48 protein-coding genes and 8 tRNA genes (1 of these 56 running past the window's edge) are annotated in these 57,671 nt (G+C 59.6%); 10 read left to right on the top strand and 46 right to left on the bottom strand.

Going from position 1 to position 57,671, the window contains the following annotated elements; translation table 11 throughout:
• The 7 genes from rbsD to CKW17_RS28120 form a co-directional block, all read right to left on the bottom strand.
• Positions 1-159, bottom strand: partial view of a D-ribose pyranase gene (gene rbsD, locus CKW17_RS28150; RefSeq protein ID WP_007913481.1) — the 5' portion only. Its footprint begins 246 nt before the window's first position; the window shows 159 of its 405 coding nt (coding positions 1-159); it begins with the start codon at positions 157-159; its stop codon lies beyond the left edge, outside the window.
• Positions 156-1,073, bottom strand: coding sequence for a ribokinase (gene rbsK, locus CKW17_RS28145; RefSeq protein ID WP_095123152.1), 918 nt, complete (start codon positions 1,071-1,073; stop codon positions 156-158). The genes rbsD and rbsK overlap by 4 nt, the downstream gene beginning before the upstream one ends.
• Before the next feature lie 24 nt (positions 1,074-1,097).
• Positions 1,098-2,117 (bottom strand): LacI family DNA-binding transcriptional regulator, encoded by a 1,020-nt coding sequence (locus CKW17_RS28140; RefSeq protein WP_095123151.1) that lies wholly within the window; start codon positions 2,115-2,117, stop codon positions 1,098-1,100.
• A 3-nt stretch (positions 2,118-2,120) separates the two neighbouring features.
• Complete coding sequence (locus tag CKW17_RS28135; protein WP_095123149.1) at positions 2,121-3,098, bottom strand: ABC transporter permease; 978 nt, start codon at positions 3,096-3,098, stop codon at positions 2,121-2,123.
• Positions 3,095-4,648 (bottom strand): sugar ABC transporter ATP-binding protein, encoded by a 1,554-nt coding sequence (locus tag CKW17_RS28130; RefSeq protein WP_095123147.1) that lies wholly within the window; start codon positions 4,646-4,648, stop codon positions 3,095-3,097. The genes CKW17_RS28135 and CKW17_RS28130 overlap by 4 nt, the downstream gene beginning before the upstream one ends.
• Positions 4,649-4,704: 56 nt before the next feature.
• Positions 4,705-5,661 (bottom strand): sugar ABC transporter substrate-binding protein, encoded by a 957-nt coding sequence (locus CKW17_RS28125; protein WP_095123145.1) that lies wholly within the window; start codon positions 5,659-5,661, stop codon positions 4,705-4,707.
• Between the two features lie 201 nt (positions 5,662-5,862).
• A complete protein-coding gene (locus CKW17_RS28120) occupies positions 5,863-6,309 on the bottom strand; it encodes a hypothetical protein (protein WP_095123143.1) in 447 nt (148 codons plus the stop codon).
• A 349-nt stretch (positions 6,310-6,658) separates the two neighbouring features.
• On the opposite strand from CKW17_RS28120, the gene CKW17_RS28115 reads away from it, so the two are divergent.
• From CKW17_RS28115 to CKW17_RS28105, 3 genes are all read left to right on the top strand, one after another.
• Entirely contained in the window at positions 6,659-7,747 is a 1,089-nt protein-coding gene (locus CKW17_RS28115) for an asparaginase (protein WP_034152752.1), read from the top strand.
• 196 nt (positions 7,748-7,943) lie between these two features.
• Complete coding sequence (locus tag CKW17_RS28110; RefSeq protein WP_166219800.1) at positions 7,944-8,213, top strand: DUF1654 domain-containing protein; 270 nt, start codon at positions 7,944-7,946, stop codon at positions 8,211-8,213.
• 4 nt (positions 8,214-8,217) lie between these two features.
• Positions 8,218-8,907, top strand: a complete 690-nt coding sequence (locus CKW17_RS28105) for an endonuclease (RefSeq protein ID WP_077571941.1) — start codon at positions 8,218-8,220, stop codon at positions 8,905-8,907.
• Between the two features lie 52 nt (positions 8,908-8,959).
• Here the strand turns inward: CKW17_RS28105 and CKW17_RS28100 are convergent, their stop codons facing one another.
• Positions 8,960-9,862 carry a siderophore-interacting protein gene (locus CKW17_RS28100; RefSeq protein WP_095123141.1) on the bottom strand — a complete coding sequence of 301 codons (903 nt, stop codon included), beginning with the start codon at positions 9,860-9,862 and terminating at the stop codon, positions 8,960-8,962.
• 87 nt (positions 9,863-9,949) lie between these two features.
• Positions 9,950-10,318: a penicillin-binding protein activator LpoB gene (locus CKW17_RS28095; RefSeq protein ID WP_095123139.1), complete on the bottom strand. Its 369-nt coding sequence runs from the start codon at positions 10,316-10,318 to the stop codon at positions 9,950-9,952.
• Positions 10,319-10,568: 250 nt separating this feature from the next.
• Here CKW17_RS28095 and csrA point away from each other — a divergent pair, with 250 nt between their 5' ends.
• Complete coding sequence (gene csrA / locus CKW17_RS28090) at positions 10,569-10,763, top strand: carbon storage regulator CsrA (protein WP_003179932.1); 195 nt, start codon at positions 10,569-10,571, stop codon at positions 10,761-10,763.
• A 211-nt stretch (positions 10,764-10,974) separates the two neighbouring features.
• Here the strand turns inward: csrA and CKW17_RS28085 are convergent, their stop codons facing one another.
• Together CKW17_RS28085 and CKW17_RS28080 are read right to left on the bottom strand one after the other, a co-directional pair.
• The gene (locus CKW17_RS28085) at positions 10,975-11,430 is read right to left on the bottom strand and encodes a DUF2214 family protein (RefSeq protein WP_095123137.1); all 456 of its coding nucleotides are present in this window, start codon (positions 11,428-11,430) and stop codon (positions 10,975-10,977) included.
• 613 nt (positions 11,431-12,043) lie between these two features.
• Positions 12,044-12,120, bottom strand: a tRNA-Val gene (locus tag CKW17_RS28080).
• A 184-nt stretch (positions 12,121-12,304) separates the two neighbouring features.
• Here CKW17_RS28080 and CKW17_RS28075 point away from each other — a divergent pair.
• Positions 12,305-13,588, top strand: coding sequence for an FAD-binding oxidoreductase (locus tag CKW17_RS28075; protein ID WP_095123135.1), 1,284 nt, complete (start codon positions 12,305-12,307; stop codon positions 13,586-13,588).
• A 48-nt stretch (positions 13,589-13,636) separates the two neighbouring features.
• Here CKW17_RS28075 and CKW17_RS28070 read toward each other — a convergent pair whose 3' ends face one another.
• The 23 genes from CKW17_RS28070 to leuC form a co-directional block, all read right to left on the bottom strand.
• Positions 13,637-14,608 (bottom strand): XdhC family protein, encoded by a 972-nt coding sequence (locus CKW17_RS28070; RefSeq protein WP_095123133.1) that lies wholly within the window; start codon positions 14,606-14,608, stop codon positions 13,637-13,639.
• 1 nt (position 14,609) lies between these two features.
• A complete protein-coding gene (locus tag CKW17_RS28065; RefSeq protein ID WP_095123132.1) occupies positions 14,610-15,845 on the bottom strand; it encodes a cytochrome c in 1,236 nt (411 codons plus the stop codon).
• A gap of 2 nt (positions 15,846-15,847) precedes the next feature.
• A complete protein-coding gene (locus CKW17_RS28060; protein WP_077571933.1) occupies positions 15,848-16,387 on the bottom strand; it encodes a (2Fe-2S)-binding protein in 540 nt (179 codons plus the stop codon).
• The gene (locus tag CKW17_RS28055) at positions 16,380-19,211 is read right to left on the bottom strand and encodes a xanthine dehydrogenase family protein molybdopterin-binding subunit (RefSeq protein WP_095123131.1); all 2,832 of its coding nucleotides are present in this window, start codon (positions 19,209-19,211) and stop codon (positions 16,380-16,382) included. Before CKW17_RS28055 ends, CKW17_RS28060 begins: the two co-directional genes overlap by 8 nt.
• A 498-nt stretch (positions 19,212-19,709) precedes the next feature.
• Positions 19,710-19,786: transfer RNA gene (locus CKW17_RS28050), tRNA-Asp, on the bottom strand.
• 93 nt (positions 19,787-19,879) lie between these two features.
• Positions 19,880-19,956: transfer RNA gene (locus tag CKW17_RS28045), tRNA-Asp, on the bottom strand.
• A 55-nt stretch (positions 19,957-20,011) separates the two neighbouring features.
• A tRNA-Val gene (locus CKW17_RS28040) sits at positions 20,012-20,087 on the bottom strand.
• 215 nt (positions 20,088-20,302) lie between these two features.
• On the bottom strand, positions 20,303-21,079 hold the full coding sequence (locus CKW17_RS28035; RefSeq protein ID WP_077571931.1) for an SDR family oxidoreductase: 777 nt from the start codon (positions 21,077-21,079) through the stop codon (positions 20,303-20,305).
• Positions 21,076-22,287 carry an O-succinylhomoserine sulfhydrylase gene (locus CKW17_RS28030; protein WP_095123129.1) on the bottom strand — a complete coding sequence of 404 codons (1,212 nt, stop codon included), beginning with the start codon at positions 22,285-22,287 and terminating at the stop codon, positions 21,076-21,078. Before CKW17_RS28030 ends, CKW17_RS28035 begins: the two co-directional genes overlap by 4 nt.
• A gap of 73 nt (positions 22,288-22,360) precedes the next feature.
• Positions 22,361-23,866, bottom strand: a complete 1,506-nt coding sequence (gene purF, locus CKW17_RS28025; protein ID WP_016984539.1) for an amidophosphoribosyltransferase — start codon at positions 23,864-23,866, stop codon at positions 22,361-22,363.
• A gap of 41 nt (positions 23,867-23,907) precedes the next feature.
• Positions 23,908-24,468 carry a CvpA family protein gene (locus tag CKW17_RS28020; protein WP_007913461.1) on the bottom strand — a complete coding sequence of 187 codons (561 nt, stop codon included), beginning with the start codon at positions 24,466-24,468 and terminating at the stop codon, positions 23,908-23,910.
• A 98-nt stretch (positions 24,469-24,566) separates the two neighbouring features.
• Positions 24,567-25,223 carry an SPOR domain-containing protein gene (locus tag CKW17_RS28015; RefSeq protein WP_095123128.1) on the bottom strand — a complete coding sequence of 219 codons (657 nt, stop codon included), beginning with the start codon at positions 25,221-25,223 and terminating at the stop codon, positions 24,567-24,569.
• Positions 25,207-26,514 carry a bifunctional tetrahydrofolate synthase/dihydrofolate synthase gene (folC, locus tag CKW17_RS28010; RefSeq protein WP_095123127.1) on the bottom strand — a complete coding sequence of 436 codons (1,308 nt, stop codon included), beginning with the start codon at positions 26,512-26,514 and terminating at the stop codon, positions 25,207-25,209. The genes CKW17_RS28015 and folC overlap by 17 nt, the downstream gene beginning before the upstream one ends.
• Complete coding sequence (gene accD / locus CKW17_RS28005) at positions 26,511-27,431, bottom strand: acetyl-CoA carboxylase, carboxyltransferase subunit beta (RefSeq protein ID WP_016984535.1); 921 nt, start codon at positions 27,429-27,431, stop codon at positions 26,511-26,513. The genes folC and accD overlap by 4 nt, the downstream gene beginning before the upstream one ends.
• A gap of 204 nt (positions 27,432-27,635) precedes the next feature.
• Positions 27,636-28,262: a phosphoribosylanthranilate isomerase gene (locus CKW17_RS28000; RefSeq protein ID WP_095123125.1), complete on the bottom strand. Its 627-nt coding sequence runs from the start codon at positions 28,260-28,262 to the stop codon at positions 27,636-27,638.
• Positions 28,263-28,327: 65 nt separating this feature from the next.
• Complete coding sequence (gene truA, locus CKW17_RS27995; RefSeq protein WP_176470134.1) at positions 28,328-29,152, bottom strand: tRNA pseudouridine(38-40) synthase TruA; 825 nt, start codon at positions 29,150-29,152, stop codon at positions 28,328-28,330.
• Between the two features lie 266 nt (positions 29,153-29,418).
• Complete coding sequence (locus CKW17_RS27990) at positions 29,419-32,073, bottom strand: FimV/HubP family polar landmark protein (protein WP_095123122.1); 2,655 nt, start codon at positions 32,071-32,073, stop codon at positions 29,419-29,421.
• Positions 32,074-32,281: 208 nt separating this feature from the next.
• Complete coding sequence (locus tag CKW17_RS27985; RefSeq protein ID WP_095123120.1) at positions 32,282-33,292, bottom strand: aspartate-semialdehyde dehydrogenase; 1,011 nt, start codon at positions 33,290-33,292, stop codon at positions 32,282-32,284.
• Positions 33,293-33,565: 273 nt separating this feature from the next.
• Complete coding sequence (gene asd / locus CKW17_RS27980) at positions 33,566-34,678, bottom strand: aspartate-semialdehyde dehydrogenase (protein WP_008083209.1); 1,113 nt, start codon at positions 34,676-34,678, stop codon at positions 33,566-33,568.
• Between the two features lie 66 nt (positions 34,679-34,744).
• Positions 34,745-35,827, bottom strand: a complete 1,083-nt coding sequence (gene leuB, locus CKW17_RS27975) for a 3-isopropylmalate dehydrogenase (RefSeq protein WP_095123119.1) — start codon at positions 35,825-35,827, stop codon at positions 34,745-34,747.
• 54 nt (positions 35,828-35,881) lie between these two features.
• Positions 35,882-36,649, bottom strand: coding sequence for a class I SAM-dependent methyltransferase (locus CKW17_RS27970; protein WP_095123118.1), 768 nt, complete (start codon positions 36,647-36,649; stop codon positions 35,882-35,884).
• 135 nt (positions 36,650-36,784) lie between these two features.
• Positions 36,785-37,429 carry a 3-isopropylmalate dehydratase small subunit gene (gene leuD / locus CKW17_RS27965; RefSeq protein WP_007913445.1) on the bottom strand — a complete coding sequence of 215 codons (645 nt, stop codon included), beginning with the start codon at positions 37,427-37,429 and terminating at the stop codon, positions 36,785-36,787.
• A gap of 11 nt (positions 37,430-37,440) precedes the next feature.
• Entirely contained in the window at positions 37,441-38,859 is a 1,419-nt protein-coding gene (leuC, locus tag CKW17_RS27960) for a 3-isopropylmalate dehydratase large subunit (protein WP_038363632.1), read from the bottom strand.
• Positions 38,860-38,999: 140 nt separating this feature from the next.
• Here leuC and CKW17_RS27955 point away from each other — a divergent pair, with 140 nt between their 5' ends.
• The 3 genes from CKW17_RS27955 (at position 39,000) to CKW17_RS27945 (ending at position 45,015) form a co-directional block, all read left to right on the top strand.
• Positions 39,000-39,884 (top strand): LysR family transcriptional regulator, encoded by an 885-nt coding sequence (locus tag CKW17_RS27955; protein ID WP_095123117.1) that lies wholly within the window; start codon positions 39,000-39,002, stop codon positions 39,882-39,884.
• A 74-nt stretch (positions 39,885-39,958) separates the two neighbouring features.
• Positions 39,959-43,237 carry a PAS domain S-box protein gene (locus tag CKW17_RS27950; protein ID WP_095123115.1) on the top strand — a complete coding sequence of 1,093 codons (3,279 nt, stop codon included), beginning with the start codon at positions 39,959-39,961 and terminating at the stop codon, positions 43,235-43,237.
• Between the two features lie 86 nt (positions 43,238-43,323).
• A complete protein-coding gene (locus tag CKW17_RS27945; protein WP_095123113.1) occupies positions 43,324-45,015 on the top strand; it encodes a molecular chaperone HscC in 1,692 nt (563 codons plus the stop codon).
• On the opposite strand, the gene CKW17_RS27940 is transcribed toward CKW17_RS27945, so the two are convergent.
• The 12 genes from CKW17_RS27940 to gltX form a co-directional block, all read right to left on the bottom strand.
• Positions 45,012-47,714 (bottom strand): DUF805 domain-containing protein, encoded by a 2,703-nt coding sequence (locus CKW17_RS27940; RefSeq protein WP_095123111.1) that lies wholly within the window; start codon positions 47,712-47,714, stop codon positions 45,012-45,014. The two genes, CKW17_RS27945 and CKW17_RS27940, sit on opposite strands and share 4 nt — an antisense overlap.
• Positions 47,711-48,406, bottom strand: a complete 696-nt coding sequence (locus CKW17_RS27935) for a DUF1266 domain-containing protein (RefSeq protein WP_095123109.1) — start codon at positions 48,404-48,406, stop codon at positions 47,711-47,713. Before CKW17_RS27935 ends, CKW17_RS27940 begins: the two co-directional genes overlap by 4 nt.
• Before the next feature lie 188 nt (positions 48,407-48,594).
• Complete coding sequence (locus CKW17_RS27930) at positions 48,595-49,041, bottom strand: Hsp20 family protein (protein ID WP_034152778.1); 447 nt, start codon at positions 49,039-49,041, stop codon at positions 48,595-48,597.
• A 121-nt stretch (positions 49,042-49,162) separates the two neighbouring features.
• Entirely contained in the window at positions 49,163-50,122 is a 960-nt protein-coding gene (locus CKW17_RS27925; protein ID WP_095123107.1) for a tRNA-dihydrouridine synthase, read from the bottom strand.
• Positions 50,123-50,290: 168 nt separating this feature from the next.
• The gene (locus CKW17_RS27920) at positions 50,291-50,740 is read right to left on the bottom strand and encodes a thioesterase family protein (protein ID WP_095123105.1); all 450 of its coding nucleotides are present in this window, start codon (positions 50,738-50,740) and stop codon (positions 50,291-50,293) included.
• Between the two features lie 46 nt (positions 50,741-50,786).
• Positions 50,787-51,620, bottom strand: a complete 834-nt coding sequence (locus tag CKW17_RS27915) for an alpha/beta fold hydrolase (protein WP_095123103.1) — start codon at positions 51,618-51,620, stop codon at positions 50,787-50,789.
• Between the two features lie 30 nt (positions 51,621-51,650).
• A complete protein-coding gene (locus tag CKW17_RS27910) occupies positions 51,651-52,190 on the bottom strand; it encodes a TetR/AcrR family transcriptional regulator (protein WP_095123101.1) in 540 nt (179 codons plus the stop codon).
• Between the two features lie 182 nt (positions 52,191-52,372).
• Positions 52,373-52,448 (bottom strand) — tRNA-Glu (locus CKW17_RS27905).
• Between the two features lie 80 nt (positions 52,449-52,528).
• Positions 52,529-52,604 (bottom strand) — tRNA-Ala (locus CKW17_RS27900).
• A gap of 53 nt (positions 52,605-52,657) precedes the next feature.
• Positions 52,658-52,733, bottom strand: a tRNA-Glu gene (locus CKW17_RS27895).
• Positions 52,734-52,812: 79 nt separating this feature from the next.
• A tRNA-Ala gene (locus tag CKW17_RS27890) sits at positions 52,813-52,888 on the bottom strand.
• 258 nt (positions 52,889-53,146) lie between these two features.
• A complete protein-coding gene (gene gltX, locus CKW17_RS27885; RefSeq protein ID WP_007913414.1) occupies positions 53,147-54,628 on the bottom strand; it encodes a glutamate--tRNA ligase in 1,482 nt (493 codons plus the stop codon).
• A 228-nt stretch (positions 54,629-54,856) separates the two neighbouring features.
• Between gltX and CKW17_RS27880 the strand changes: the two genes are divergently transcribed.
• A complete protein-coding gene (locus tag CKW17_RS27880) occupies positions 54,857-55,906 on the top strand; it encodes an HlyD family secretion protein (protein WP_095123099.1) in 1,050 nt (349 codons plus the stop codon).
• Positions 55,907-55,955: 49 nt separating this feature from the next.
• On the top strand, positions 55,956-57,446 hold the full coding sequence (locus CKW17_RS27875) for an MDR family MFS transporter (protein ID WP_176470133.1): 1,491 nt from the start codon (positions 55,956-55,958) through the stop codon (positions 57,444-57,446).
• The last annotated feature ends 225 nt before the right edge of the window (positions 57,447-57,671 follow it).

Raw genomic sequence — 57,671 nt, 5'->3', positions numbered from 1 at the left:
GCTGACGAAATCCGGCACGCCATGGGTCAGCGCCAGATCAATCAGCTCGACGCCCGGCGGCACTGGCAGCCCGGCATCACCAATGACCACCATGTCGCCATGGCCCAGGGACGCGATCAGCCGCGACAGTGCGACGTTGAGCAGAGGAGTCTTTTTCATGCGGGTTCAAAAGCCTGTACGTCGGATTGGGTTGGAATGGACGGTTGCGCGCCGGCACGAGTTACTGACAGCGCGGCGGCGATCTGCCCGTAGCGAATCGCTTCAGCCTCGGACTTGCCATTGGCCAGCGCAGCGGCAAAACCACCGACGAAGGTGTCCCCCGCCGCTGTGGTGTCGACAGCCTTCACTTTCGGCGCCGGGAAATGCTCGAAGCCTTTGCCATTGGCGAACAGCGAACCTTGAGCACCGAGAGTAATGATGACTTTGCCTGCCCCCATGGCGATCAGCTTGCTGGCAGCACCTTCTGCGGTTTCCAGAGAATCCACCGGCAATCCGCTCAATGCGCCCGCTTCGCTCTCGTTGGGAATCAGGTAGTCGATTGCGGCAAACCAGTCTGCCGGCAACGGACGACTGGCCGGCGCCGGATTGAGAATGACGATTTTACCGAGGGCGCGGGCACGCTTGAGCGCATGCCCCACCGTAGCATCCGGAATTTCGAGCTGGCAGATAATCACGTCGGCGGCTTGCAACACTGCATCAAACCGGTCGATCACCGCGGGCGTCATTGCGCCGTTGGCGCCGGCGACGATGACAATGGCGTTCTGACTGTTGTCATCGACCACGATCAGCGCCACGCCGCTGGAGTCATTGACTGTGCTCACTGCCTGACAATCGATCTGCTCGGCCAACAAGGCGTCACGCAATTGCACGCCATAGTCGTCATTGCCAACGCAGCCGACCATCGCCACCTGTGCGCCCAAACGCGCGGCGGCCACCGCCTGATTGGCGCCCTTGCCACCGGAAACCGTGGCAAAGGAATGACCGATCAGCGTTTCACCGCCTACCGGCAGCCGCGGCGCCCGGGTCACCAGATCCATGTTCAGGCTGCCTATTACCACTACATTTGCTGGCATACATCATTACTCGTCAATTCGGTTTCAGCGGTATTCGGTGAACACGCCGGACAACGGTGCGGTCGATTCGCGCAAGACAATACTCGGGGTCACGATCCGCTGATCGGTACCCAGAGTCGGCGTAGCAATCCTTCGCAACAGCACTTCGGCGGCCATCTCTCCCAGTTGCAGGATCGATTGCCCTACCGTGGTGAGTGCCGGATACACGTAACGACTCATCTGGATATCGTCGAAGCCGATCACCGACAGCTCGCTCGGCACGCGAACATTGCGCTCCGCTGCAGCGCGCAGCACGCCGATGCCGATCATGTCGTTACCGGCAAAAATCGCGCTCGGCGGATTGCTTTCAAGCAGCGTCGCCGCCGCGTTGTAGCCGCCGGTACTGGTGAAATCACTTTCCAGCATGCGCTCCTGGCGGACCTCAACGCCCGCCTCTTTCAGCGCACGGCAATATCCCGCCAGACGCATCTGCGCCACGCTGGTACTGGCCGGACCGCCAATAGTGGCAATGTCGCGGTGACCCAATTCCAGCAAGTGCCGGGTGGCGAGGTAGGCGCCATATTCGTGATCGATGCGCACCAGATCGGCATCGACACCGTCCAGACCTCGGTCGACGATGACCATCGGCGTTTTCACGCCAGCCAGCCCTTGCGCCAGACCGCTGTCACCACCTGCGGAAGCAACGATCAGACCGTCGATGCGTTTCTCCAGCAATACGCGCAAATAGCTGCGTTGCTTGTCGGGGTTGTCGTCCGAGTTACAGAGGATCACGCAGTAGCCGTTACGCTCGCAGTAATCCTCGATGCCCCGCGCCAGTTCCGCGAAGTACGGGTTGAGACTGTTCGGCACCAGCAGGCCGATGGTTGCAGTGGTCTTGGCCTTCAGCGAGCGCGCCACCGCGCTCGGCACATAGTCGAGGCTCTTGATCGCCGCCTCGACTTTCAACCGCACCTCCTGACTGACCGGCCGGGTGTTGTTCACCACATGCGACACCGTCGTGTAGGAAATTCCCGCGAGGGCTGCCACATCCTTGATCGTTGCCATCTCTTAGCCCCGGCGACTGGCGCGCTGACTGCGATAAGTGTCGAGCACCACCGCGATCACGATGACCGCGCCCGTGATGATACGTTTGGTCGGCTCGGTTGCACCGATCTGCGCGAGCCCCGCCGCCAGTACCGAGATAATCAATACGCCAAAGAATGTACTGATCACCGAACCGCGTCCGCCCATCAGGCTGGTACCGCCAATCACCACCGCGGCGATCACTTGCAGCTCCAGACCGGAACCGGCATTCGGATCAGCGGCTTCCAGACGGGAAATCTGAAACAGCGCGGCGATACCGGCCAGCAGGCCCATCAGGCTGAACACCAGAATCTTGTAGGGTTTCGGATTGATCCCCGCCAGACGCACCGCCTCTTCGTTGGTACCGATGCCGATCAGGTAGCGACCGAATACGGTGCGGGTCAAAACCGCTTGAGCAATGATGATCACCAGCAAGGCAATGATGAACGATGGCGAGATGCCGAACGCGATCGGGTTCGACAACCAGGCGAACGAATCACCAATGTACGCGGTGCGCGATCCGGTCATCTGATACGCCAGACCCCGAGCCATTTCCAGCACGCCCAGGGAGACGATGAAAGATGGAATACGCCACGCAACAGTAATCGAACCAGTGACGGTACCGGCCAGCGCCGCCACTGCCATGCCGAGCAGCGCTGACGGCAACACGCCCCAGCCCCAACCGAGAATGGCGACGCTGACCGTAGAGGCCGCCAATGCCAGTACCGAACCAACGGACAGGTCGATGCCACCGATGATCAGTACAAAGGTCATGCCGACCGCCAAGACCATCAGATCAGGAATCTGGTTGGCCAAGGTACTGAAGGTGTTATACGACAGAAAGTGGCTGCTCAAGACCGAGAACAGCGCAATCATCGCCAGCAAGGCACCGGCCAGGCCAAGATAGGTGCCAAGGCCATAGAAGTTGCCACCACGTTTGCCGGCAGGAGATGCAGTTTTCATGGGAGATCCCTAGGCGCCGCTTCATTGAGCAGCGCATCACGTTTTTGGTAGCCGGCGAACGCGGCGGCAAGCAAGTCATCCTGGGTCCAGCTGTCGCGCTCGAAGGTGTCGATCAGCCGTCCTGCCGACAACACTCCGATCCGGTCGCAGATCAACATCAGTTCGCGCAGGTCACTGGACACCACAACCAGCGCTTTGCCTTGGCGCGTCAGTTCGCCGAGCAAGGCATAAATGTCAAATTTGGCGCCAACGTCGATGCCACGGGTCGGCTCATCGAACAGCAACACCGAACAATCACGCTCCAGCCAGCGGCCGATCACGACCTTCTGCTGGTTACCACCGGACAACTCTGAAACCAGCTGCGTCGGGCTTGAACTGCGGATGCGCATAGCGTCGATCTGACGTTGCGCCAATGCGATCTCGTCGCCGTTGTTGACGACACCGCCACTGGAGATTTCCGGCATATTGCCCAAAGCGATATTGGCGCTGATCGACTGACTGAGCAGCAGGCCTTCACCCTTGCGGTCCTCGGTGATCAACGCGATGCCATTGCGCACCGCATCGACTGGCGAGCGCACACTGACTACTTTGGCTGGCGAGCCAAGTGCAATGCTGCCGCTGTCAGCGGTGTCTGCACCGAATATCAAACGCAGTAATTCCGTGCGCCCTGCACCGATCAGTCCGGAAATCCCGAAGATCTCGCCGGCACGCACTTCGAACGAGACATCGCGCACTTTGTCAGAGCGAGTCAAACCGGTGATCGTCAGCGCCGGAGCACCAATCTTGCGCGGCCCCATGTCGATATGTTCGCCCAGTTCACGACCGACCATCAGCGTAACCAGTTGCTCGCTGTTGTAATTGGCCATCGGCTCGACGCAGACCAGATTGCCGTCACGCAGCACGGCAATCCGCTGTGCCACACGGGCGAGCTCTTCGAGACGGTGGGAAATGTAGATGATCGAAACGCCGCGCGCCTGCAATCGGGTGATCTGCTCAAAGAGCATTTCGACTTCACGCGCAGTGAGCATCGCGGTCGGTTCATCGAGGATCAGCACATGGCAGTCGCCGATCAGGTTACGGGCGATTTCGACCATCTGCTGATGCCCGATACCCAACTCGCCGACCAGCGTGTCCGGGTCAATTGCGTCGAGACCGACTTGCGCCATGGCTTCGATCGCCGCTTTGCGCAGTTGCTTACGGCTGATCCAGCCGCCGTTGCTTGGCAGATTGTCGAGAAACAGGTTTTCCGCGACCGACAATGTCGGCAACAGATTGAGTTCTTGCATGACCATGCGCACGCCCAGTTCTTCAGCCTGGGTGCGACTGCCCGGTCGATAGTCCTTGCCGTGGAATTGCATCTGGCCGGTGGTCGGGGTGACCAGTCCGCCAATGATCTTCGACAGGGTACTTTTGCCGGCACCATTCTCGCCGGTCAGCGCCAGTACTTCACCGCGCATCAGCGTCAGATCGATGCCGGTGAGCACCGGTTGCGCATAGGTCTTACCGATACCGCTGACCGAGAGGACAGCGTTCGGGGCGGAAACTGACATAAAAACTCTCCATGCGCTCGCCCGGACGGACGAGCGCCGTTGTGTCGCCAGAAGACTTACTGGGTGACCAGCTCGACCGGTGTTTCGATCACGCCGTTGGCGCCGCTGTCGACTTTCTCGCCCTTGATGATTTTCAGCGCGGTTTCGATGCCGAAAACAGCTTGCTTGGCAGCGAACTGGTCAGCAGTAGCCAGCACGCGGCCGTCCTTCAGCATTGGCTTGATGGCATTGATGTTGTCGTAACCGACGACCTGAACCTGACCGGCCTTGCCAGCGGCACGCACTGCGGAAACCGCACCTACAGCCATGCTGTCGTTGCCGGCCAGCAGCGCTTTGACATTTGGGTACTCGCTGAGGATCGACGCGGCAACCTTGTTGCCCTTGTCGATTTCCCAGTCACCGGATTGCAGGGAAACGATCTTGATCTGTGCAGCGTCCATCGCATCCTTGAAGCCAGCGGTGCGCTGCTGGGCATTGGTCGTGGTGGACACACCTTCAATGATGCCGACTTCGTCACCGGCCTTGAGCTGCTTGGCCAGATATTCACCGACCAGACGCGCACCCTTGCGGTTGTCCGGGCCTACGAAGGGCACGCTGATGTTTTTGCTTTTGACGATGGCCGGATCGAGCTGGTTGTCGATGTTGATCACGGTGATGCCGGCATCGACGGCTTTCTTGATCACCGGCACCATGGCCTTGGAATCGGAAGGCGCGATCACCAGTGCATTGACCTTTGCCAGGATCATTTGCTCGACGATGCGGGTCTGGCCGGCCGTATCGGTTTCATCCTTGATGCCGTTGGAGATCAGGTCGAAATCGGCGGAGTGTTCTTTCTGGTAGGCCTTGGCGCCATCTTCCATGGTCAGGAAGAATTCGTTGGCCAGAGACTTCATGACCAGCGCGACTTTAGGTTTTTCGGCGGATTCGGCGAACGCCGAAGAGACAGGTAGTGCGGCGGCTGTGGCAGCCAGCATAGCGACAGCAAGAAGACGTCCAGCGAATGGCAGCTTCATGGGTTCACTCCGATCTTATGATTATTGTGAGCAACGTTTGCGCTGGCGTAAGCTACATCGCTCTCTTCCGGACCCTACAATGCCGGGAGAGCCGCGCAAACGTTTGCGTAGACCGAACTATGCGAATCCCGCCGACATTTGTCAACAATCAGAAATCGTCATTTGTTGTAGGGCGAATCGTCCGACTCGCCCCTTCGCTGCTTATGCAGTGGTACTGACCAAATTCCCGCTGGTGGAACTCTTGGACATTTCCTTGACCAATGCACCCGCCACTTCTGCCATCGCGGCGCTGGTTTGCGCGATCTGCCCCTGAATGGACATGACCGCCTGTGATTTCGCCTCGGGCGTCGGATAGGTTTCAGCTTGTGCCGCAGCCAGTTGCTGTTGCTGCTCCTGAAGTTGCTTCTGCAATTCCTGCATGCGCTTGAGCAGCATCTTGACGGTAACGCTCAGGTTACTGCCGCTTTCAGCCTTGCTGTCTTCTTGCGCAGCACCACCGGTTCTGACCTGATTGCTCTCATCTTTCTCAGTGCCCAGCGCCTCGGTTGAAGCATCCGCTTCCGCCTCGCTCAAGGCATTGATCGTCGCCGCCGTTTTGCCGCCGATGGTGACTGCCCCGGGATTTGAAAAACCGACCGTCAGTGACATGTGAACTCCCTACGTTTTAGTTTCCTTGAACACCCATCGGCCCGCGCGAGGGTTTCTTTAGCAGAAAAACCGAAACCGGCAACTCGAAACACCCGACAAAAGCAGTAGTCCTTTTCGGAGAGCCGAACACGAAAGCGCCGACTGTTCGGAAACCCGGATGAACGATTCAATCCAAGATTTGCCGACTCATAAAATCTTGATTTAAATCATCAAGTTAAACATTTCTCTGACGCAAAGTACGGCTGGTACAGATCCTGCTCCCTTCACCGCACTCCGGGCATCCAGATCGGCTTGGGGTGCATCTAGATGAACCTGCATCAGCACCGTCTCACTACTAGAGAGAAAAATAATGAAATCTGCTTTCAACACTTTGGTTCCGGGCGCTTTAGCCCTTCTCCTGCTCCTGCCCACCGCCCTTCAGGCGAAAGAAGTCGAAACCCAGACCAAGCTCGCTAACGTCGTGGTACTTGCTACGGGCGGCACCATTGCCGGTGCTGGCGCGAGCGCCGCCAACAGCGCCACCTATCAGGCGGCCAAGGTCGGCGTCGAACAATTGATCGCCGGCATTCCCGAACTGAGCAAACTGGCGAACGTGCGTGGCGAACAAGTCATGCAGATTGCCTCGGAAAGCATCACCAACGAAAACCTGCTGCAACTGGGTCGTCGCGTGGCCGAACTGGCTGATAGCAAAGACGTCGACGGCATCGTCATCACCCACGGCACCGACACCCTGGAGGAAACCGCTTACTTCCTCAATCTGGTGGAAAAAACCGACAAGCCGATCATCGTCGTCGGCTCGATGCGTCCGGGCACCGCCATGTCTGCAGACGGCATGCTCAACCTGTACAACGCCGTGGCCGTGGCCAGCAGCAAAGAAGCGCACGGCAAAGGCGTACTGGTGACCATGAACGATGAAATCCAGTCCGGTCGCGACGTCAGCAAAATGATCAACATCAAAACCGAGGCGTTCAAAAGTGCCTGGGGCCCACTGGGCATGGTGGTTGAAGGCAAATCCTACTGGTTCCGCTTGCCAGCCAAGCGTCACACCATGGATTCGGAATTCGACATCAAAAATATCAAGAGCCTTCCTGACGTAGAAATCGCTTATTCCTACGGCAACGTCAGCGATACTGCCTACAAGGCTCTCGCCCAATCCGGTGCCAAGGCCATCATCCATGCCGGTACTGGCAACGGCTCGGTATCCTCCCGCGTGGTGCCAGCTCTGCAAGCACTGCGCAAGGATGGCGTGCAAATCATTCGTTCGTCCCACGTCAACGCTGGCGGCTTCGTTCTGCGTAACGCCGAGCAGCCTGACGACAAATACGACTGGGTTGTCGCTCACGACCTGAACCCGCAAAAAGCCCGCATCCTGGCAATGGTCGCTTTGACCAAAACCAACGACAGCAAAGAGCTGCAACGGATGTTCTGGGAATATTGATGGACCTTCGCCCAATCAATTCTTGATTGGGCACCCTGCGCCATTCGCCTGTCGGGCGGGTGGTGCATCGCTCACAACGCTCTCGCACTTTTCCCACAAAAAATTCGACACGACCTACACCAAAATCGGAAAACCGCTGTCAGAGGATTTTCTTGAATTTTAAGCAGTTGCGAAAATGCTTACAGTTAAATACTGTATGCACGTACAGCTTAATAAGGATAACCTCGTGGCCACCTCCCCAGATGCTCCTGACGCTTACGAACGCATGGGCATGCGCGTTCAGAAAATCATCAATTCCCCCACCGCACAGAAAGCCAAAGCGGCACTGATCTTCCGTCTGCCGGACGAGCCGATGGACGAGTGGGAGCGCCTGCTCGAGGAAATCGACGAGAACGACAACGTCACCCTCGCCTATCGCGACGACGGTGGCGTGCAGATTTTTTGGGTTGTACCGAAGGAAGATTGATTCAATGAGTGTCCGCTGTTTTGCTTTGCTGCTTTTGTTCATCGCCGTGGGTGCCCAGGCTGGCGCGCCCCGCACATTTACCGAAGCCAAGAAGGTCGCCTGGAAGCTGTATGCACCACAGTCCACAGAGTTTTATTGCGGGTGCAAGTACACCGGCAACAAGGTTGACCTGAAGGCTTGCGGTTACGTACCGCGCAAGAATGCCAAGCGTGCATCACGCATTGAATGGGAACACATCGTGCCTGCCTGGCAGTTCGGTCATCAGCGTCAGTGCTGGCAGGAAGGTGGACGCAAGAACTGCACGCGTTACGACCCAAGCTATCAGAAAGCTGAAGCCGATCTGCATAACCTGGTGCCAAGTATTGGCGAGGTCAACGGAGACCGCAGCAACTTCAGCTACGGCTGGCTGCCGGTGCAATCCGGGCAGTATGGCTCGTGCCTGACCCAGGTCGACTTCAAGGCGAAGAAGGTCATGCCTCGCCCGTCGATTCGCGGCATGATCGCCCGCACTTACTTCTACATGAGCAAGCAATACGGCTTGCGCCTGTCGAAGCAGGATCGACAATTGTACGAGGCCTGGGACAAGACTTACCCGGTGCAGGACTGGGAGCGTCAGCGTAATCAAAGCGTGGCGTGCGTGATGGGACGCGGCAATGAATTTGTCGGCCCGGTGAACATGAAAGCCTGCGGCTGATCAACCACTGGAAAAAAGGCCTCGAACGTCATGTCCGAGGCCTTTTTTGTGGCTAGCTGCCCGCCTTGTTGTAACGCCAATAGCCCATCAGGTTGAGCGACTCCCGCGCGATTCCGCATTCTTTGACCAGGTACCTGCGCAGGCTCATCACTGCGGCGCTTTCTCCAGCGATCCAGCCATAGAAACCTTCACTGGCTGTCTCGGCTATTTCCCAAAGAATCTCTTTGTCGATATCGACCTCGGCCAACTCGACAGCCTGGCCGATGGATGAGGCATGAATGGGGGGAACCGCTTTCTGTACCGCCGCCACCATCAACGTACCGGCGCTGGCTTGATCCCGGATCAACCACTGCACCGTCAGCCCGGCCCAATCGGGAACTGCCAGCATATCCTCGACACTGTCGACTTCGAAAAACGCCTGCGTCAGGGGTGGCTCGGCCATAGCGGCCAACTCATCGAGAATGCCCATGGCCGCAGGTAGCGCCGTGCCGTCGGCGACCAACAGAACCTGCTTGAGAGACTGCGGCGGCTTCCATTCGAATCCGCCGGCGTCCTGTGCTGAAAAGCGGCGATCCGGAGCGAGAATCTGCATCGAATCACCGGGCTGCGCCCGAAGCGCCCACCGCGAAGCCGGTCCGGTTTCACCGTGCAGAACAAAATCAATATCCACTTCGCCTTGTTCGGCCCGCAAATGGCGAATGGTGTAGGTGCGCATCGCCGGACGTCGATCGGCAATCATTGCCTTGAAGCGGGCGTACCAACCCTCGCCCTGAGCAAGCCTGGCAGGCGAACCATCAGCCGCAGGAAAAAACAGTTTCACCCTTTGATCCGGCGCCCAGGTGGCCATTTCTTTAACAGCAGGACTGGCCAGCGTGATCCGCATCATGTGCGGGCTGAGTAAGGTTTTGCGATGCAGGATGACGTCGAACAGCTTGTAAGGATTGGCGGAGGCCATGCGGAGCTCCTTCGGAAAATCGTGACTGACTCGTATAAGACGAGCCACATCCGAGGTCCTTTAGGTTGCTCCGCTGAAACGCAGCGCTTAGGGCGTGAGCGGGTGCTCGATCACGACCGATTCAATATTCTGCTTCTTGGCTTTCACCAGAGCAGCATCCACTTGTACTTTTCGGGCTTCAGCTTCGGCTTGCGAGTTGAAAGGACCAATCAGAATTCGTGCTTTGCCACTGCTGTCCTTGATCACCGTAGGTACGAAAGCGTGCTCGATCAACCAGCCGCTAAGGTCGCTGACAGCCTGCGGGGTTTCGCCGCGCACTTCGAGATCCCATTGTGGTGCCGCAGCCGCAGCCGGCGCCGTCACTACAGCCGATTGTGGTTTTGCTGCGTCTGCATTCTTGCCTTCACCACACCCAGTCAATACCAGTGCCGCGACCAACCAAACCAATTTGCGCACAACGCTTTCCTCGAAATTCTCAAAGCCGCGATCTTATCATTCATAAATACTTCGCGAGGCCCGCAAAATGGGCACAAAACAACGAGATTGATGGTTGCAGCCTCTGTATAGTTACGCCCTGGGAATTAATGCCGCTTCTGCGCGTCAGAAAGAGGCACCCAAACCGTGAGACTTAGCACTAATCTATACGTACCACCGACCTCTGCACTGTCTGAATCAGGTGCCCTACAAAGCAATCAAGGAGAAGACCATGCTGATACTCACCCGCAAAGTCGGTGAAAGCATAAACATCGGTGATGACATCACTATCACCATTCTGGGCGTAAGCGGCCAACAGGTCCGCATTGGCATCAACGCTCCGAAAAACGTTGCAGTGCACCGTGAAGAGATTTACCAGCGCATTCAGGCTGGCCTGACCGCCCCGGACAAGCCACAAACTCCCTGAGCCAAATCGCAGTCAGTAGCCAGTCCGTTTACCTTGTGGAATGACTGGCTAGAGATTCACGCGCCGTATTGCCATCCGCTCCCCACTCCGCTGGGCACGGCGCCTGACACACTCCCCCCCTTTCACGCATCCCCTCTTGCTGCCGGATACTACCTGCCATCCCCCTGGCTGGCTGTCGGACGTTTCCGATAGAGCGCAGAGAATTCGCCCTCTAACTGAATGTCACGCCACGCGCCATGCCCGTGGCCGCCACCATCATCAGTACCAGCAACAACGCCTCGACATGACTGATTCGCGCGTACAGCTTGGCGCGCCCGGTATCGATTGCTGCACCGCGTGCGGACGCGATCCGCCACTTGATCAACGTGATCATCGGGGCGAGCTCTACAATCAGGATCAGCACAAACAGCGTCATCTTCAGATGAAACAGCGGCTGATGAAGATAATAGTCAGTGCCTTTTTCAAAGCCGGCAAAAGCCCGCATCGCGCCTGTCACCAGCAGAATCAACGCAGAGATACCCCATAGGTTATCAGCCAGCAAAACGCGCTTGGTCTCACCTGCACCAGCAGCGAGGCGACTGAATGCCGTTCCTCGCGTCAGAACCGCCCAAAAGCCCAGGGCAAAAGCCAGTAGATGAATAGCTGCTAGAAACCAGTGAACCAGCATCGATACACCCCATCAGAAAGAGTTGAAAATCGGCCAGTCAGTAGTAGTCGAAAAAGTAGCGATTTGCCTGCGAGGAATCGCCAGGCAATTACAAAGGATCGAGAGGAAAATGAAGCGGCAAAACCAAATCGCAGGCAAAAAAAATCCCAAGCAGCTGATGGAAGCTTGGGATTTAAAAATGCATAAACCGTGGTGGTGAACGCGGGGCGAATGTTACTTAATTCCACGAACAGTAACAACGTTTTTTTGATAACCGGCTGGTTAGTAACACTCGTAACCTGTTCAATATCCACACTTTTTCAAAGGCCGCTGGCGACGAACGGTGAATCGTCAACCAACTGCCTGACCCGACGACGCAGAAATTCGATCATAGGTGGGAGGCACGACGAAGGCTTGCGCACGCCATTCAGCAAGGACTGCTAAACGGTGAAGCACGACTCGCAGTGGATCAACAGGCCTCGCATGGAATTTCGAATGCCCTGAGATCGACTAAACGCGAAATCCAGCTGGCGCCTTGAGGAGGGTTTGCAAAAGTATTGCAAATCGCAGACAACAAAAAAGGGCCCACCTTTCGGTGAGCCCTTCTAGACCGCCCAGCAGAGCGGATTTTGTTTGGTAGGCGCGATTGGACTCGAACCAACGACCCCCACCATGTCAAGGTGGTGCTCTAACCAACTGAGCTACGTGCCTGCTGTGAGGCGGCATTCTACGGAATTCCGGAGGGGTGTCAACACCTTTTTTTTCACCTAACCCTATGAATATGCAAAATATTTAATTTCGGGGCTCCGACGAAGATTTTCCGGTGGCTGGCGGAGGTTTTTCAACTCGGGTAGGATCGACGCACTCGTAAAATATATTAAACAGAGGCTGCAGGATGGCGAACACCCTTTACCCAGAGTCCTATTACGCTGCGTCGGCCAATGCCGTACCGCCTCGCCCTGCCTTGCAGGATGATGTGGAGACGGACGTCTGTGTGATCGGCGCCGGGTATACCGGATTGTCCTCTGCCCTGTTTCTGCTGGAAAACGGTTTTCGCGTCACCGTGCTGGAAGCGGCCAAGGTCGGTTTCGGCGCTTCCGGGCGTAATGGCGGGCAGATCGTTAACAGCTATAGCCGCGACATTGACGTGATCGAGCGCAGCGTCGGCCCCAAGCAAGCGCAGCTGCTCGGACATATGGCGTTCGAGGGTGGGCGGATCATTCGCGAGCGTGTGGCCAAGTACAACATCCAGTGCGACCTGAAGGATGGCGGCGTATTCGCAGCCATTACCGCCAAGCAGATGGGCCACCTCGAATCGCAGAAGCGCCTCTGGGAGCGCTTTGGTCATACGCAGCTGGAATTGCTCGATCAACGTCGTATTCGCGAAGTGGTTGCCTGCGATCAATACGTCGGCGGCATGCTCGACATGAGCGGCGGGCACATTCACCCGCTGAACCTCGCGCTCGGCGAAGCGGCAGCGGTCGAGTCCCTCGGCGGCACCATCTATGAGCAATCGCCTGCCGTGCGCATCGAGCGCGGCGCCAACCCGGTGGTGCATACGCCGCAAGGCAAGGTCAGGGCCAAATTCATCATCGTCGCCGGCAATGCCTACCTCGGCAATCTGGTGCCGGAACTGGCCGCCAAATCGATGCCATGCGGCACGCAAGTGATCACCACCGAACCGCTGGGAGACGAGCTGGCGAAAGCTTTGCTGCCCCAGGACTACTGCGTTGAAGACTGCAATTACCTGCTCGACTACTACCGTCTCACGGGTGACAAGCGCCTGATCTTCGGCGGCGGCGTGGTGTATGGCGCGCGTGATCCGGCGAACATCGAAGCGATCATCCGTCCAAAAATGCTCAAAGCCTTCCCGCAGCTCAAAGATGTGAAAATTGATTACGCCTGGACTGGCAACTTCCTGCTGACCCTGTCGCGCTTGCCGCAGGTCGGGCGCTTGGGCGACAACATCTATTATTCGCAAGGTTGCAGCGGTCATGGCGTGACCTATACACACTTGGCAGGCAAGGTGTTGGCAGAAGCGTTGCGCGGGCAGGCCGAGCGTTTTGATGCGTTTGCCGATTTGCCGCACTACCCGTTCCCCGGCGGACAGTTGCTGCGTACGCCATTTGCTGCGTTAGGTGCCTGGTATTACGGCTTGCGCGACAAATTCGGGATGTAAAAAAGGGCCGCTGAACAGCGGCCCTTTTGATTTCAACACTGAACGGTCTTACAGTTGATCCCGAGCAATCCCGCTACGGATGCGCAGGATATCAGCCAGCACCGCCAAGGCAATTTCCGCTGGCGTCTTGCTGCCGAGGTTAAGCCCGATCGGCGCATGAATCCGCGCCAACTCGTTCTCCCCCAGCCCGCCAATCCGACGTAACCGCTCAAAGCGCTTCTGCGAAGTCTGCTGCGAGCCCATCACGCCGATGTAGAACGCCTCAGTGCGCACCGCTTCCATCATCGCCAGATCATCGATGCGCGGATCATGCGTCAGCGCCACGACCGCCGTATCACGATGACAACCACCGTCAGCAATAAACACCGACGGCAATTGCCGACGAATTTCCACGCCATCCAGCACCACGCCTTCAAGCACCTCGTCACGCGGATCGCAGAGAATCACCTCAAAACCCAATCCAACGGCAAACTCGGCACACGCCTGCGCCACACTGGAATACCCAGCGAGCAATAAACGCTGCGCCGCGCCAACGCGAATCCGCACCCGATCAATCTCGCGCTCGATCCGCGCACCCTGCTCGCGATCAGCGAACAGACTGCGCGCACCACTGGCCAGATCAACCTCGCGAATCAAGCGGCGCTGACCGAGCAGCGCCGACTCCAATTCACGCAGATGCGCCTGCACCTCGCAGTCAGCGTCAAATTTCTCTACCAGCACATCGAGAATGCCGCCACAAGGCAGGCTAACCCGCGAGCGCGGATCGTCGCCTTCGCCGTAACGCACGACATTGACCGCATCGAGAAACGCACCTTCGGCGACGCGCTCGAGAAAATCTTCCTCGACGCAGCCGCCGGACAGCGAGCCGATCCACTGTCCGCTGTCATTCACTGCCAGCAGCGAACCCGGCGCACGTGGCGCCGAGCCGTAAGTGGTCAGCACGGTGCAGAGCCAGATGCGCTGCCCCGCCACCGACCACTTCAGCGCTCGCCGCACCACTTGTAGATCGAGATGCTGCATGTCAGTGCGCCTTGTGCTCGATGGACGGTGCGTCGGCTTGCAGCTTCTGCACTTCACTCACGGCCAACTCAGCGGATTGACCACCCCAACCTTGACGCAGGTAGTTGAGCAGATCGGTCAGCTGTTCAGGACTGAGCTTGCCAGCGAAGCCCGGCATCGGTTGCATGTGCTCGAAGCCGGAGAACTTCTGCTCGCCGATACCGTCCTCGATCACCCGCAAAAGATTGCGCGGATCTTCCAGGCGCAGCGTGGTGTTGCCGCGCATGGCCACCGCGATATGCGGTTTGCCTTCGCCACCGACCGCGTGACAGCCAGCGCAGACGTTCAGATATTCCTGACGGCCGCGCTGGGCACTGGCGCTGAGCTGTTCTACCGGCACTTCAACAAGTGCTTTGGCAGCAGGCGGTTTGTCGCCGAGCAGGAATGTCGCCATCGCCGCCAGATCGGTATCGCTCAGACCCTGAGTGCTGTTGTGGAACACCGGGAACATCTCGTTGAACATCGTCCCCTGCGCACTCATGCCGTGCTTGAGGAACGTGCTCAGATCCTGCTCGTTCCAGCCGCGCGCGGCCAGATCAGTGGCCAGCAGGCTCGGCGCTAGGTAGCCATTGAGGATGCCGCCGGTCAGGCGCTTATCCAACTGCATCGCGCCCGGCAGGCCGCGTGGCGTGTGGCATTCGCCGCAGTGACCGAGCACTTCGACCATATACTGGCCGCGTTTCCAGGCTTCGCTTTTGCCTTCGGCTGGCTCCAGTTTCAGCGCTTTGCCGTACATCATGTTCCAGCCGATCAGGCCCGGACGCACGTTAAACGGGAAGCTCAGACTGGTGACCGGGGCTGCACGCTCGATCGGTTCGATGGTTTTCAGGTACGCATGAATCGCATCCGAATCTGCACGCGGCATCAAGTGATACGAGGTGTACGGCATCGCCGGATACAGGTTCGCGCTATCGCGACGCTTGCCTTCGGTCAGTGCAGCGAAGAACTCGTCATCGTTGTACAGACCGATGCCGTGCTCCTTGCTCGGTGTAATGTTGGTGCCGTAGATCGTGCCGAACGGCGAGACGATCGGCAGACCACCGGCAAACGGCGCGCCGCCCGCTGCGGTGTGGCAAGCCATGCAGTCGGCGGCGCGGGCGAGGTATTCGCCGCGCTTGACCTGATCATCAGCGTGGGCAAACAACACCGGCGCAGCGAGGCCGACCGCCAGGGTCAGGCGGGTCAGAAAAAGCTTCATGCTTAACCCTCCTTGACCAGGCCGAGATCGGTCAGCACGTTGCGGGTGGCGTTGTAATAACGCACGTACCCAGTGCAACGGCAGACGTGGTGGCCGAGGCTGTCCTCGATGACTTGTTCGAGCTTGCTCTGCACGATCGGCTGGCGCTGCAGCTTCTCGACCAGCACGGTCGCGGCGTTGACGAAGCCCGGCGCGCAGTAGCTGCACTGGAACGCGAACTCATCGACGAAGCGCTGCTGGATCGGGTTCAGTTCGGTGACCTGGCCCGCCTCATCACGCTTGGCGTGAGCTTCGATGGTGCGGACTTTCTTGCCTTCGAAGTAATGCGCGCCGGTGATGCAGGTGCGCACTTCTTCGCTGGTGCCGTCCGGGTTGTCGACGATCACCACACAGGCGTGGCAGATACCCTGACCGCAGCCCAGACGCGAGCCGGTGAGGTTTTTGTATTCGTGCAGGTAGTCGATCATCGGCAGGTCATCAGGGATGTCCACCGGGCCGACGGATTGACCATTGAGGGTCAGTTGAAGCGGACGGTTAGCCATTGAGGGCCTCCTTGATGCGCGCAGCAGTGATTGGCAGATCGCGAACACGTTTACCGATGGCGTGGGCCACGGCGTTACCGATGGCCCCGACAACCGGGATCATCACCACTTCGGCGATGCCTTTCGACGGATCACTTGGCGACAGCGCCGGGAGAATCTCCGACGTCTGCTTCCACACGGCAACGTGACGCGCCATCGGCAGACGGTAACGGTTGAAGTTCCAGTCACCCTCCCCCGGTCCACCTTCGTACAGAGGCATCTCTTCCATCAAGGCGTGGCCGATGCCCATGGCGATACCGCCTTCGAGCTGGCCCTTGACCAGTTCTTCGACCAACACACGACCGCACTCGACCCACGAATGGTGGTTGAGCACTTCGACCTCGGCAGAACCCTTATTGACCTTCAGCTCGACCAGCGTCGCGACCGGGCTGTAGTAAGTCACCGCAGCGTTGTTCAACTGCACAACCGGGTAATTGATGTTCTGCCGATCCAGCAGGTGGAAACCAGACGTGGTCATCAACGCTTTCTTCGCTTTCGGCGCGCCGTCACCGTATTTCACGGCGAGACCATCGAGCGGCAGACGCTCGCGCACGCCGTCGATGCTGTATTCGGCCTCGGCCCAGCTCCAGCGGTTGAATGCGTGAACGGTGGCGCCGGTCACCAGGCCACGCTCGTGAGCGTGTTTGGCCAGCTCTTCGAAGCTCAACGGCTGCATGCCGTTGGCGGTGAGCTTGCCGTCAACCCAGTGCGCATCTTCGCGACGCACGACGTAAGGGTTGGCCTGACCGCCGTAAGGACCCTGACGCCAGATTTCCATGGCCGCCGGCCACAAGCCGTTGTTGAACAGCACGCGTGCCGCTTCACGGGTGGCGTGACTGAAGTAGTACGCCGAGTTGGTCGCGGACGAAGCCGAGGCCAATTTGCCGACCCAGCGCGGATTGCGCAGCAGATTGTCTTGCTCGGCCTGGCTCATGATGTAAGGGTTGCCGCTGGTGATCAGCTGCATTTCCTTCCATTCGGTTTCGCCGGTCTTCACTTCGTGCGCTGGGCTGCCGAGGAAATCGGCCACGACCAGGGCTTGCGAGGTGGACATGCCGGTGCCGATTTCGATACCGATGTGGCGCAGGGTGATGCGACCGTCGGCAGTGAATTCGATACTTGCCATCGGCGCTTCGGAACCGGTGCCGAAGTCTTTCTGGCAGATGGCGAAACCGACGCCGTACCAGTTATCCGGGTCTGCGGCTTCGCGCTGTTTCTTGATCGCGTCACGGTTTTTCCAGACTTCGTGCACCGACGCCTTGTCGAGGATCTCGTGCAGGCGCAAGGCACCGGCGGGGATCGCGCCCTGGGTGTTTTTCATGCCCGAGCGCAGGGCGTTCTTGCGACGGAGGTCGATGGCATCGACACCAAGGCGATTGGCGATTTCGTCGACCATCATTTCGGTCGCCGCCATGCTTTGCAGGGTGCCGTAACCGCGCATAGAACCGGCCTCAACGCCACGCGAGTGGTAAGCGGTGACTTGCAGGTCGTTCTGCGGCATGTAGTAGATCGACTGCGCCGCCGTGGCGCCCACTGCCGCTACGGATGGGCTGTAGTTGATTCGGCCACCACCGTCGACGCTCATTTCGGCGCGGAAAATCTTGAAGGTGTAGTCGTTCTTGTCCACGGCCAACTGGTAGCGGATGTCGAACGGGTGACGCTTGATGCCGCTCTGAAACTGCTCGTAGCGGTCGTTAGCCAAGCGCACAGGCACACCGGCGCCGTACAGCGCGGCCAGGGCTGCGTAGTAGACGAAGATGTTGTGGTCTTTTGAGCCGTAACCGACGGTGTAACCCGGGTGCATGTTCAGGTTGTCGAGGCCGAAGCGCGACGGCGCGATCATTTTCGCGGTCTCGGTCGCTGCTTCCAGCGGACACTGGGTCGCCACCACGAAATGCAGGGTCTTGGTCTTCGGGTCGTACCAGCCATTGCCGTTGTCCGGCTCCATTGCGGCCGGCTCGATCGACGGGGTCTTGTAGCGCTCGTCGAATACCAGCCAGTTGTCCGGCGGCGCATCGATCTCTTGCTTCATGCGGTCGGCGTAGAACAGGCCGCGCTCGGTCAGGTTGCCGTGCAGGTTCGGCTGGGAATTCCACACCGGACGACGGTTCTTCAGCATCGGGAACAGGATCGAGTCCTTCAGGCTGGCGAACTCATCTTCATCAGCCGAGGTCGCGCCGCCAACGCGCACATAGCGGAAGCTGCCGTAGGGGTCGCCTTCGTAGAACGGCACTTGGGCACCGTAACGAATCGCTTTGTCATTGAATTTGAGTTTGTTCTTGGCCTGACGGAAACGCTCGAAGTCATTCCAGATCAGGATCGCCACCGGGTGACCGATGAACATCGGCACTTTGCCTTCTGGCAGCAGTGGATCCGGCGCGTGCTCTTCCGGGAAGACGATGCCGTCCTTGTCCAGATCCGCGGCGGTGACGATGCGGTCCGGCTGCAAATCGGCGCCGAGCCACGACAGGTCGTAACCGGCGTAGATGCGGTCAGCCTTGGTGGTTTTCAGCAGCATGGCGTGGCCTTGCTGCTCAGGCCAGCCCGGCATGTCCTTGGAACGGATGTCGCGGGCAAAGACTTTGCTGCCGCAGACCTTGGACAGTGCGTCGTTACGCTGACGCGCCTTGCCGTTGTTGCCGAGCCATTTCTCGGACGGCACGGTGACAGTGTTTTCCATCAAGGCAGCCAGCGCCTGACTGCTGAGCGGCGTGAGCGTGACGCTCACACCCGCCACCAGCCCGCCCTGGAGGAACGAGCGCCGGGATATATCACGGTTGGACATGGATCATCCTCTGGGCGGTTATGTGTCCGCCCTTCTGGTTATCTACTGGGGAATCTCGAGTCTTGCAGAAGCCCTCTTTGGCGAAACAAAGGGCGTGTTGACAGTGCAAAGCTGACCGAAAGGTTAACTTTAAAGGTTTCTGCGCTCGCAGCAAACAACCAGTTACAAAAATTTGACTAAAGAATCAAAAAATCAATGCGACGTGAGACCGCAGCAGATTACCGAACCAATAGATATCCCCCTTGTGGGAGCGAGCCTGCTCGCGAAGGCGTACTGTCAGCCAGCACATTATTAGCTGACACACCGCTTTCGCGAGCAGGCTCGCTCCCACATGGAGATTTGCTTTGGATTCGGGGATAGGGGGAGAAAAAACAAGAGTAGCCAAATTTCAGACACAAAAAACCCCGGTCTTTCGACCAGGGTCTTTGCTATCGATTCCGAATCAACCAAGGGTTGCTTTCGGTGCTTCAAGGCGTTCAGTGGTCCTTGGAGCAGATATGGCGCAGCGGACGGGACTCGAACCCGCGACCCCCGGCGTGACAGGCCGGTATTCTAACCGACTGAACTACCGCTGCGTATCGCTTTGAGCTTGCGCTCAAGTAACTCGTTTTGACTGCAAGCTTCGGTGCTTTGCAATCGCGAACCAGACAAGCCTGATTCGTAAAATATGGCGCAGCGGACGGGACTCGAACCCGCGACCCCCGGCGTGACAGGCCGGTATTCTAACCGACTGAACTACCGCTGCGCGTCGGTGCAGGCACTTTCAGCCTACGTTCTTGCTTACGCAAGTTTCTCGGGAGTGGTGGGTGATGACGGGATCGAACCGCCGACATTCTGCTTGTAAGGCAGACGCTCTCCCAGCTGAGCTAATCACCCGTTTGCATCTCCGAGGCCGCGAAATTTACGCAGGTAGCGAACCTAAGTCAATAGCAGGATTGAAGTTTTTCTAAAAAAGACGAAATTGCTTCAATCCTGCAAAACCGCTTTCGCGGGCAAACCCGCTCCCACAGGGGTATGCATTCCAAATGTGGGAGCGAGCCTGCTCGCGAAGGCGTCAGTTGATTCAACGCAAACTCAGAGAAAAAGGCGATCTACTCGCTGTAGATCATCTTTTTCGTCATGCCGCCATCGACCACGAATTCCTGCCCGGTAACAAACCCGGCATTCCTCGACAGCAACCAGGCGACCATCGCCGCCACATCTTCAACCGTCCCTACCCTGCCCGCCGGATGCTGAGCATGATCGGCATCGGCCAAAGGCTCTGCTCGGCGCGCAGAAGGATCCCGCGCATCGATCCAGCCCGGACTGACCGCGTTGACACGAATCTCCGGACCCAGACTGATCGCCAGCGCATGCGTCAGCGCCAGCAAGCCACCCTTGCTCGCCGCATAGGCCTCGGAGTCCGCCTCCGACTGCCGCGCTCGGGTCGAGGCCAGATTGACGATCGAACCGTTGTGCGCGCGCAAGTACGGCGCACAGTGTTTGGCCAACAACATCGGCCCGCTGAGATTCACCGCCAGCACGCGATTCCAGTAAGCCAGGTCGAGACTTTCGAGCGTGATGTTGTGCGGATCAGCGACCGCCGCGTTGCACACCAGCGCATCGAGACGACCAAACTGCCCCAGCACTTCAGCAACACCGAGCGCAACCTGGCCCTCATCGGCGACGTCCATGGCGATAAACCAGGCGTTTTCGCCCAGGACTTTCGCCACTTTCGAACCGCGCGCACGATCCAGATCCGTCAGCACCACTTGCCAGCCTTCGCTGATCAGCCATGCCGCAATCCCCAGACCGATACCGCGCGCGGCCCCCGTGACCAGCGCAACGCGGCCATGGGTACCGGCTTTCGGAGTGGACAACTCGATCACAGCGCTGCCAGACCGCGCGCCAGGTCGGCTTGCAGATCCGCCACGTCTTCCAGACCGACGGCGATGCGGATCAGGCTGTCGCGGATGCCCGCCGCCTCACGCTCCTGCGGCGCCAGACGGCCGTGGGAGGTGGTGCTCGGGTGGGTGATCGTGGTCTTGCTGTCGCCGAGGTTAGCGGTGATCGAAATCAGGCGAGTCGCATCGATGAAGCGCCACGCGCCCTCTTTGCCGCCCTTGACCTCGAAACTCACTACAGCGCCGAAGCCCTTCTGCTGACGCTGGGCCAGTTCGTGCTGCGGATGGCTCTTGAGACCGGCGTAATGCACCTTCTCGATGCCGTCCTGCTGCTCCAGCCATTCGGCCAGCTCCTGGGCGTTAGCGCAGTGCGCCTTCATCCGCAGGTTCAGGGTTTCCAGACCTTTGAGGAAGATCCACGCGTTGAACGGGCTCAAGGTTGGGCCGGCGGTGCGCAGGAAGCCGACGATCTCTTTCATCTGTTCGCTGCGACCGGCTACCACACCGCCCATGCAACGGCCCTGGCCGTCGATGAATTTGGTCGCCGAGTGCACGACGATATCTGCGCCCATTTTCAGCGGCTGCTGCAACGCTGGTGTGCAGAAGCAGTTGTCGACCACCAGCATCGCGCCTTTGGCGTGCGCGATTTCCGCCAGTGCGGTGATATCGACCAGCTCAGCCAATGGATTGGAAGGTGACTCGACAAAGAGCAGCTTGGTGTTGGGCTTGATCGCCGCATCCCAGGCCGACAGATCGGCCAACGGAACGTAATCGACTTCCACGCCGAAACGCTTGAAGTACTTCTCGAACAGGCTGATGGTCGAACCGAACACACTGCGCGAAACCAACACATGATCGCCGGCGCTGCACAGGCTCATCACCACCGCCATGATCGCGGCCATGCCGGTTGCGGTGGCAACGGCTTGCTCGGCGCCTTCCAGCGCGGCGATGCGCTCTTCGAACGCGCGCACGGTCGGGTTGGTGTAACGCGAGTAAACGTTGCCCGGCACTTCCCCGGCAAACCGCGCTGCCGCGTCGGCGGCGGTGCGGAACACGTAGCTGGAGGTGAAGAACATCGGATCACCGTGCTCGCCTTCCGGCGTACGGTGCTGACCGGCACGTACGGCCAGGGTATCGAACGCTACGCCTTCGAGGTCGCTGTCCAGCCGACCGGCATCCCATTCCTGACTCATGCTGTCACTCCTTGCCCTGTTCTCGAAAATTGAAAGTCAGATACAAAACCGGCCCCTCAGGGCCGGTAGAAACTCAGTTGTTGTACAGATCGATGATCGCACTGACCGCTTGGGTCTTGACCTTCGAGGCATCGTTGCGTGCCTGTTCGATCTTGTCCAGGTAAGCCTCGTCGACGTCGCCGGTAACGTACTTGCCGTCGAACACCGCGCAATCGAAGTTCTCGATCTTGATCTTGCCGCCACCGACCGCTTCGATCAAGTCAGGCAGGTCCTGATAGATCAGCCAGTCAGCACCGATCAGATCCGCCACGTCCTGAGTCGAACGGTTGTGTGCGATCAGTTCGTGGGCGCTTGGCATGTCGATGCCATACACGTTCGGGAAGCGTACCGCTGGGGCTGCCGAGCAGAAGTAGACGTTTTTCGCGCCGGCTTCGCGGGCCATCTGGATGATCTGCTTGCACGTGGTGCCACGCACGATCGAGTCGTCGACCAGCATCACGTTCTTGCCGCGGAATTCCAGCTCGATGGCGTTGAGCTTCTGGCGTACCGACTTCTTCCGCGCCGCTTGGCCCGGCATGATGAAGGTACGGCCGATGTAACGGTTCTTGACGAAACCTTCGCGGAATTTCACGCCCAGGTGGTTGGCCAGTTCCAGTGCCGCAGTGCGGCTGGTGTCCGGAATCGGGATAACCACGTCGATGTCGTGCTCTGGACGCTCGCGCAGGATCTTCTCGGCGAGCTTCTCGCCCATGCGCAGACGGGCCTTGTAGACCGACACGCCGTCGATGATCGAATCCGGACGCGCCAGGTAGACGTGCTCGAAAATGCATGGAGTCAGGGACGGGTTGGTCGCGCACTGACGGGTGTGCAGCTTGCCGTCTTCAGTGATGTAGACCGCTTCGCCCGGTGCCAGGTCGCGAATCAGGGTGAAACCGAGCACGTCCAGCGAAACGCTTTCCGAGGCGATCATGTATTCGACGCCTTCGTCGGTGTGACGCTGGCCGAACACGATCGGACGAATACCGTGCGGGTCACGGAAACCGACGATGCCGTAACCGGTCACCATCGCCACGACGGCGTAACCGCCGACGCAACGGTTGTGCACGTCGGTCACCGCGGCAAACACGTCTTCTTCGGTCGGTTGCAGCTTGCCGCGCTGGGCCAGCTCATGCGCGAACACGTTGAGCAGCACTTCCGAGTCGGAACTGGTGTTGACGTGACGCAGATCGGATTCGTAGATCTCTTTGGCCAACTGCTCAACGTTGGTCAGGTTACCGTTATGCGCCAGGGTGATGCCGTAAGGCGAGTTGACGTAGAACGGCTGAGCTTCGGCCGACGTCGAGCTGCCCGCGGTCGGGTAACGGACGTGGCCGATACCCATGTGACCGACCAGACGCTGCATGTGACGCTGTTGAAACACGTCACGCACCAGACCATTGTCCTTGCGCAAGAACAACCGGCCATCATGGCTGGTCACGATACCGGCAGCGTCCTGGCCGCGGTGCTGGAGCACGGTTAGCGCGTCATACAGCGCCTGATTGACGTTCGACTTACCGACGATACCGACGATGCCACACATGCGACGCAACCCCTACTTAATGGATCTGAACTGAACAACACTCACTGAGGCGTTTTCGCCGACGGCAAGAGTTGCTCCTTGAACGGAATATCAGCGGGTACGCTGATTCCGCTGGCAAGCCACTGACTGCTCCACCCGAGAATCAGGTTTTTGGACCAATCAGCGACCAATAGAAATTTTGGTACGAGCTGTGATTCTTTCCACCACCCGTCCTGCTGTACCGGCCCCAGGCTCAACAGCCCGACCGCCACGACCACCAGCAACACGCCACGCGCAGCGCCGAAGGCCATGCCGAGGAATCGATCGGTCCCGGACAACCCGGTGACGCGAACCAACTCGCCGATAAGATAATTGATCATTGCGCCCACGATCAGTGTGGCGACAAACATGATGGCACAGCCCGCGATCACGCGAGCCGATGGGGTTTCGATGTATCCGGCGAGGTACTCGGACAGTGAACCACCGAACATCCAGGCGACGACTCCTGCGATGATCCAGGTCACCAGCGATAATGCTTCCTTGACGAAGCCGCGGCTCAAACTGATCAAAGCGGAGATGGCGATGATTGCAACGATCGCCCAGTCAACCCAGGTAAATGGCACAGTGCAGCCTACAGACGGATAAGGCGGCGCATTTTAGCAGAGCGCATGCCTCTCGGTAAGCTGCGATTGTCAGTGCATTTCAATCGAGACGATAGTTTTTAACCGCGCTCAGGCTGGAAGCGCACGACAAACCCCTTGAGGTTCTGCTGACGACCCAACAGATCACGCAGACGATCAGCCTCGGCACGCTCGATCAGCGGGCCGACAAACACCCGATTTTTGCCTTCGGCAGAGCGGATGTAGGCGTTATAACCTTGGCTGCGCAGGGTTTTCTGCAGGCTTTCGGCGCTGGCGCGGCTCGACAGACTGGCCAGTTGCACCGACCAGCTCACCGACAGACCGTTGGCATCGACGCGGCTTTGCGTGGTGTCTGGCTTGGTCGAGGACGCAGTGATCGGCTGAGCAGGTGCCGGAATCGGCTTGGCCACCGCGGGCGGCGCAGCAGGCTTGGTGATCATAATGGGCGCTGTTGGTGCCGGTGCCGGTGCAACGGGCGCAGCAGGCGCCGTGTCTTCGGCGACTTCTTCGTCCGTTGGCACAGGTTCTTGCGGCAAGGCTTTCGGTTCAGGCACTGCAACCGTTTCCATCTGAATCTGCGGCATGGCAGGCGCCTGCGGAGACGCCGGCGCCTCAACGGTCACCTGACGCTGTTCATCCTGACGGGAAAACAGCATCGGCAGGAAGATCACCGCCAGCGCAACCAGCACCAGAGCGCCAACCATGCGCTGCTTGTACGCTTTATCCAGCAAAGCCATTTGCCGCTTCCTCCGTGGAGCGCCGGGCCAGCCATTCAAGGGCCTCGGCGACACAATAAAATGATCCGAACAACAGAATCTCGTCGTCGCTGGTCGCCACCGCGCACTGCCCTTCCAGGGCGGCGGCGACACTGTCGTAAGACGTGACCGCAGCGCCAAGGTTCTGCAATGCAGCGTTTAATTCAGCCACTGGACGTGCGCGCGGCGAATCCAGCGGTGCAACGGCCCAATGCTCGACACTAGCATTCAATTCGCTGACAACACCATCCAGATCCTTGTCCGCCAGCAGACCAAACACCGCCAGTCGCTTGCCGACCGGTGGCCGCGAGGCCAGACGACGGGCCAGATACTCGGCAGCATGCGGGTTGTGACCAACATCCAGCAACAGATTCAGACGCTTGCCGTTCCACTCGAACGAGCGGCGATCCAGCCGCCCGACCACACGAGTGGCCTGCAACGCTGCGACGATCTGCTGCGCATTCCACGGCAAACCGACCAGCAGATACGCCTGCAACGCCAGCGCGGCGTTTTCCATTGGCAGATCGAGCAACGGCAAGTCACGCAACTCGACGACCTTGCCTTGCGCATCGGTGCCGCGCCATTGCCAGTGCTGATCGGTAATGCCGAGGTCGAAGTCACGCCCACGCAGGAAGAACGGACAGGCCAGTTCACGCGCCTTGTCGAGCAGCGGTTGCGGAGGATTCAGATCGCCGCACAAGGCAGGCTTGCCCTGGCGGAAAATTCCGGCCTTCTCGAAAGCCACGGATTCACGGGTATCACCGAGATAATCGGCATGATCGACGCCAATGCTGGTGACCAGCGCGATATCGGCATCAACCACATTGACCGTGTCCAGACGCCCGCCCAGCCCGACTTCCAGCACCACCGCATCGAGCCCGGCCTGTTGAAACAGCCAGAACGCCGCGAGGGTGCCCATTTCGAAATAAGTCAGGGAAGTGTCGCCGCGCCCGGCCTCGACCGCAGCGAAGGCTTCACACAGCTGCGCGTCAGTGGCTTCGACGCCATTGAGCTGCACTCGCTCGTTGTAACGCAGCAGGTGCGGAGAATTGTAGACACCAACGCTCAGGCCCTGCGCGCGCAGCAATGAAGCCACGAAAGCGCAAGTGGAACCCTTGCCGTTGGTGCCGGTGACCGTGATCACCCGAGGCGCCGGCTGGCCCAGCCCCATGCGGGACGCTACCTGTTGTGAACGCTCCAGACCCATGTCGATGGCCGAAGGATGCAACTGCTCAAGGTAGGCGAGCCATTCGCCAAGGGTGCGCTCGGTCATAGGCCAGCAGGGACCGGCGGAACCACGATCGGCTCGATTGGCGCGGCGACGAATTTCGGCGTCGGCTTGCCAGTCATTTGTGCCAACAGGTTGCCCAGACGTGGGCGCAGTTCCTGACGGTGGATGATCATGTCGATTGCACCGTGCTCCAGCAGGAATTCGCTGCGCTGGAAACCTTCCGGCAGTTTTTCACGCACGGTTTGCTCGATAACGCGCGGACCGGCGAAGCCGATCAGGGCTTTCGGCTCACCGACAATGACGTCGCCAAGCATCGCCAGACTCGCGGAAACACCACCGTAGACCGGGTCGGTCAGTACGGAGATGAATGGAATGCCCTCTTCACGCAGACGCGCCAGCACAGCCGAAGTCTTGGCCATCTGCATCAGCGAGATCAGCGCTTCCTGCATGCGCGCACCACCGGAGGCGGCGAAGCAGATCATCGGGCAGCGGTTTTCCAGCGCGTAGTTGGCGGCGCGCACGAAGCGCTCACCAACGATGGCGCCCATCGAACCACCCATGAAGCTGAATTCGAACGCCGAAACCACCACCGGCATGCCCAGCAAGGTGCCGCTGACGGAGATCAGCGCGTCTTTTTCGCCAGTCTGCTTCTGGGCAGCGGTCAGGCGATCCTTGTACTTCTTGCCGTCGCGGAACTTCAGGCGGTCAACCGGCTCCAGATCGGCGCCCAGTTCGTTGCGACCTTCGGCATCGAGGAAGATGTCGATGCGCGCACGTGCGCCGATGCGCATGTGATGGTTGCACTTGGGGCAAACGTCCAGGGTCTTTTCCAGCTCTGGACGATACAGCACCGCCTCGCAAGACGGGCATTTGTGCCAAAGACCTTCAGGCACCGAGCTCTTCTTGACCTCGGAACGCATGATCGAAGGGATCAGTTTGTCTACTAACCAGTTGCTCATGCTTTCTTTCTCCAGTACCGGCGGCCCGAACGCTCTGGTTCGCAGCCCCGCGTATGCCCTTGAGCTAAATTCATGTGTGTGGCGATGATTGGTGGAACGCCACGGTCAGCGCGAAACATGACCTGCGTGCGATCCAGAAACCCTCAGCCGCGCCTGCTTTGTGCAAGTGCATTGATGGACGGCGGCAGACTGCCAGCCGTCACATCAATATGGCGCTTTGCGTACCGCTTTGATGAACGCGTGAATCTTTGCGTGATCCTTGATGCCCTTGCTCGCCTCTACCCCACCGCTGACGTCTACCGCGTAGGGTTTTACCCGGGCCACGGCGCCTGCGACGTTCTCTGGGGTCAAACCACCCGCGAGAATCAACGGCTTGCTCAGACCCTGCGGAATCAATGACCAGTCGAAGGCCTCACCGGTTCCGCCGGGCACGCCCTCGACGTAGGTGTCGAGCAGCACGCCACTGGCGCTTGGATAGGCATCAACCGCTGCCGCAATATCGTCGCCAGCCTTGACCCGCAGCGCCTTGATATACGGACGATGCCAGCCTTCGCATTCTTCAGCGACTTCATCGCCATGGAACTGCAGCAGATCCAGCGGCACGGCATCGAGGATTTCCCCCAACTCGCAGCGGCTGGCGTTAACGAACAGACCCACAGTGGTGACAAATGGCGGCAACGCCTTGATGATCGCCCGCGCCTGCTGCACGGTCACCGCCCGCGGGCTCTTGGCGTAGAACACGAACCCGATCGCATCCGCCCCGGCCTCAACGGCAGCCAGCGCATCTTCTATGCGGGTAATCCCGCAGATCTTGCTGCGAACGGCTGACATATCGAGAAAAACTCCGAGGCAGAAACCGGGAAAGTCCCGGATGGTAACAAAAGCGTTCGAGGGCGTCAGCCGTCAAGTTCGGAGAAACCCGTAAGGAAATGTGGCCCGATAAAACGCTCGGGCAACGGGAATTCGTCGTGGTACTCGACCTGCACCAGATACAGGCCGTACGGATGCGCCGTGACGCCGCCAGAACGACGCTCGCGGCTTTCCAGCACTTCCTTCATCCACTCCACCGGACGCTCGCCAGCACCAATGGTCATCAGCACACCGGCGATATTGCGCACCATGTGATGCAGGAACGCATTGGCGCGGATGTCGAGCACGATCATCTTGCCGTGACGGGTCACGCGCAGGTGATGCATCTTCTTGATCGGCGACTTGGCCTGGCACTGGCCGGCGCGGAACGCACTGAAATCGTGGGTGCCAATCAGGTATTGCGCGGCCTCGGCCATACGCTCGACGTTCAGCGGACGGTGGTTCCAGGTAATCTCTTCGTTGAGATGCGCCGGGCGAATCTGATCGTTGTAGATCACGTAGCGATAGCGCCGCGCGATGGCTTTGAAGCGCGCGTGAAAATGCGCCGGCATCACCCGCGCCCAACTGACGCTGATGTCATGGGGCAGATTGATGTTGGCGCCCATGACCCAGGCTTTCAGCGAACGATCGACGGTTGTATCGAAATGCACCACTTGCCCGCAGGCATGCACGCCGGCGTCGGTGCGCCCGGCGCACTGCAGCGAAACCGGCGAGTTGGCGACTTTCGACAAGGCTTTTTCGAGCTCTTCCTGCACCGTCGCCACACCCGTCAACTGACGCTGCCAGCCGCTGTAGCGCGAGCCTTTGTACTCAACGCCCAGCGCGACGCGGTAAAAGCCGTCGGGGGCCATTTCGGCGACCGGGTTATCTATATTTGCCAAGGTGGGACAGCCTGCTGTTTGTGCAAAGGCGGGCATTATAAGGCTGTGGTTCAGGGATGCCAGAACTCTCTATTGGCAGTTCTGGCCCTATCGCGAGCAGGCTCACTCCTACAGGGGAACGCATTCCAAATGTAGGAGTGAGCCTGCTCGCGATAGCAATCCTTCAGACACCACTGAATCCGGCCCAAACAAAAACGGCAGCCTCAATGGGCTGCCGCTTTCGTTTACCGCTGGACTTACACCAGGTTCGACAGCATGTCCTTGGCCTCGCCACGCTGTTTCTCGTCACCCTCGGTCAACACTTCGTTGAGGATGTCGCGCGCACCGTCGCTGTCGCCCATATCGATGTAGGCCTGGGCCAGATCAAGCTTGGTCGCGGCTTCATCGGTGCCGGCGAGGAAGTCGAAATCGTCTTCGCCCAGATCACCACCGATTGCCGCATCGGCTTCGGTGAAGGTCGGCTCGGCAATGCTCTGCGACAGGCGATCCAGCTCGGCGTTGACGTCATCCAGCTCGGCCGCGAACGCATCGGGTTCGGCCGCAGGATTGCTGTCCATTTCGTCGGCCAGCGACAGGTCGAAATCGGCCGGCAGCTCCAGATCATCCTGTGGCACGTCAGCCACCACCGGCGCCTCGAACGGAGGCAGATCCTTCACGCCTTCGTCCAGATCCAGCAGGAAGTCATCGTCCGCCAGATCAACCGCAGGCGCCGGCTCGGCCCCCAGGTCCATATCCAGGTCGAAGTCCGACAGGTCGTCCAGGTTCTCCTTGATCTCGGTCTGCTGTTGCAGCACCGATTCAAAGCTCAGGTCGTCGTCAGACGGGAATTCATCCAGCTCGACCGGGGCTTCAGGCTCAACCACTGGCGCGGGCTCGACCGGGGTGATGTTGTCGAGATCGTCCAGACTCAGATCAAACGCGCTGTCCAGATCATCTTCCACTGGCGTCGGCGCAGGTGCTTCTGGCTCATCGAGCAGCAGCTCCTTGACGTATTGCGCGTCCAGCTCGGCAGCCACCGCAGCAGCGGCCAGACCAGTAGCAGCCACGACAGCCATGGCCGGGAAGCGGCTTTTCAGCTCTTCGACCTTGGCGAAGTTGTCGCCATTGGCCACCAGTTGACGCTCCTGACCGACGAACGCATCGCGATCGCCCTGCTGACCGTAGACTTCCATCAGCTTCAGACGCAGATCACTGCGCTGCGGCTCCAGGCTGACGCCCTCCTCGAGCAGCGCGGCGGCCTGATTCAGGCGACCGGCGTTGATGTGCGATTGCGCCTTGTCGAGCACGTCATCGGAACGCTCGGCGGCCGGTGCCACCAGCGGCGCGGCAATCGGCTCAGCCATCACGATTGGCGCCACTACCGGAGCCACGACTGGAGCAGGAGCAGGCGCCGGGGTGTTGAGCTTGACGCTTGCCGCCGGAGCTTCCAGGCCTTCGAAGCTGCTTTCCGGCAGATCCTGTTCGGCGGAGAACTCTTGCTCTTCCGACAGAGCACGGGCCATGCGCATGTGTTTTTCGGCTTCCTGCTGGGCTTTGCGGCGACGCGCCAGCAGCAACAGCAGAAGCAGCAGAACGACGGCGCCACCACCGACCAGACCCAGCAGGATCGGATTGGTCAGCAGCTCGTTGAAGGTCTTTTCATCATCGGCGGCAGGCTTGGTTTCGACAACCGGTTCGACCACTGGCTCAACCGGCGTCTCGGCAGGTGGCGCAATGGCGGATTCTGGCGTCGGCGCTGCTTCTGCAGGAGTAGCCGGCGGTGTGGCAGCCAGCTCAGCAGTGATCGCCGGAACTGGTGCGACTGCACCGTTCGCGGCCGGCGCAGCGCCCGCCCCTTCAGCCTGCAGTTTCGCCAGTTGATTGTTCTTCAGCTCAATCAGTTTTTGCAGCTTGTCCATCTGACTTTGCAGATCGGACATGCGGCTTTTCAGTTCCTCGTTGTCACGACGAGTCGTGTCGAGGTTTTCCTGAGTGACCGCAAGCTTGTTGCTCAAGGCTTGGGCGTCACCTGCCGGGCCTTTGCCGCGCGCCTTGGCACTTTCGGCGGAGACCAGGCTCAGATTGTCCTGGGCGTTCTGTGCACCAGCAGTATTGCCGCGACCACGGTTGGTCGCATCGAGCTGCTGCTGACCGGCGCCGGGCTTGGCCACATAACGACGGCCCGTGCGCCACGCTTCGTTCTGCGCCGCGACCTCGGCAATCGCTTTTGACTGCGGCAATGCAGTGCTTTGTACCGAATCCGGCAGACGTAGCACCTGACCGGTTTTCAGACGGTTGATGTTGCCGCCAATGAACGCATCCGGATTCAGGGCCTGAATAGCCAGCATGGTCTGCTGCACCGAGCCACCATTGCGCGCCTTCGCGGCGATTTCCCACAAGGTGTCGCGCGGCGTGGTGGTGTATTGCGTCGAGTGCGTAGCGCCAGTGGTGGGCGCAGCGATGGTCTGCGACGGCGCCGGTTGTGCGGCGGCATCAGCGGTCTGTGGCGAGAACTTCGAAGGATCGAGCAGCACGCTGTAATCGCGCAGCAGACGGCCATTCGGCCACATCACCTGCACGAGGAATTTAACCATTGGTTCCGACAACGGCTTGCTCGAGGTGACGCGCAGCACGCTTTTGCCGCTGGCGTTGAGCACCGGAGTGAAGGTCAGATCGTTGAGGAAGGCCTGGCGATCGACGCCGGCCTTGGCAAAATCTTCGGGTGAAGCCAGGCTCGGCACCACTTCGGCAGCGGTGAGATCCTTGACGTCGAGCAACTCGATCTCGGCCACCAGCGGCTGGTTCAGGGTCGACTTCAGGGTCAGCTCCCCGAGCCCGAGGGCATGCGCCATACCGGAGGACAGCGCCGAGGCGGCCGCTATTGCTAACACCAGTTTGCGAACTTGAACCATAGCCTCATCCTTTGTTTGAACGTTCCTCGGCCAGCGAGAAGATGTTGAATACCGCTGCCGTAAGGCATTGCGCGCGACGACGACAGATGTCGCGCGCGATCATTTCTTTGATGCCCCGGAATGTCCCGGAGGGTGACACGTTATCAAGCGATCTGGGCAAGCATAGCGCTCACCTAGAATCAGTCGACAAATTGTTGCCAAGTATCTTTTACAGCAGGTCTTTTATCAACAACTCAGCCACCTGCACAGCGTTAAGGGCTGCGCCTTTGCGTACGTTATCTGACGTCAGCCACAGATTTAGTTCCGCCGGGTCGTCGACACCACTGCGCACGCGACCGACATAGACAACATCCTGCCCCACCGCGTCACCGACTGCGGTCGGATAATCGCCGGCCTCGACCAGCTCGATACCCGGCGCATCTTCGAGTGCAGCGTTGACTTTTGCCAGGTCGACAGCCGACGTTGACTGCAAGGTCACGCTAAGGCTATCGCCAAAAAACACCGGGGCTTGAACGCAAGTTGCGGAAATCTTTAATAAAGGCTTGGCCAGCACCTGACGCAACTCGCGCACCAGGCGTTTTTCCAGCAGCGTATGGCCCTGCGCGTCGGGCGTGCCGACCTGAGCCAACAGGTTGAAGGCCATCTGCCGATCAAAGAACGTCGGCTCCAGTGGACGCATGTTCAGCAGCTCGGCGGTCTGCCGCGCCAGCTCGGTCACGGCCTCGCGCCCCTGGGCGGAAACGGCCAGATTGGCGGTGACGTTGACATATTGCAGGTCAAGCAGATCAAGCAGTGGCGCCAATACCACGGCGAGCGAAGTGGCCGACGGGCTTGGGCTGCTGATCTGAAACGGCGCTTTCAAACCAGCGAGCACTTCGGCGTTGGCTTCGGGTACTACTTGCGGCGCCTGATCGGCCGGCAGCGCGCCGGACAAGTCGATCAGCGAACAACCGGCGGCGTGGGCACGGGCGGCGTAGCTCAGGGTAATCGCCGGGCCTGCGGCGAAAAACACCAGTTTGACCTTGCTGAAATCGAACTCGTCGACTTCGCGAACGCGTACGTTCTTGTTGCGGAACAGCACCGAACTGCCGGCGGATTCGCTACTCGCCAGCAGGTGCAGGTTGCCGACCGGGAAGCTGCGCTCTTCGAGAATCTGTACGAGGGTTTCGCCGACAGTACCGGTGGCGCCGATCACGGCAATATCTAGGGTCTGGGTCATGGTGCGAGCCTCTGGCGAAACGGGGGGAGCGGCACTTTACCGGGTGACTGGCGCGCAGGCAATTTCTGCCGGGACTTGTGGCGCTTGGACTGACCTCATCGCGAGCAGGCTCACTCCTACAGTGGTCGGTGTGAACCTGAATTTTGTGTGCACCCTCAACCCTGTAGGAGTGAGCCTGCTCGCGATAAGGCCGGCACAGTCTCCCGAAAACCGTCAGGCATAAAAAAACCCGCACCTCTTTCAAGGCGCGGGTTCTTTCATTGCTTCAAACGATCAACGCTCAAGCAAAATCCGCAGCATGCGACGCAGCGGTTCGGCCGCGCCCCACAGCAGTTGGTCGCCGACGGTGAACGCGCCGAGGAACTGCGAGCCCATGTTCAGCTTGCGCAGACGGCCAACCGGCACATTCAGGGTGCCGGTGACCTTGGTCGGGCTCAGCTCCTGCATGCTGATATCGCGGTTGTTCGGCACCAGTTTGACCCAAGGGTTGTGCTGGCTGATCAGCCCTTCGATATCGGCGATCGGCACGTCTTTGTTCAGCTTGATGGTCAACGCCTGGCTGTGGCAGCGCATGGCACCGATGCGCACGCAGATGCCGTCGACCGGGATCGGGCTCTTGAAGCGGCCGAGGATCTTGTTGGTCTCGGCCTGGGCCTTCCACTCTTCGCGGCTTTGGCCGTTCGGCAGCTCTTTGTCGATCCACGGGATCAGGCTGCCGGCCAAAGGTACGCCGAAGTTTTCGGTCGGATATGCTTCGCTGCGCATGGCGTCGGCCACGCGACGGTCGATGTCGAGGATCGCGCTGGCCGGATCGGCCAGTTGATCGGCGACCGCGGCGTGGGTCGCGCCCATTTGCTTGATCAGTTCACGCATGTTCTGCGCGCCGGCACCGGAGGCCGCCTGATAGGTCATGGCGCTCATCCACTCGACCAGACCGGCCTCGAACAGACCGCCCAGGCCCATCAGCATCAAGCTGACGGTGCAGTTGCCGCCGATGTAGTTCTTGGTGCCCGCGTCGAGTTGCTGGTCGATGACCTTGCGGTTGACCGGATCGAGAATGATGACGGCGTCATCGTTCATGCGCAGGCTCGAGGCCGCGTCGATCCAGTAACCCTGCCAGCCGGCTTCGCGCAGCTTGGGGAACACTTCGCTGGTGTAGTCGCCGCCCTGGCAGGTCAGAATCACGTCGAGGGTCTTCAGCTCGTCAATGCTGTAAGCATCCTTGAGCGGAGCAATGTCCTTGCCCACGGACGGGCCTTGGCCACCGACGTTGGACGTGGTGAAAAACACCGGCTCGATTAGATCGAAATCCTGCTCTTCCAGCATCCGCTGCATGAGCACGGAACCGACCATCCCGCGCCAACCGATCAGACCTACACGTTTCATCGCAACTACACCTTCTTGAAAAGTGGGCCGCTGCTTTGTATTGAATTTCGCAGCGGGCCCGAGAGATTACAGATTCCGCAGCGCGGCGACTACTGCGTCGCCCATTTCCTGCGTACCGACTTTGCTACAACCGGCCGAATAGATGTCGCCAGTGCGCAGACCTTGATCCAGCACCACGCTGACGGCTTTCTCGATGGCATCGGCCGCGTCATGCAGATTGAAGCTGTAACGCAGCATCATCGACACCGACAGAATGGTCGCCAACGGGTTGGCGATGCCTTTGCCAGCGATGTCCGGAGCGGAACCGTGGCAAGGCTCGTACATGCCCTTGTTGTTGGAATCCAGCGAGGCCGACGGCAGCATGCCGATGGAACCGGTGAGCATCGACGCTTCGTCGGAGAGGATGTCGCCGAACATATTGTCGGTGACGATCACGTCAAACTGCTTCGGCGCGCGCACCAGTTGCATGGCGGCGTTGTCGACGTACATGTGGCTCAGTTCGACTTGCGGATAATCCTTGGCCACTTGCTCGACCACTTCACGCCACAGTTGGCTGGACGCCAGCACGTTGGCCTTGTCCACCGAGCAGAGCTTTTTGCCGCGAACCATGGCCATGTCGAAACCGACACGGGCGATGCGGCGGATTTCGCTTTCGCTGTACGGCAGCGTGTCATAGGACTGACGCTCGCCGTTTTCCAGAGTACGGGTGCCGCGTGGCGCGCCGAAGTAGATGCCACCGGTCAGCTCACGAACGATGAGGATGTCCAGACCGGCAACGATTTCCGGCTTCAGACTCGAAGCGTCAGCCAGTTGCGGATAAAGGATCGCCGGACGCAGGTTGCCGAACAGGCCCAGTTGCGCACGAATTTTCAGCAAGCCGCGCTCAGGGCGGATGTCACGTTCGATGGTGTCCCATTTCGGGCCGCCCACCGCGCCCAGCAGCACGGCGTCGGCAGCACGAGCGCGGTCGAGGGTTTCGTCGGCCAGCGGCACGCCGTGCTTGTCGATGGCGGCGCCACCGATCACGTCATGGCTCAGCTCGAAACCCAGGCTGTACTTGTCGTTGGCCAGTTCCAGCACCTTGACCGCTTCGGCCATGATTTCCGGACCAATGCCGTCACCTGGGAGAATCAGAATCTGCTTGCTCATGCTTTCCTCGTGTCTTCAGTCGGTGCGCCTTTACCGGCACGCCCGGAAAAATTTTTATCGCTCGGCCATCAGTACGATCACATCGGTACTGAACGAGCCGTCGGCATCAATCTCAAAATATTCGCGCACTTCGTTGCCCATCGACTGCTGCAACTGGCGGATCGCTGCGCGCATCACTTCAGGCGTGCGCATGCGTTCAACCCAGCTTGTGTACTCCAGACGCAGACGCTGACGCGTGGTACTGCGCACGTGCAAACCGGCCTCGCTGACCTGCCGCAGCCACTCAGCGGCGGAATAATCGCGCACATGACTGGTGTCGCGCAGCACTTCAACGCTTTGCAGGTAAGTGTCGAACAACGGACTGCCCGGTGACAACACATCCACGAACGCCGCCATACCGCCCGGTTTCAGCACCCGACGCACTTCGCGCAGGGCCAAACCAAGATCGCTCCAGTGATGCGCCGAATAACGGCTGAACACGAAGTCGAACTCGCCATCGGCAAACGGCAGGCGCTCGGCGGCGCCATTGACCGTGGCAATGTTGGTGAAACCGCGATCAACGGCCGCGGCGGCGACCACATCAAGCATCTGCTGCGACAGGTCGTAGGCGACCACTTCCCTGACCAGCGGCGCGATGTGAAAACTGACGTGACCGGCGCCGCAACCCAAGTCCAGCACCCGGGCCTCGCCCTGCCCGGCCAGCTCAGCCTGTAGCAGTGCGAATTCGGTGCCTTGAGCGTGAACGGCGCTGCTCAGGTAGGCGGCGGCCTGTTCACCGAATTGCTTTTGTACGACCTGGGTGTGTTGGGCGGTGCTGGTCATTGGGGACTTCCTTTTTAGGGTGAGTCTTGTGGTGCTTTTGAGGGCCTCATCGCGAGCAGGCTCACTCCTACATTTGGAATGCGTCCCCCTGTAGGAGTGAGCCTGCTCGCGATGGCGCCATTCGCCATACGCAAATTATGCGTCGCGGAACAACCACGGCTGGCTCACACGATGCTTAGCCTCAAACGTCGCAATCGCATCACCGTCCTGCAAGGTCAAACCGATATCGTCCAGACCATTCAACAGGCAGTGCTTGCGAAACGCATCGATCTCGAAGCTGTACACCTTGCCATCCGGGCGGGTCACGGTCTGCGCCTGCAGATCGACCTGCAATTGATAGCCCGGCTCAGCCTCAACCTGCTTAAACAATTCATCGACTTCAGCGTCGCTCAAGATGATCGGCAGCAAACCGTTCTTGAAGCTGTTGTTGAAGAAGATATCGGCGTAGCTCGGCGCGATGATGCTGCGGAAACCGTATTCTTCCAGCGCCCACGGCGCGTGTTCACGGCTGGAGCCGCAACCGAAGTTCTCGCGGGCCAGCAAGACGCTGGCGCCTTGGTAACGCTCGGCGTTGAGGACGAAGTCCTTGTTCAGCGGACGTTTGGAGTTGTCCTGATACGGCTGGCCGACATCGAGGTAACGCCACTCGTCGAACAGGTTCGGGCCGAAACCGGTGCGCTTGATCGACTTCAAAAACTGTTTCGGAATGATTTGGTCAGTGTCGACGTTGGCACGATCCAAAGGCGCGACAAGACCAGTGTGCTGGGTAAAAGCTTTCATGCTGCGCTCCTTTAAATCAATTCACGAACGTCGATGAAACGACCGTTCACCGCTGCCGCAGCCGCCATGGCCGGGCTGACGAGGTGGGTACGGCCACCGGCGCCCTGACGGCCTTCGAAGTTACGGTTGGAGGTCGAGGCGCAATGCTCGCCGGACTCCAAACGGTCCGGGTTCATCGCCAGGCACATCGAGCAACCCGGCTCACGCCATTCGAAACCGGCTTCGAGGAAAATCTTGTCGAGACCTTCGGCTTCTGCCTGAGCCTTGACCAGACCCGAGCCCGGCACCACGATCGCTTGCTTGATGGTCGAAGCGACTTTGCGGCCCTTGGCGATCACCGCCGCAGCGCGCAAATCTTCGATCCGCGAGTTGGTGCAGGAACCGATGAACACGCGATCCAGCTGAATGTCGGTGATCGCCTGATTGGCGGTCAAACCCATGTATTTCAAAGCGCGGACGATCGAGTCGCGCTTGACCAGATCCATCTCTTTGGCCGGGTCCGGCACGTTCTGGTCTACGGCCAAAACCATTTCCGGGGACGTGCCCCAGCTGACTTGCGGCTTGATCTGCGCGGCGTCAAGTTCAACCACGGTGTCGAATTTGGCGTCGGTGTCGGAGACCAGGTCTTTCCAGGCTTCGACGGCCATGTCCCATTCGGCGCCTTTTGGGGCGAATGGACGGCCCTTCACGTAGTCCACGGTTTTCTGATCCGCTGCTACCAAGCCAACGCGGGCGCCGGCCTCGATGGACATGTTGCAGATGGTCATGCGGCCTTCGACGGACAAGTCGCGGATCGCGCTGCCAGCGAATTCGATGGCATGGCCGTTACCGCCGGCGGTGCCGATCTTGCCGATCACCGCGAGGACGATGTCCTTGGCGGTCACGCCGAACGGCAATTGCCCTTCCACGCGCACCAGCATGTTTTTCATTTTCTTGGCGACCAGGCACTGAGTGGCGAGCACGTGCTCGACCTCGGAAGTGCCGATACCGTGAGCCAGAGCGCCGAATGCGCCGTGGGTCGAGGTGTGCGAATCGCCGCAGACCACGGTCATGCCCGGCAAGGTTGCGCCCTGCTCCGGGCTGATCACGTGGACGATGCCTTGGCGGACGTCGTTCATCTTGAACTCGACGATGCCGTATTCATCACAGTTGTCATCGAGGGTCTGAACCTGCAAACGCGAGACCTGATCGGCAATGGCTTCGATGCCGCCCTTGCGCTCCGGGGTGGTCGGTACGTTGTGGTCCGGGGTCGCGATATTGGCATCGATGCGCCAAGGCTTGCGCCCGGCCAGACGCAGGCCTTCAAAGGCTTGCGGCGAGGTCACTTCGTGGATGATGTGACGATCGATGTAGATCAGCGCCGAGCCATCGTCGCGCTGCTTGACCAAATGCGAATCCCAGAGCTTGTCGTAGAGCGTTTTGCCGGCCATCAGACGTTTCCTCATCAGCTTGTTTCTATGCCCTGGGCTTATCAATAACCCTTTGGCTTGTGAGGCCGATCCTATGGGGTTAGATTAAATAACTCAAATTCATATTTTTTATGCTTTGGATAACCAACTGGAATACGAACATGGATCTGGCCAACCTCAACGCTTTTATCGCAATTGCCGAGACCGGCAGCTTCTCCGGCGCCGGCGAACGCCTGCACCTGACACAACCGGCGATCAGCAAACGCATCGCCGGGCTGGAGCAGCAATTGAAGGTACGCCTGTTCGATCGGCTAGGCCGTGAAGTCGGTCTGACCGAGGCTGGCCGCGCCCTGCTGCCCCGGGCTTATCAGATTCTCAACGTGCTCGATGACACCCGTCGCGCCCTGACCAACCTCACCGGTGAAGTCAGCGGGCGCCTGACCCTCGCCACCAGTCACCACATCGGTTTGCACCGTTTGCCGCCACTCTTAAGGGAATTCACCCGCCGTTACCCACAGGTGGCGCTGGATATTCAGTTCCTTGATTCGGAAGTGGCCTACGAAGAAATTCTCCACGGCCGTGCCGAACTGGCGGTCATCACCCTCGCGCCTGAGCCACACACACTGGTCAAAGCCACACCGGTGTGGGATGACCCGCTGGATTTCGTGGTCGCCCCGGAGCATTCGCTGATCAGCAATGGCCCGGTCAATCTGGCGGACATCGCCGGTCATCCGGCGGTTTTCCCCGGTGGCAACACCTTCACCCACCATATTGTCCAACGCTTGTTCGAGGCCCAAGGGCTGACGCCGAACATCGCCATGAGTACCAACTATCTGGAAACCATCAAGATGATGGTCTCGATCGGCCTGGCCTGGAGCGTTTTGCCGCGCACCATGCTCGATGAGCAGGTGGCGAGCATCGTATTGCCGGGCATACAGCTCAGTCGCCAGCTAGGCTATATCCTGCACACTGAACGGACGCTCTCGAACGCGGCAAGAGCCTTTATGGCGTTGCTGGATGCACAAATCGATCTGCCAGGGACTTGAGGCCAACTTGTGCTACTCCTATAGAGCCGCTGCCCCTGTGCCTAATGACACCATCAGCTCAAGGCCTGTCCACAATGCCGAAATCTGTTGACCGAACTCCGCCGATGCCGCGTATTCAGGCGATTGACCCGCGTCATTCCGAGCAGAGCTGGGAGAGTGCGCCGCAATTGCTGGCGGCGCTCAACGGCGCGCGGCTCGGCGCCTGGTATTGGGACATCGAGCGCGGGCAGATCAGTTGGTCGCGTGGCACCCAGGCATTGTTCGGCTTCGATCCTCGGCAACCGCTGCCCGAAGATCTGGAATACCTCGACCTGCTGCCGCCGGAAGACCGCGCGAAAACCGTCCGCGCCTTCCACGCGGTGATTGCCGGGGCGCCGCTGGAACAGGCGATGCACCACCGCATCCGCTGGCCCGACGGCAGCCTGCACTGGCTGGAGATCAACGGCAGTTTGTTGCCAGACAAAAACGGCCGCCCCCGAATGATCGGGGTGATTCGTGAAATCACCCACCAGCGCCAACGCGAACAGGCCCTGAGCAGTTCGGAGAAACGTTTCGCGACACTTTTTCACCTGTGCCCGAACATGGTCCTGCTGACCCGTCAGGAAGACGGCCTGATCAGCGAAGCCAATCAGTATTTCGAAAGCCTGTTCGGCTGGCCGGTGCAGAGCGCCATCGGCCGCACCACCCTTGAGCTGGGTTTGTGGGTGCATCCGGAGCAACGCGGCGAACTGGTGAAGAAGACCAACACCAAGGGCGAGTTGATCAGCATGGAGGTGCAGTTTCGCGCCAGCAACGGGCAGATTCACGACGGCATTCTCAGTGCGCAGAAAGTCGAACTTGAAGGCCAGCCGTATCTGCTCAGCACCTTCCTCGACACCACCGAACGCAAAGCCGCCGAACACGCCTTGAAGGACAGCCAGGAACGCCTCGACCTGGCGCTGGACTCCGCGCAGCTAGGTACCTGGGACTGGCACATTCCCAGCGGCATGCTCTACGGCTCGGCCCGCGCCGCGCAACTGCACGGGCTCGAACCGATACCGTTTCATGAATCGTTTGAAGAGTTTTTTGAAGGCGTCCCCGGCGAGGAGCGCGACAGCATGCGCGACGCCTACCGCAGCCTGCGCGAAGGCCCGGCGGGCAATTATCAGCTGACCTATCGCGTGCAACTGCCGGACGGCAGTTCGCGCTATCTGGAAAGCCGCGCCCGCCTCTACCGTGACGACAACGGCGCGCCGCTGCGCATGGCCGGCACCTTGCTCGACATCACCGATCAGGTCGAGCGCGAGCAACGGCTGGTGGCCTCGGAAGAGAAATTCGCCACGCTGTTCCAGGTCAGCCCGGACCCGATCTGCGTCACCCGCCAGGACAGTGGCGAGTTCATCGAAATCAATAACAGCTTTACCCAGACCTTCGGCTGGAGCGCCGCCGACGTGATTGGCCACACCGCCGAAGAAATCGGCCTGTGGGACGCCTCGGCGAAAAGCCTGCAGCGCATCGAGCGGGTGATCCGCGAACAGGGTTTGAGCAACGTCGCGATCATCGTCCAGCACAAGGACGGCCAGTCGCTGACCTGTGTGATTTCCAGCCGGCAGATCAGCGTCGGCGATCAGCCGTGCATCGTCACCACCCTGCGCGACATTACCCAGCAGCAGCGCTCGGAAGCGGCGCTGAAAGCCAGTGAAGAGAAATTCGCCAAAGCGTTCCACTCCAGCCCCGACGCGATCACCATCACCGAGCGCGACACCGGGCGTTATCTGGAGGTCAACGACGGTTTCTGCCGGCTCACCGGCTATCGCGCCGAAGAAGTGGTGGGCAAAACGGTGTATCAGGTGGGTATCTGGGCCGAGGAGAAACAGCGTTCGGCATTACTCGCCGAATTGCAGATCAAGGGTCGCGTACACCATCAGGAAATGCTCGGGCGCAACAAACGCGGGGAAATGCTGACGGTGGAGGTCTCGGTTGAGCCGATCACTCTCAATGAAACCGCGTGCCTGCTGCTGACCGCGCGGGACGTCAGCCTGTTGAAAAACGCCGAAGCGCAGATTCGTCATCTGGCTTATCACGACCCGCTGACCAACCTGCCCAACCGCGCCTTGCTGATGGATCGCCTGAGCCAGCAGATCGCCTTGCTCAAGCGCCACAATCTGCGTGGCGCCTTGTTGTTTCTCGACCTCGATCACTTCAAGCACATCAACGATTCCCTCGGCCATCCGGTCGGTGACACGGTGCTGAAGATCATTACCGCGCGGCTCGAAGCCAGCGTGCGCATGGAAGACACGGTCGCGCGCCTCGGCGGCGACGAATTCGTCGTGCTGCTCAGCGGTCTCGAAGGCTCGCGCAATGAAGTCAGCACGCAAGTGCGCAATCTGGCCGACACCCTGCGCGAATTGCTCTCGGAACCGATGTTCCTCGACGGCCAGCGCCTGCAGGTGACGCCGAGCATAGGTGTGGCGCTGATTCCCGACCACGGCTCGACGCCGACTGATCTGCTCAAACGCGCCGACATTGCTCTGTACCGGGCCAAGGATTCCGGGCGTAACACCACGCAGATGTACCACAACACCATGCAGAAGGCCGCCAGCGAACGGCTGCGCATGGAGACCGACCTGCGTCTGGCGCTGTCGCGCGGTGAATTCAACGTGCACTTTCAACCGCAAATCGATGCCCGCGACAACCGCATCATCGGCGCCGAAGCCCTGGTGCGCTGGAATCACCCGGAACTGGGCGCGCAGTCGCCTACCGAGTTCATCAAGGTGCTGGAAGACAGCGGCCTGATTCTCGAGGTCGGCACGTGGATCCTCGACGAGGCCTGCAATGCCTTCAAACAACTGATTGCGCTGAAACTGGTCGACCCGCTGAATTTCAGCCTGTGCGTCAACATCAGCCCGCGCCAGTTCCGCCAGAACGATTTTGTCGAGCGCATCGAACACAGCATGAGCAGCCATGGCCTGCCCTGTTCGCTGCTGAAACTGGAAATCACCGAAGGCATCGTCATCCAGAACCTGGAAGACACCATCAGCAAAATGCGTCGCCTGAAAAAGCTCGGCGTGAGTTTCGCCATGGATGACTTCGGCACCGGCTATTCGTCGCTGACTTACCTCAAGCGGCTACCGGTGGACACGCTGAAAATCGATCAGTCGTTTATTCGTGATGCAACCACTGACCCCAACGACGCCGAGATCATTCGCGCGATTGTCGCCATGGCGCGCAGCCTCGAGCTGGAGGTGATTGCCGAAGGTGTGGAGACCCGCGAACAACTGGCGTTCCTGCAGGGTTTGGGCTGCCATTTGTATCAGGGATATCTGCACAGTCGACCGGTTGCGCTGGAGGATCTGAAAAAGCTCCTGCCATAACCGGTGCACGTTGCAACAGACGCGCAATTGCCACGATTTGCGGCAACCTGTAGGGTCGCGTTTTTTGCGCCGTTTCGAGATCTGTCATGCAGGATGCAATCCTCCCCCGCCCGGCTCTGCTGGGCATCGACCTTGGCACCACCAACAGTCTGATCGCCGTCTGGCAGGACGGTCAGGCCCGACTGATCCCCAACGCTTTGGGCGATGTGCTGACACCCTCGGTGATCAGCCTCGATGAAGACGACACGATTCTGGTCGGCAAAGCCGCCCGCGCCCGCCTGACCACGCACCCGGAGCGCAGCGCTGCAGCGTTCAAGCGTTTCATGGGCAGCGATAAACAAGTCCAGCTCGGCACACGTCAGTTCAGCCCCGAAGAGTTGTCAGCGCTGGTGCTCGGCTCACTCAAGCAGGACGCCGAAGCCTTTCTCGGCCACCCGGTGTCGGAAGCGGTGATTTCCGTGCCGGCGTATTTCAGCGATGAACAACGCAAACGCACGCTGTTCGCCGCCGAACTGGCCGGGCTCTCGGTGACGCGCCTGATCAACGAACCGACGGCCGCCGCCATGGCTTACGGACTGCATGAGCAGAAATTCGAACGCACGCTGATCTTCGATCTCGGCGGCGGCACCTTCGACGTCACGGTGCTGGAATACGCGTTGCCGCTGATCGAAGTGCACGCCTCCACCGGCGACAACTTTCTCGGCGGCGAAGACTTCACGGCCGCGCTGTTGCAGGCCTGCCTGAAACACTGGCAACTGACCCCGGCCATGGTCGATGCGCAAAGCATGGCCAGCCTCGGTGATGCCCTTGAGCAGCTCAAATGCAAACTCGGCGAAGGCACTCAACACCTGAGCTGGCGCCACGCCGACAAGACCTTCGAATGGTCACTGGACGAAGCCGCTGCGGTAAAAATCTGGGAGCCGCTGCTGGCGCGTTTGCGCGCGCCGATCGAACAAGCGCTGCGTGATGCCCGACTGAAGCCCCGCGACCTCGACAGCCTGGTGCTGGTCGGCGGTGCCACGCGCATGCCGGCGGTGCAGCAAATGGTCGCCACGCTGTTCGGGCGCCTGCCATACCGGCATCTTGATCCGGATACCATTGTTGCGCTCGGGGCGGCGACGCAAGCAGCGTGCAAGGCGCGCGACGGGGCGGTCGAAGAGTTGATTCTGACGGATGTCTGCCCGTATACGCTGGGGATTGCGACCATGCGTGGCGAAGACATCAAAGGTGCGTTCTCGCCCATCATCGAACGTAACACCATCATTCCGACGTCAAGGGTGGAGCGCTATTACACCACCCAGCCTAAGCAATCGCTGCTGCGCATCGCGGTCTATCAGGGTGAACGGCCGTGGGTGTGCGACAACATTCTGATTGATGCTTTCGATGTCACGTTGACGCCTACTCAACACATCCAGGAACTGGACGTGCGCTTCAGCTATGACATCAACGGTTTGCTCGAAGTCGACGTCACCCTGCTCGAAACCGGCGAGCGTCACAGTCACAGCATCGACCGCAGCCCCACGGGTCTGGATGAGCAAGCGCGCCGCGACAGCCATAACCGGCTGTCGACGCTGAAGGTCCATCCACGCGATGCACTGCCCAACCGCACATTGCTGGCTCGTCTGGAGCGGGCATGGATGCAGAGTCTGGGCGAGCAACGCGAGCACATTGCCGAATGGCTGCACAACTTCACCAGCGTGCTCAGCGGCCAGCAACCCGCGGAGATCGCCAGCCATCGCTCAGAGCTGAACAAGGCGCTGGATCAACTGCGTCTCTAGCCGTTGAGCCGCCGCAAGGCAGCCTGCAGGCCGCCGGACAGCGTCTCGCTATCGCCGCTGTCCGGCGGCACACCATAGCGGTTGGGCAACTTGTCACCGGCAAGTCCGAACAACACCAACGGCAAAAATGGCAGAACCGGCGTCAGCGCCATGAAAATCAGCAACGTCGGAATGCCCCGGCCCATGTCGTGCAATCGACGCAGAATGGCGCCGAACACCAGCAGCACGGCCAATAACAGGATAAGAATGCCAGCGCCCGTGGTCCCACTGATCAGCCCTGCCACTGGCGCAATCACCACACACCCCAAGACCTGAGCGATAAAAGCCTTGCGCCCCAACCGCGATCCGAGACGCCAGATCGCTGTCGCCGGTACCGGCTGCACATCGCTTTTCGCCAGCAGTAATCGTTCCGACCAGGACAATATCGCGCACAGGGCCAGGCGCAACCCAACACTGTTCTGCACATCGTCCTTGCCCTGTTGCAGTTGGCGCAGGACGCGCGTTTTCGGCACCCCGGCAGCGCCATAACGAATCAAGCCCTTGAGCGCGTCCAGCGCCTCGTACGCCAGCAGTTTGTCGACACCAAAATCCGTCAGCACTTTGCGCGGCGGCCACACCGGTTCGCCCTTGATCAAACCGTCGCGGAAGCCTTCGAACCAATCGTCTTCACAACTGATCGCAGCGATCGATTGCAACAATGCGCGATGCTGCTCGGCACTCAGGCTCGGGTCGTGATAGAGCACGCCCCAGAACATCATCAAACCCAGCAAATCGTCGCCGCAGGCAGCACGATCACTTTCGAGGCAGGTGTAAAGCAGGCTATTGGCCGGCAACCGGACACTGTCGAGTGCCTGCTCTACGCTGAACAATTGCTGCACCAACAAACCGTGCACCGGATCATTGCCTTGCAGCCATCCGAGCAAACCGTTGCAATTGCCTTGCTCGCGCAGCAAGCGCCGCAGCAGAGGCTGCAGTCGACTCAAAGGATGAGCCGGATTGAATGGCAGGCGCTCAAGGCACTGCGCGTCAATCAACTGCAACCAGCGTTCGGGTTGTTCCAGCAACGCCAGCAGAAACAAAGTCTGCGCATGCCACTCCCAAGTGGCCTCACCCAGCCCCACCGGTGGCAACTGAATCCCGCGACGGCTCAACTGCAGAATCAAGTCGAGTTCGGACAAGTCGCAATCATCTTTGACCGCACCCAGCGTGAACGCGTCTGCCAGTCGTTCCAGCGCAGCGTCGTTGTAAGGCCGCAAGCGACGCAACCACAGACGACAGACCTTATGCGGCTCGCCGTTGGTCAGCACCTGCGGCAATGGCCGCGAACCTGAACCCGCATCGCTGAACGCGCTCATGGCCAGCGCAATCGGTGCCCTGCGCAACCAGCGCAGGTGCTGCTCAGCCTGATATTTGAACCCACTCATCACCAGGCTTTCGAGGGCATCGATCGGCAACGGTGCATCCACAATCTGCTGCAACAACGCTGCATCACCGCGATGCAGCGCCCAGGCGTGGCGGTACAGATGCAGCAATCGGCTGTCGGCATTTTCGCCCAGCAATTGCGCGAGCAAGGGCAGTTCATCACCGCTCATGCGCCAATCGACAAAACTGTGCGCAAGGCTCTCAAGTTTTAACCGCCCGACACCCAGCCAACGGTTCAGCGTCTCGGGATGTTGTGACGGACAGCCATACACTTGGGCGTCATCGCCAAGATCCTCTGGCCAGGCAGAAATACCCTGCAGGCGATCGAATGCCTGAATCAGCAGCGGCAGAAAAGTCGGCTGGCGCTTGGCACACAGCTCCAGCAGACGACTTTCCGCCATCGGATGGCGATGCTCGTTCCACAGCCGGATCCAGCACGGCAATGCCTGATCGTCGCGCCCCAGCAGACTGCTCTGACACGCCAACAGGTAAAGCCAGTCGACATCGTCCGGTGCGGCAAGCTGCTGCTCGATACAGCACTGCAAAAACGTCGGCCCGCCGATTCCCGCTTGAGTGAACTGCACCAACAGACGCTTGAGGAACGCGGCATCCTCCGGCAACGGCAGGCACGTGTGCTGACTGGCGAAGTCGGCGAACTCAGGCAGTGGGCGCTGGTTGAAGATGAAGTCGAGGCTGCGGGCGTACCACAGTGATTCGGTCTGCGCAGCCTCTGACCATGTGCTCATCAGATCCGTATCGAACGGGTCCGGCGTTTCGATTCGCTGGAGAAAGGATTCCACCCGATGTGCGTCGTCGAAACCCAGATCCAGCAACTGTTGATCCCAGGCCATACGTTTGGCCAACAGATTCGCGCAACGGTACGACAACGGACCGGCGTCGGCCATCCGGTGGTACAGGCCCCAGCTGACTTCATCGAGCACGTCCAGCGACAGCTCATCCAGCCCTCGGACAAAGGCCTGCCACGCGGCAAAATTGAACCGGCGCGCGGGATCATCCAGCAGCTCGCAAAACTCCCCGAACACCGGAGGGACCTCAACGACAGTCTGTTCTGAGGCTTGGGACTCGTACTCGTCCTCGGGCTCTTCTTCCTCGTCTTCACGCGCCAGACGCAGGGCGTTTTCGTAGGCCATGCGCAGCGCCTGGAAGCCTTGCGGGTCAGTCTCCGGGTGATGCGCTGGCAAACGTGCGCGGTAGGCATTGCGAATCAGGGTTTCGTCGTTAGTAGGCTCGATGCCCAGGCGGATCCAGCAACTCATGACCAGTCGAACTCCTTGAGCGATGCCGGGCGTGGCGGCAAATCGATTTCCATATGCCACGGCAAATCAGCCAGAAACTGAGGGATGTTCGCGGCAAGGCCACGGGCAATCCGCACGTTCAGGGCACTGGCGCCTTGTCGGTCCAGCTCGCGCGCCAGCTCATCGTCGCTGGCACTCAGGCAGGACCAAAACGTCCGGCCCACGACAAAGCCGTCGAAGTAAGCCATCCAGCTACCGTAGTGAAATTGCGCTCTGAGGGCCAAACGACTGTGCAGCCAGTTGCTTTCGTCCAGGTTGACCCACTGATTGCGCACCGCGCAACGCAAGAGAAAGCCCATGCGGCCATAGTCCCAGGACAAAATCCCGCCCGGCCCGCAACTGCCGAAGGTGCGACTGGCAAACTCATGCAGGATGCGTTCGCGGGGGGAGAGATCGTCCAGCAAGGCCTGCCATTCACTCGGCAGACAACGCTGCCACGCCAAGTAGGCCGCGCTGAGGTGCTTGGCATGGCCGTCGTCGGTCATCCGTACGAGCATGTCGAACAGCTGGCCACGGTCATCGATCCCCCAACTGTCCTGCAGATCAATGTAGCGATCATTGCAGAACGCCGGGTCGTCGTAGCTGGCGCCGGTATTGATCGCCGCCATGGGTGCAGACAGGGCGCACAGCCAGCGCTGTTGAATCTCGTCCATGAAAAAAGGCTCCAGGCCGACCGGTGAGGAATGGGGGTCGGCAAAACTGCCGCGGATTGTAGAGAAACCGCCGCCAGCGGCAAAGCCGAACAACGGTTTTCTTGCGCGCACAAAAAAGGCCCCGACGTATCGGGGCCTTCATTCAGCGGCTCATCGCCTGTTCAGACGATTGTGTTGCCGCACATGACTCAGTGCTGCAACGCCGGCTTCTGCGTCCCGTTGATCGGGATGCGTTTGGCTTTCGCTTCTTCCGGGATCACTCGCAACAGGTCGATGCTCAGCAGACCGTTTTTCAGATCGGCAGCCTTGATCTCGATGTGATCGGCCAGGCGGAAGGACAGCTTGAACGCACGCTGGGCGATGCCCTGGTGCAGGAAGGTCACGCCTTCGTTGGCATCACGCTTGCCACCACTGATGGTCAGCACACCTTTTTCGACTTGCAGTTCCAGGTCTTCTTCCTGGAAACCGGCTGCCGCTACGACGATGCGGTATTGATCATCACCGTGTTTTTCGACGTTGTAAGGTGGGTAGCTGCTGCCTGGCTCATTGCGCAGGGCGGTTTCGAACAGGTCGTTGAAACGGTCGAAACCTACCGAGGAACGGAACAGTGGCGCGAGGGAAAATGCAGTACTCATGGTTCAAATCTCCTGAAAACAATCAGCAAGGTTTTTTGACTCCGCGACCCGAATTCGGCATCGCGTAACCCTTAGATAGGGACCGCTGAAATGATTTCAAGAGACTATTTGCAGATTTTTTTCAGGCCGCTTCGGCGACCGGCAGACCGAGCAAACGCGAAACATGATCCGGTTCGGTCTCACGGCGCAGGACGGTGAACAGCTCAGCCGCCTCGGGATAATTGCGCGTGAGCATGGCCAGCCATTGCTTCAAACGGCCCGGCGATTGGCGTGCAGTCATCTGCGCTTTGGCTTGCAACCAGAAGTCCTGGATCAGCGGCATCAGCTCGGCCCAGCTCATCTCGACCACTTCTTCACCAGCGCGGGCGGCGGCGATCTGCTTGGCCAGATCCGGGCGCGAGACCAGACCGCGACCGAGCATGATGTCTTCCACACCACTGATTTCCCGGCAACGCCGCCAGTCTTCGACGCTCCAGATATCGCCGTTGGCGAACACCGGGACTTTGACCACGTCCTGCACGCGCGGAATCCACTCCCAGTGTGCGGGCGGTTTGTAGCCGTCCATTTTCGTACGGGCGTGAACCACGATGTGCTCGGCGCCGCCCTCAGCCAATGCCGTGGCGCAGACCAGCGAACCGTCGGGGCTATCGAAGCCCAGGCGCATTTTTGCGGTGACGGGAATGTGCGCGGGTACGGCGCGGCGGACGTGCTCGACGATCTGGTTGAGCAGTTCCGGCTCCTTGAGCAAAACCGCACCGCCACGGGATTTATTGACGGTCTTGGCCGGGCAGCCGAAGTTGAGGTCGATCACTTCGGAGCCGAGTTCGCAGGCCAGTGCAGCGTTTTCCGCCAGGCATACAGGGTCGGAACCGAGCAATTGCACGCGCAATGGCACACCGGACGCGGTGCGCGCACCGTTGAGCAACTCCGGGCCGAACTTGTGGAAATAGGCCGGCGTGAGCAACTGGTCGTTGACCCGAATGAATTCGGTCACGCACCAGTCGATGCCGCCAACGCGGGTCAGCACGTCGCGGAGAATGTCGTCGACCAACCCCTCCATGGGCGCCAGAGCAATTTGCATGGGAAAACACTACTTGAGGAAAAACGTGCGGCAGTTTACTGGATATCGCGCAAATCCGCAGAACAACACATATTCCTTGTAGGAGTGAGCCTGCTCGCGATAGCGGTGTGACAGTGAGGCATATGTTGGCTGACACACCGCTATCGCGAGCAGGCTCACTCCTACAGTTTAGATTCGGGCAGATTCCGGGATCTGGATAGCCGGACCATAGCCCTCGATGAATTCGGCCGGCATGCGCTTGGGCTTGCCCGTGGACAGCTCAATGCAGACAAACGTGGTCTGCGCGCGCAACAGCGTGGCATTGTCGCTCGGGCGCTTGAGCTGGAAATGCCGGGTCATTTTCAGGCGCTGATCCCAATCGACAATCCAGGTTGCCAATTGCAGTTCGTCGCCTTCATAGGCCGCTGCCAGATAATCGATCTCGTGACGCACTACGGCCATCGCCCGATCCAGTCGCCGATACTCGACCAGATCCAGGCCCAGACGCTGCGAATGACGCCAGGCGCAACGCTCGAGCCAGGTCACGTACACGGCGTTATTCGCGTGGCCCAGCCCGTCAATGTCCTCGGCGCCTACTTGCAGATCAATGGTAAACGGCGTTGCCCGATCCCAGCCCATGCCCCACTCCCGGTCAATGTATTCAACCGGGGCAGTGTAACGGAGCTCAGGCCGATTGGCGCGCCTGAAGACTGCGGCCGGCCAGCAGTGATAACACGCCATCAACCACTCGAGGGTCGGCCAGCACACGCTGATGACCGCCGCCTTCAAGGCGCAACAGGCGACTGTCGAACCAGGATTCGTGGATCAGTTGCGATTCCTTGACCGAAACGAAGTTGTCGTCCTCGGCATGCACGATCAAGCCGGGCATATCCAGTTGATAGTGGGCAACGTCGAGCGTGGCGGCGCGCATACCAACGTCTTGCTCGACCTGACGGATGAAAGCGGAACGGGCTCGCGGCGGCATGCCGACGTAGCGGGCAAAACCGCGCAATACGCCAAGAATGCGTGCAGGCGCGGCAATGCTGACGAGGGTTTCGGTGCGCAAGCCCAGTTGCACGGCGAGCATGGCGCTGGCGCCGCCCATGGAGTGACCGATAACCGCTTGCAACGGCGGCAACTCGGCAGCAGCTTCGAGCATCGCCCGAGCGAACAAAACGACATTGGCTTCACGCCCCGGCGAACGACCGTGGGCAGGACCATCGAGCGCAACAACGGTATAACCGGAATCGACCAGTGCGGTGATCAGCGCGGCGAACTGGGTCGGGCGCCCTTCCCAACCGTGCATCAACAGCACCGTCGGGCCTTGGCCCCAGCGCAGCGCCGAGAGGCCGAAGCGCAAAGTGATCCGCTCGGAACTGGCCAGCAGCGGCAGCTCCCAATCCCGCAGCGGCAGCGAACGTGGCGTCATGAATGCCAGACGCATTTTGCTCGCCACGCGTTGCGGTGCAATCCAGCCCAAGGTGCCATTAACGCCACGAACCCACTTCAACGTGTTCATCGCTCTCTCCTCAGGCCTGTTGCCTTCAGGTCAACGCACCGCCGACTTGGCAGCGCGCAGCAATCGATCGGATAGATCTCCCGGGCCGAGCGCTCTTGCGAGTGCCAGACCACCCACCATCAAGGCCACGTCGGCCAGGGCTTTGTCGGTGTCCTCGGGGCTGGACGCCAACTGCGCAACCATCAACTCCAGGTGTTCGTTCAGCGCTATGCGGAACGATTCCGGCAGCCGCCCCAACTCACCGATGGACGCTGGAATCGGGCATGCCGCGTCGCTGGAATCACGGTGTTTGCGCGACAGGTAGAACGCAGCGACCAGGGCGCGGCGCTCTTCGCCGGTCAGTTCGGCATCCATGTCGGCAATCAGGTCGCGGCGGCGACCGAGCAATTGCTTGAACGCTTCGAGCATCATTGCGTCCTTGCTTTCGAAGTGCGCGTAGAAGCCACCGACGGTGAGGCCGGCTGCGCCCATCACTTCACCCACGCTAGGGTCCGCCGGGCCGCGCTGAATCAGTGCAGCGCTGGCAGCCTTGAGGATGCGTTCGCGGGTTTGAGCTTTTTTATCGTTCATCGCTGCCTCCGAATATTACAACTAGAATATTATTCGCATAATAATATTCTGCAAGTCAAGGATATGACCGCTGGTCTGAAGCACAGTGTAAGGAAAAAGGAGAATTGGCCAAACGCCAGACAAACAAAAGGGCCATTCAATAATTGAATGACCCTTATAAAATCCCGCAGAGCGGGTAATCGTGGCGTCCCCTAGGGGACTCGAACCCCTGTTACCGCCGTGAAAGGGCGGTGTCCTAGGCCACTAGACGAAGGGGACACAAACCTTCTATACAACTGATCAGCGCTGAGTACTGATCGATTCAAGGCCGGTGTGGCCAGACCTTGAACTTGTAAAATTGGTGGAGCTTAGCGGGATCGAACCGCTGACCTCCTGCATGCCATGCAGGCGCTCTCCCAGCTGAGCTAAAGCCCCGGATTTTTCGCCTCGCGGCGGAGCGACATCTTGCAACATCGCTTCTGTAAAACTGGCGTCCCCTAGGGGACTCGAACCCCTGTTACCGCCGTGAAAGGGCGGTGTCCTAGGCCACTAGACGAAGGGGACGCAAACCCTTCTATACAATTGATCAACGCTGAGTGTTGATCGCTTCAAGGCCGGTGTGGCCAGACCTTGAAGTGTAAATTGGTGGAGCTAAACGGGATCGAACCGTTGACCTCTTGCATGCCATGCAAGCGCTCTCCCAGCTGAGCTATAGCCCCTCATCGTTGATGTCATCGCTGAGGACGGGGCGAATCTTAAGGGCGTATCGAAAGCCTGTCAAACTTATTTTTGAAATTTTTCAAAGTTTTTCGTCGGCATAACAATCACTTACCGCCCTCCTCCCGAAAATCCGGGACTTGGGATAAAGCATGCCCCTGTAGGAGCTGCCGCAGGCTGCGATCTTTTGACGTTGCCGTTTAAAGATCAAGATCAAAAGATCGCAGCCTTCGGCAGCTCCTACAGGGGGGGTTAAGCTATCAGGCGATCGCGCCCAGCAGCTTTTCCCACTCTTTGTTTTCTTTCTTCGACACGCCGCCCAGCAGGTCGATTGCCTGGCGCAGACGATACCGGGTCAGATCCGGGCCAAGGATTTCCATCGCATCGAGCACCGACACCGAACTCGCCTGACCGGTGATCGCAGCGAACATCAGCGGCATCGCATCGCGCAGTTTCAACTCCAGCGATTCAACCACCGCCTGAATCGTCGCGGTGATGTTGTCCTTCTCCCACTGACGCAGGCTTTCCAGCTTCCACAGGATCAACTGCATCAACTGTCGAACCTGATCACCCGAGAGCTTTTTCGATTCGAACAGCTTGGCATCCGGGTTAACGCCACCGGCGAAGAAGAACCCGCCCAGCGGTGCAACCTGGCTGAAGGTTTCGACGCGACCCTGAACGTGCGGCGCGATCTTCATCATGTATTCGGAATTGAACGCCCACTTCTGCACGCGTGCGGCGAACTCTTCCACCGGCAGATCGCGCAACCACTGGCCGTTGAGCCACGACAGCTTCTCGATATCGAAGATCGGCCCGCCCAGCGAGACACGCTTGAGGTCGAAGTTGTCGACCATTTCCTGCAGCGAGAACTTCTCGCGCTCGTCCGGCATCGACCAGCCCATGCGGCCGAGGTAGTTGAGCATCGCTTCGGGCATGAAGCCCATGCGCTCATAGAACGTCACCGAGGTCGGGTTCTTGCGCTTGGACAGCTTGCTCTTGTCCGGGTTACGCAGCAGCGGCATGTAGCACAGCTCCGGTTGTTCCCAGCCGAAGTATTCGTACAGCAGAATCAGTTTCGGCGCCGATGGCAGCCACTCTTCACCACGCAGCACGTGAGTGATACCCATCAGGTGATCGTCGACGACGTTGGCGAGGAAGTACGTCGGCAGGCCGTCGGTCTTCATCAGCACTTGCATGTCCATGCGATCCCACGGGATCTCGACATCGCCACGCAGCATGTCCGGCACCACGCACACACCTTCGCTAGGCACTTTCATGCGGATCACGTGGGGTTCGCCGGCCGCCAGACGAGCGGCGACTTCTTCTTTCGACAGCAGCAGCGCGCGACCGTCGTAACGCGGGGTTTCGCCGCGGGCCATTTGCTCGGCGCGCATCTGGTCCAGCTCTTCAGCGGTGCAGAAGCATGGGAACGCGTGGCCCATGTCGACCAGTTGCTGGCAGTATTTCTGGTAGATGTCGCCGCGCTCGCTCTGGCGATACGGGCCGTGCGGGCCGCCGACGTCCGGGCCTTCGCTCCAGTCGATACCCAGCCAGCGCAGGGCGTCGAAGATCTGCTGTTCGGACTCGCGGGTCGAACGCAACTGGTCGGTGTCTTCGATGCGCAGGATGAACTCACCGCCATGCTGCTTGGCAAAGCAGTAGTTGAACAATGCGATGTAAGCGGTACCTACGTGGGGGTCCCCGGTAGGCGATGGCGCGATGCGAGTGCGGACGGTGGTCATGGCATGTCTCGAAAAGAATGAAAAGCAAAACAATCAAGCGGCGAATGGTAACAGGCGACACCCGCCCCGCTCCAGCGGGCAGGGCATTTAAGCCAAGTTTGCCTCTGGAACGCCGGTAAGCCGTGGTGAATGGGCAAATATCAGCGGATGGCATTTACCGTTTATCGGCTGTATGCCAGATTCGCCTGCTGATAACTTTCCTTACAATTCCTCGACTACAGTTTGCCCATGCCTGCCCAACTCAAGCGTCGCCTGTTGATTTTCCTGCTGCTCGTCCTGCTGATTGCCGGGGGCTTTTTTGCCCATTGGTTTTTCAAGGGACGCTTCTATGAAAGCACCGACAACGCTTATGTCCAGGGTGAAATCACCCGTGTTTCGAGCCAGTTGAGCGCGCGCATCGATGAAGTGCTGGTGCAGGACAATCAACACGTGGAAAAAGGCCAGTTGCTGGTGCGCCTCGAACCCAATGATTTCCGTCTGGCCATTGATCGCGCCACCGCCGCCCTCGCCACCCGTGAAGCAGAACGCCTGCAAGCGCAAAGCAAATTGACTCAGCAATCGAGTCTGATCGCCGCCAGCGACGCGCAAGTGGCGACCACCCAAGCGACACTTGGCCGCTCGCAGATGGATTTGTCGCGTGCCGAAACCCTGCGCAAACCCGGCTATGTTTCCGAAGAACGCGTGACCACCCTCTCCGCTGACGCTCATATCGCCCGTTCGCAAGTGGCCAAGGCGCAAGCCGACGCACAGGGCCAGCGCCAACAGGTCAACGCCCTGAACGCGGAAATCAAACGCCTCGACGCACAGATTGCCAACGCCCGCGCCGACCTCGCGCAAGCCGAACTCAACCTGACCCGCAGTGGAATCCATGCACCGATCAGCGGTCTGGTCGGCCAGCGTGCCGCGCGCAATGGTCAAGTGGTGCAGGCCGGCGCTTATCTGCTGTCGATCGTCCCGGACGAAGACATCTGGGTGCAGGCCAATTTCAAGGAAACCCAGATCGGTCATATGCAACCCGGCCAAAAAGCCGAGCTGACCTTCGATGCTTATGGCGACACGCCGATCGAAGCGCGAGTCGATAGTCTGTTCGCCGCGTCCGGCGCGCAGTTCAGCCTGCTGCCGCCAGACAACGCCACCGGCAATTTCACTAAAGTCGTGCAACGAATTCCGGTGAAGCTGACCTTCAAGGCCGACAACCCGCTGCACGGCAAGATCCGTCCGGGCATGTCGGTGACCGCCACTGTGAACATCAAAGACGCTCCGGACAATGGCCGGTGATTCACTGATCCGCCCGGTCGGCGAACCGACCCGGCGCGATTGGATTGCGGTGATGAGCGTGATGCTCGGTGCCTTTATGGCGGTGCTCGACATCCAGATCACCAACTCGTCGCTGAAAGATATTCAGGGCGCGTTGTCAGCGACGCTGGAAGAAGGCTCGTGGATTTCCACCTCGTATCTGGTCGCGGAAATCATCATGATCCCGCTGACCGCGTGGCTGGTGCAGTTGCTCTCGGCGCGGCGTCTGGCGGTGTGGGTGTCGCTGGGGTTTCTGGTTTCGTCGTTGCTGTGCTCAATGGCCTGGAGCCTGGAGAGCATGATCGTCTTCCGCGCAATGCAGGGTTTCACCGGCGGCGCGCTGATCCCGCTGGCATTCACCCTGACCCTGATCAAACTCCCCGAACACCACCGCGCCAAAGGCATGGCGATGTTTGCCATGACCGCGACGTTCGCGCCGTCGATCGGCCCGACGCTGGGCGGCTGGCTCACGGAGAACTGGGGCTGGGAGTACATCTTCTACATCAACATCCCGCCGGGGCTGATCATGATCGCCGGGTTGATGTACGGACTGGAAAAGAAAGAAGCGCACTGGGAATTACTGAAAAGCACCGACTACACCGGCATCCTCACGCTGGGCATCGGCCTCGGGTGCTTGCAGGTGTTTCTTGAAGAGGGTCATCGCAAGGACTGGCTGGAATCGAGCCTGATTGTGACGTTGGGCAGCATTGCGCTAGTGAGCCTGATCACCTTTGTGATCGTGCAGATATCCAAACCGAATCCGCTGATCAACTTGGGAATCCTGCGCAATCGCAACTTTGGGTTGTCGAGTATTTCCAGTCTGGGCATGGGTGTCGGGTTGTACGGCTCGATCTATCTGTTGCCGCTGTACCTGGCGCAGATCCAGAACTATAACGCCTTGCAGATCGGTGAAGTGATCATGTGGATGGGCGTGCCGCAGCTGTTTCTGATTCCGCTGGTGCCGAAACTGATGAAGATTATTTCGCCGAAGTGGCTGTGCACGCTGGGGTTTGGCTTGTTTGGTCTGGCGAGTTTTTCGTCCGGGGTGCTCAACCCGGATTTCGCCGGGCCGCAGTTCAATCAGATCCAGATTATTCGCGCGCTGGGTCAGCCGTTGATCATGGTGACCATTTCGCTGATCGCCACGGCGTACATCCTGCCGCAGGACGCGGGGTCGGCGTCGAGTCTGTTCAATATTCTGCGTAACCTCGGCGGTGCGATCGGCATTGCTTTGCTGGCGACGCTGCTGGATGCGCGCACCAAGACTTACTTCGATTATTTGCGTGAAGCGGTGGTGCCGACCAATCCGCAGGTGGCCGAGCGACTGGCGTCGATGACCGATCGGTTTGGCAGTGACACGGCGGCGTTAGGCAAGCTGAGTGAGATCGTCCATCAGCAGGCGGCGATCATGGCGTACAACGATGCGTTTCACTTTGTCGGGATTGCGTTGGGGATCAGCATGTTGGCGATATTGTTGACCAAAAAACTGCCGCAAGGGTTGAAGGCTGGGGAGTCCCACTAACTGCAACTGATCGTTCCCATGCTCCGCGTGGGAATGACTCCGGTGACGCTCTGCGTCACAGCGGACGCGGAGCGTCCGGGGCTGCATTCCCACGCAGAGCGTCACTAGTGTCCGGTAAAAACTGAAGGGGGAGCTTGCTCCCCCTTGCTGTGCCTGCTTCCTGAGCAATAATCAGGTTTTTCAGACTCGATTTTCGACTATGTTCAGCAGCACCCGATTTGCGCA

Origin of the sequence: Pseudomonas sp. Irchel s3f10 (genome assembly GCF_900187515.1) — a bacterium.
Lineage (GTDB): Bacteria > Pseudomonadota > Gammaproteobacteria > Pseudomonadales > Pseudomonadaceae > Aquipseudomonas > Aquipseudomonas tensinigenes.
Note: the sequence above shows the minus strand (reverse complement) of the source record. Positions and strands in the feature narration are given on the sequence as shown.

Excerpts from the sequence above, each read along its gene's own strand:
- CKW17_RS28135 (WP_095123149.1), bottom strand. The coding sequence starts at position 3,098 with ATGAAAACTGCATCTCCTGCCGGCAAACGTGGTGGCAACTTCTATGGC.
- CKW17_RS28100 (WP_095123141.1), bottom strand. The coding sequence starts at position 9,862 with ATGGCCTCCGCCAATCCTTACAAGCTGTTCGACGTCATCCTGCATCGC.
- rbsK (WP_095123152.1), bottom strand. The coding sequence starts at position 1,073 with ATGCCAGCAAATGTAGTGGTAATAGGCAGCCTGAACATGGATCTGGTG.
- CKW17_RS28125 (WP_095123145.1), bottom strand. The coding sequence starts at position 5,661 with ATGAAGCTGCCATTCGCTGGACGTCTTCTTGCTGTCGCTATGCTGGCT.
- CKW17_RS28085 (WP_095123137.1), bottom strand. The coding sequence starts at position 11,430 with ATGCTGGTTCACTGGTTTCTAGCAGCTATTCATCTACTGGCTTTTGCC.
- CKW17_RS28060 (WP_077571933.1), bottom strand. The coding sequence starts at position 16,387 with ATGGCTAACCGTCCGCTTCAACTGACCCTCAATGGTCAATCCGTCGGC.
- asd (WP_008083209.1), bottom strand. The coding sequence starts at position 34,678 with ATGAAACGTGTAGGTCTGATCGGTTGGCGCGGGATGGTCGGTTCCGTG.
- CKW17_RS27990 (WP_095123122.1), bottom strand. The coding sequence starts at position 32,073 with ATGGTTCAAGTTCGCAAACTGGTGTTAGCAATAGCGGCCGCCTCGGCG.
- CKW17_RS28130 (WP_095123147.1), bottom strand. The coding sequence starts at position 4,648 with ATGTCAGTTTCCGCCCCGAACGCTGTCCTCTCGGTCAGCGGTATCGGT.
- CKW17_RS28075 (WP_095123135.1), top strand. The coding sequence starts at position 12,305 with ATGGCGAACACCCTTTACCCAGAGTCCTATTACGCTGCGTCGGCCAAT.
- CKW17_RS28055 (WP_095123131.1), bottom strand. The coding sequence starts at position 19,211 with ATGTCCAACCGTGATATATCCCGGCGCTCGTTCCTCCAGGGCGGGCTG.
- CKW17_RS28120 (WP_095123143.1), bottom strand. The coding sequence starts at position 6,309 with ATGTCACTGACGGTCGGTTTTTCAAATCCCGGGGCAGTCACCATCGGC.
- accD (WP_016984535.1), bottom strand. The coding sequence starts at position 27,431 with ATGAGCAACTGGTTAGTAGACAAACTGATCCCTTCGATCATGCGTTCC.
- CKW17_RS27940 (WP_095123111.1), bottom strand. The coding sequence starts at position 47,714 with ATGAGTTGCTGGATCCGCCTGGGCATCGAGCCTACTAACGACGAAACC.
- folC (WP_095123127.1), bottom strand. The coding sequence starts at position 26,514 with ATGACCGAGCGCACCCTTGGCGAATGGCTCGCCTACCTTGAGCAGTTG.
- CKW17_RS27915 (WP_095123103.1), bottom strand. The coding sequence starts at position 51,620 with ATGAACACGTTGAAGTGGGTTCGTGGCGTTAATGGCACCTTGGGCTGG.
- CKW17_RS27920 (WP_095123105.1), bottom strand. The coding sequence starts at position 50,740 with ATGGGCTGGGATCGGGCAACGCCGTTTACCATTGATCTGCAAGTAGGC.
- leuB (WP_095123119.1), bottom strand. The coding sequence starts at position 35,827 with ATGAGCAAGCAGATTCTGATTCTCCCAGGTGACGGCATTGGTCCGGAA.
- csrA (WP_003179932.1), top strand. The coding sequence starts at position 10,569 with ATGCTGATACTCACCCGCAAAGTCGGTGAAAGCATAAACATCGGTGAT.
- gltX (WP_007913414.1), bottom strand. The coding sequence starts at position 54,628 with ATGACCACCGTCCGCACTCGCATCGCGCCATCGCCTACCGGGGACCCC.
- CKW17_RS27930 (WP_034152778.1), bottom strand. The coding sequence starts at position 49,041 with ATGAGTACTGCATTTTCCCTCGCGCCACTGTTCCGTTCCTCGGTAGGT.
- CKW17_RS27910 (WP_095123101.1), bottom strand. The coding sequence starts at position 52,190 with ATGAACGATAAAAAAGCTCAAACCCGCGAACGCATCCTCAAGGCTGCC.
- CKW17_RS27880 (WP_095123099.1), top strand. The coding sequence starts at position 54,857 with ATGCCTGCCCAACTCAAGCGTCGCCTGTTGATTTTCCTGCTGCTCGTC.
- CKW17_RS28030 (WP_095123129.1), bottom strand. The coding sequence starts at position 22,287 with ATGAGTCAGGAATGGGATGCCGGTCGGCTGGACAGCGACCTCGAAGGC.
- CKW17_RS28110 (WP_166219800.1), top strand. The coding sequence starts at position 7,944 with ATGCACGTACAGCTTAATAAGGATAACCTCGTGGCCACCTCCCCAGAT.
- CKW17_RS28065 (WP_095123132.1), bottom strand. The coding sequence starts at position 15,845 with ATGAAGCTTTTTCTGACCCGCCTGACCCTGGCGGTCGGCCTCGCTGCG.
- CKW17_RS28105 (WP_077571941.1), top strand. The coding sequence starts at position 8,218 with ATGAGTGTCCGCTGTTTTGCTTTGCTGCTTTTGTTCATCGCCGTGGGT.
- CKW17_RS27950 (WP_095123115.1), top strand. The coding sequence starts at position 39,959 with ATGCCGAAATCTGTTGACCGAACTCCGCCGATGCCGCGTATTCAGGCG.
- leuD (WP_007913445.1), bottom strand. The coding sequence starts at position 37,429 with ATGAAAGCTTTTACCCAGCACACTGGTCTTGTCGCGCCTTTGGATCGT.
- CKW17_RS28015 (WP_095123128.1), bottom strand. The coding sequence starts at position 25,223 with ATGGCTTTGCTGGATAAAGCGTACAAGCAGCGCATGGTTGGCGCTCTG.
- CKW17_RS27970 (WP_095123118.1), bottom strand. The coding sequence starts at position 36,649 with ATGACCAGCACCGCCCAACACACCCAGGTCGTACAAAAGCAATTCGGT.
- leuC (WP_038363632.1), bottom strand. The coding sequence starts at position 38,859 with ATGGCCGGCAAAACGCTCTACGACAAGCTCTGGGATTCGCATTTGGTC.
- CKW17_RS28115 (WP_034152752.1), top strand. The coding sequence starts at position 6,659 with ATGAAATCTGCTTTCAACACTTTGGTTCCGGGCGCTTTAGCCCTTCTC.
- CKW17_RS28070 (WP_095123133.1), bottom strand. The coding sequence starts at position 14,608 with ATGCAGCATCTCGATCTACAAGTGGTGCGGCGAGCGCTGAAGTGGTCG.
- CKW17_RS27945 (WP_095123113.1), top strand. The coding sequence starts at position 43,324 with ATGCAGGATGCAATCCTCCCCCGCCCGGCTCTGCTGGGCATCGACCTT.
- CKW17_RS28000 (WP_095123125.1), bottom strand. The coding sequence starts at position 28,262 with ATGTCAGCCGTTCGCAGCAAGATCTGCGGGATTACCCGCATAGAAGAT.
- CKW17_RS27925 (WP_095123107.1), bottom strand. The coding sequence starts at position 50,122 with ATGCAAATTGCTCTGGCGCCCATGGAGGGGTTGGTCGACGACATTCTC.
- purF (WP_016984539.1), bottom strand. The coding sequence starts at position 23,866 with ATGTGTGGCATCGTCGGTATCGTCGGTAAGTCGAACGTCAATCAGGCG.
- CKW17_RS27935 (WP_095123109.1), bottom strand. The coding sequence starts at position 48,406 with ATGGACGAGATTCAACAGCGCTGGCTGTGCGCCCTGTCTGCACCCATG.
- CKW17_RS28140 (WP_095123151.1), bottom strand. The coding sequence starts at position 2,117 with ATGGCAACGATCAAGGATGTGGCAGCCCTCGCGGGAATTTCCTACACG.
- CKW17_RS27955 (WP_095123117.1), top strand. The coding sequence starts at position 39,000 with ATGGATCTGGCCAACCTCAACGCTTTTATCGCAATTGCCGAGACCGGC.
- truA (WP_176470134.1), bottom strand. The coding sequence starts at position 29,152 with ATGGCCCCCGACGGCTTTTACCGCGTCGCGCTGGGCGTTGAGTACAAA.
- CKW17_RS27985 (WP_095123120.1), bottom strand. The coding sequence starts at position 33,292 with ATGACCCAGACCCTAGATATTGCCGTGATCGGCGCCACCGGTACTGTC.